This is a genomic window from Binatus sp. (SeqCode) (genome assembly GCF_049584895.1).
In the GTDB taxonomy this organism is placed as follows: domain Bacteria; phylum Desulfobacterota; class Binatia; order Binatales; family Binataceae; genus Binatus.
Genome location: NZ_JBAUYR010000146.1, coordinates 1 through 57,436, shown reverse-complemented (window position 1 = coordinate 57,436; position 57,436 = coordinate 1). Strand labels below are relative to the sequence as shown.

The window sequence follows — 57,436 nt, the reverse complement described above, 5'->3', positions numbered from 1 at the left end:
CGGTCTCCTCAAGAACGCAGAAAAATTCGTCAAGGTGTATGAAGATAACGGTGTCGTGGATCTCAACATGACGGCCGCTATTTTTTCCGAAGACGATGTGGCGGCGATCCCGGATTTGGTGAAGTTTGGCATGCCCGCGGTCAAGTTCCTGCTTCCTTATCGCGGCGCCGAGGCGCTCGATGGGATGCCGGGCATCGATGACGGCATCCTCTACCTTGGCTTGCGCAAGGTCGCCGAGTTGGCCGCCAAGGGCTATCGGGTTTTCAGCCGCGTTCACACCGAGAACGTCGAGATTTTCGAGCGCCGGAAGCACGAGTACCTCAAGCTCAAGAATCAGAACTTCCAATGGGGTGATGTGCGCGACAAGATTTGTGAGCTCGACAGTCTCGCGCATTGTATTCAACTCGCGAGAATGACTAAGTGCCCGCTCTACGTGGTGCACATGACCGTTGGCGAAGGCCCCGAAATGATCTCGCGGGCGCGCGCGGAAGGAGTCAACGTCACTGCCGAGACTTGTCCACAGTACCTGGTGCTTACCAAGGACGAGGCCTACGGACGCATCCTGGGCAAAGTCAATCCGCCGCTTCGCGAAAAGTGGGACAACCAACAATTATGGGAAGGGCTCAAAAACGGCAGCGTGAGTGTAGTCGGCAGCGATCACGCTCCGTGCAAGAAAGTGCACAAGAAGGAATTCTGGACGGCGCATGTCGGAATGGCTGCGGTCGAGACGATGCTACCGGTCATGTTGAGTGAAGGTGTTAACAAGGGTCGGCTCTCTTTTGAGCGAGTGGTTGAAACCTGTTGTTACAATCCGGCCAAGATTTACGGTCTTGCTCCGCGCAAGGGCTGTATCTCGATCGGTTCGGATGCCGACCTGGTAATGGTCGATCTTAAGAAAAAAGTTAAAGTCAAAAACGAGAACCTTCACACCCAGGCTGACTATTGCGTTTTCGAAGGCAAGGAAATGACCGGTTGGCCGGTTGCGACCTGGCTGCGCGGCGAAATGATCATGAAGGATAACAAAATCCTGGCGAAGCCGGGCTATGGACGCTGGCTCGCGGCCGACGTGGCGCCATAGCCACGCGCGACAGTTGCCAGCAAAGGCCGACGTTTAATCCTAACTGTTTCCAATCGGTTGAGACTGAGTAATGGCTGAAAATCTGAAAGACGAGCAGAAAGCGAAAAGTATTTTCGGTTCCGTGGAAGCCGTGCAGGATGCTTTCGCCCGTCAAAACTATATCGCCGACCGCCCGCTCGCACTCACCGTGATGCTTGCGGCTCAGCTCAACAAGCCGATCCTGCTGGAAGGCGAGGCTGGAGTCGGGAAAACCGACGTCGCCAAAGTGGTGGCGCGCGCGCTCAATTCCGAATTGGTCCGCTTGCAGTGTTATGAAGGACTCGACGCCCAGAGCACCATCTACGAATGGAACTACGCCAAACAGATTCTGGCGATTCGTATGGCGGAAGCCGGCAAGCAGGAGGGAGCCCTTGAGCATACGATTTTCAGCGAGGAGTTCTTGCTGCCGAGACCATTACTGCGCGCTATTCGTCATCGTGGCGGAGGACCGGCGACGCTACTAATCGATGAAGTTGACAGGGCCGACGAAGAGTTTGAGGCATTCCTGCTCGAAGTGTTATCGGATTACCAGGTTACCGTGCCCGAACTCGGCACGTTTGTCGCCACCCATCCTCCTTTCGTAGTGCTGACTTCGAATCGTACCCGTGAACTCAATGACGCGCTCAAGCGCCGATGCCTGTATTTGTGGATTGACTATCCGCCCGCAAGCAAGGAGCGGGAGATCGTCGTTCGCAAAGTGCCGGGCATTTCCGATCAGCTCGCGCAACAGATTTGCGATCTGATGTCCACGCTACGGAAGATCGACTTTTACAAGCGCCCGGGGGTGGCGGAGACATTGGACTGGGCCCGCGCTCTGGTTGGTCTGAAAGTCTCGCAGGTTGAACCTTCGATGCTCGAGGAAACCGCCGGCTGCATTCTGAAATATAAAGATGATGTCGAACGTCTCACCGCTATCGGCGGCGCGAGGCTTTTGGCCGGCGATATCCCTGAGAACTAGACAAGGAAGCCGTGGCAGAGACCGCTAACAATCTTTACGACGCCCTCACGCCCGCAGATTCCGCGGTGGACGCCGCGTCGCGTCAGTTTGCCGACAGACTGTTCGAGTTTTGCAGGCTGTTGAAAGACGCCGGCCTCAATGTGACACCGGGCAGGATAATCGACGTGTTCCGCGCCCTTGCTTTCATTCATTTGGAGCGGCGCGAAGAATTCAGACTGGCACTGCGCGCGAATCTCGCGGCGAGCCGGGAAGAGGAAGAGATATTCGAGCGGTACTTTCGAGCGTATTGGGATCAAGAGGTTAGCGTCGAGAAGCAGCAGGCACCGACAGAGCTCGAAGCCGACCCCGAAGATCCGGGCCAGGACTATCCGGAGACGCCCCCGGATACGGCCGGCAGTCCGCGGCAATTCAGCCGCGACGAAGTTCTGCGCGACAAGAAACTGATCGCGATATGGCCAGGTCAATCGCTGGATCTTGCCGCGATTCTCCGCGAAATGCAGCGCCGGCTTGCGACTCGTCCTAGCCGAAGACGGGTACCGTCGCAAAGTGGACACCGAGTCGATCTGCGGCGTTCGCTCCGGAAGAACATCAAATATGGCGCCGAAATACTTCAGCTCGCACGTACTCGCCGAAAGATTCGTAAGACCAGACTGGCGTTACTGTTCGATGTCAGCGGATCGATGGATACGCACGGCGGGTTCCTGTTGCAGCTCATGCTAGGCTTGCAAAAGGGCTTCAAGAATTCGCGCACGGCCGTGTTCAGCACCTGCGTTACGGAAATCACCAGAGCGCTGCGTCAGCATTCCCTCGACCGCACCCTCGACGAGGTAGCCGCGGTAGCGCGTCACTGGTCGGGTGGAACCGACATAGGCGCCGCACTCGGACGATTCAATCGCGAACTGCTTATGGCTGGTTCAGCCAGCAACACCGTCGGAATAATCGTGAGCGATGGATACGATCAGGGAGACTCCGCCGTAATCAGAAGAGAAATGCAGGCTGTTCGTCGTCGGACCCGCACGATCGTGTGGATTAATCCGCTGCTCGGGACTGAAGGATATGCGCCCATCACGGCCGGCATGAAGGCCGCGTTACCTTATGTCGACTATTTTTTGCCAGCGCATGATTTTCCCTCGTTGCGGGCACTATGCAAGGTCCTGGGTGAAGTCTAGGTAATGTCGATCTAGGGAGAGACGCTGTGAAGTATATAGGTAAAGACGTTTTGGGATTGCCTACTCGCCAGCTCGTAGCTGGTAAGGGACAATTTGTCAGTGATGTGACATTGGATGGTATGTTGCATATGGCAGTAGTCAGAAGCCCATACGCACATGCCCGCATAAAGAGTATCAACACCAAACCCGCAGAGGCGGTTCCCGGTGTTGTCTATGTAATAACCGGCAAGGAAGTAATCGAAAATATGCGTCCGATCATGGAGGCCTATGATACCTCTGCGATGGGCGCGAAGAATGTCAAATGCTATGCGCTCTGCCCTGAACATGTCCGCTACGTGGGCGAAGCGGTCGCAGCGGTAGTCGCGGAGGATAAGTATACCGCGCGCCGCGCCGCCGACCTGGTCGACGTTGACTACGAGGAATTGCCTGTGGCCTACGACGCCGAAGAGGCCATGAAGCCCGGGGCGCCGCTTGTGGAACCGGACTGGGACAGCAACGTGATGGTGACGCGCGATTTCATCCGCGGCGATCTCGATAAAGCCTTCGCCGAAGCCGACGGCACTCTAAGCGGTACCATCAATACCCAGCGCTATACGGGCGCCGCTATCGAGCCACGCGGATATGTAGCGAACTACGATCCTTACCAGGACATGCTCACGGTTTGGGCGTCAACCCAAAATCCGCATCCTATGCGAGTATTCCTGGCCGAGACACTAGGTATCCCCGAAACCAGCATACGCGTGATTCAGCCTCACGTCGGCGGCGGTTTTGGGCTCAAGATACCAACCTTTCAGGAGGAACCGCTCATCGCGTATCTGGCCCGCAAACTCGCGCGGCCTATCAAGTGGATAGAAGAGCGTTACGAAAATCTTCTGGTCGGCGGTCATGCCCGGCAAACGCGGCTACACTACGACGTCGCCTACAAGAAGGACGGCAGCGTTATCGGGTTTCGCGCAAAGGTTATCGCCGACGTCGGCGCGCCGTCAGCACTATGCGGATGGGGCCAGTCCTTCGTGACTTCCTACTGCATACCTACTTGCTACAAGATCCCCAATTGCCGCGTTCAGCTCTTCACGGTCGTGACCAACAAATGCCCATGGAATGCGTATCGTGGCTACGGTAAGGAAGCCGCATCGTTCTTAATGGATCGCGTGATGGATGGCGTCGCGAAAGCCACTGGTATCGACCGCGCCGAAGTTCGCCTGAAGAATTTCATCCAGCCAGAAGAGTTTCCCTTCGAACAGGTCTCGGGCGCAATGCTCGACAGTGGTAACTACCCGAAAGCCCTCAAGCGGGTACTGGACATCGTCGGCTATAAGGACTTCCCAAAGTTGCAGGCGGATGCGCGAAAGCAAGGCCGCTGGATCGGTTTGGGAATCGGCCAGGAAGTGACTCCCGAGGGCTGCTCGATGCCCAAGTCCACCTTGCTGTCCGGCTATGATGGTTGCACGGTGCGCGTCAATCCTTCAGGCCAGGTTACAGTCCTGACCGGAGTCACATCGCCCGGCTCCGGAAACGAAACTGGCATCGCTCAGATTGTCGCAGACACGCTGGGTGTCGACGTCAAGACTATCAGAGTCATCCAGGGCGACACCGACACCTGCCCGTATGGATTAGGCAACTACAGCTCTCGCAGCATCATCATGGGCGGAGCTGCGGCCCAGGTCGCCGGAAACGATATCCGCGAGAAGATGTTCAAGGTGGCGTCGCAGATGCTCGAGGTTGCGCCAGCCGACGTCGACAGCGAAGATGGCAAAATCTACGTCAAGGGAGCCCCCAGTAGGTACGTCCTGTTCAAGGACGTTGCGAGCACAGTTTATCGCGATTGCTACGGCAAGTTTGCTTCCGGCGTCGAGCCGGGTCTCGAAGCGACGCGTTATTTTCGGCATCCGAACGTCTACCATCAACCGGAAGTGGACGGCCGATTCAGCTCATATCCGTCATGGCCGAACGGTGTCTCGGCTTGCGTGGTAGAAGTCGATCCGGAGACGGGAATCGTCAAGCTGCTGCGATATTGCGCAGTCCACGACGCTGGCGTGTTGATAAATCCCCTACTGGCACAGGCCAATTTGCACGGCGGCATCATTCAGGGTTTGGGCGGAGCGATGTTTGAGAATCTCGTCTACGACGAATCCGGGCAACTCAAAACCGCCAGCTTCCTCGATTACACGATTCCGACCGCGGTCGACGCTCCAAGCCTTGAGGTCGAGCATCAGGAGACGCGCTCGCCATTCAATCCGCTTGGATGCAAGGGCGTCGGCGAGTCGGGCGTCACCGCTCCTTTGGGCGCGATATGCAGCGCGGTTGAAAATGCGCTCAGCCACTTGAAAATTGATTTCGACCAAATGCCGCTGACGCCCGATCGTGTTTGGCAGGAAATTCGGCAGGCGCAGCAACAACGAGCATGAGGAGTTAAACGATGATTTCCGAAGAATTTGAATTTTGCGCTCCTAAGAAACTCTCCGAAGCGATCGCATTGCTCGATCGCTACGGTGACGACGCGAAGGTTCTCGCCGGCGGAATGAGTCTGGTGCCGATGATGACTCTGGGGCTCGTCCGCCCGAAGGCAGTTATCAGTTTTAATCACATAGCTGATCTGAACTTCGTCAACGATGCCAAAGACGTCATTCGAATCGGCGCGATGACCCGGCACGAGGCGGTCGCGCAAAACGAGTTGATCAAAAAGCACGTCCCGCTACTGGCGATTGCCGCGCATGGAATCGGTGACGTACAGGTGCGCCATCGCGGAACGATTGGCGGGAGCCTGGCGCATGCAGACCCGGCGGCCGACTATCCTCCGGTCATGCTGGTCCTGGGCGCTCAGTTCCGGATTCAGAGTTCCAAGGGCGACAGGATGGTAAAGGCCGCTGATTTCTTTACCGGCCTGATGCAGACCGCGGTGGGTGCGGGCGAGATTCTCTCCGAGATTCACGTGCCCAAGTTGCCTGCCGGCGCGGGATCATCGTATCTGCGGCTACATCGCGTAGAAGGAAATTTTCCCATTGTCAACGCGGCTGCCGTTATTGAGAAGGGGTTCAAGTCGGCGCGAGTCGCTATGGGCGGCATCGGGGACAGGGCAGTGATGGTTGACGTTACCAAACAGGTCAGCAAAGGCGTCAACGATCAGAGCCTCAAGGCCATCTCCGAAGCTGCGTATGGAGCTTCGAAGGACGCGTACGGAGACCTCAACGGTGATACCGAATATCGCCGCGCTATGGCGCGCGTCTTTGCACAGCGGGCGATCAAGGAAGCCGCGACGAAAATTTCCTGAATTCGATCAACGAAACGCAAACACACGGAAACTATAAAACCATGAAAACTCCGGTTGAGATCACAGTAAACAAGAAAAAATACAAAGTCGAAGTCGACACCCGCATGATCCTCGCTGACATGCTGCGCGAGGAACTCCGGCTCACCGGCACTCACATCGGATGCGGCACCGGCAACTGCGGCGCCTGTACTGTCATCATGAACGGCGAGACCGTGAAGTCATGCTGCATTATCGCGGCGGATGCCAATGGGCAGGAAGTCTTGACGATCGAGGGGATCAGCTCTAGCGCGAACGAGTTGCATCCGATCCAGCAGGCATTCGTCGAAAACCAGGGACTCCAGTGCGGCTATTGCACTCCGGGGATGGTCCTATCGACGATCCAACTGCTCAAGGACAATCCTGATCCCAGCGAAGACCAGATCCGCCACGGCATCTCCGGGAACCTTTGCCGCTGCACCGGCTACCAATTTATCGTCCAATCGATTCAGGATGCGGCGAAGCGATTGAGCAAGAACGGCAAGGCGCCCGCGTCTCGATAATTCGCGAAAGGTAAAGCCAGGCCCTGTGAAGTACATAGGCAAAGGAATTACCGGCAAGACTAATCAAGTCTTAACCGCCGGCAAGGGCACTTTCGTCGGCGACATCACATTGCCCGGGATGTGTCACCTCGCAATCGTGCGCAGTCCATACGCGCACGCCCGGATCAAATCGATCGATACCAAGGCTGCGGACCAATTCCCCGGCGTTATCGCGACGATCACCGGCGATGAGATCATCCGCAACACCAAACCAATTCCCACCCACAGTCCCGCGTTGGGTGAGAAGAAATTCGAACTCTATGCGCTGGCGACTGGCAAGGTTCGATACTCGGGTGAGCCGGTCGCGGCAGTTGTCGCCGAGGATCGTTTTACCGCGAAGCATGCCGCCGAATTGATCGGCGTGGTCTACGAGGACTTGCCCCCGGTTGTTGATCCCGAGAAGGCGCTTGAAGCAGGCAGCGCTCTGGTCGTCGATGAATGGGGCGACAATATCTTGAGTTCAAGGATTGAAGTCCACGGCGATCCCGACGCGCGGCTAAAATCTGCGGCCGGGATTGTACGCGGGGACGTTCGCACTCAACGCTATACCGGAGGTGCGATCGAGCCGCGTGGATATCTTGCCAGCTACGATCGGTATCGCTCCAAGCTGACATTTTGGGCCTCGACCCAGTCGCCGCATTCGTTGCGCTTGTTTCTGTCGGAAATACTCGGCATGCGCGAAAGCCAGATCCAGGTTATCGAACCGCATGTCGGTGGCGCTTTCGGCTTGAAGCTCCCGACCTATCCCGAAGAACCTCTCATCTGTTATCTCGCAATCAAGCTTGGACGGCCTATCCGATGGATTGAGGAGCGAACCGAAAATCTGCTCGCCGGCGGCCATGCGCGCGAGATGCGGCTCGCGTTTGAGGCGGGCTACGAAAAAGATGGTCGTGTCTCCGCGCTCAAGGTTAGACTCCTTGCCGACGTCGGCGCTCCCTCGGCGTTGTGCGGCTGGGGTATGGCAAACGTCGCCGCATTTTTGATTCCGGCGGTCTACAAGATCCCTGACGTTAGAGTCGAGCGCCTCACGGTCGTAACCAACAAATGTCCGTGGAACGCTTATCGAGCCTACGGCAAAGAGGCTTCGATGCTCATGCTCGAGCGAATGATGGATCTCGTCGCCGAACGCACCGGACTCGATCGCGCCGAGGTTCGACTTCGCAATTTTATTCAACCAAACGAATTTCCTTACAAACAGGTATCGGGTGCGAGCCTCGACAGCGGAAATTACCAGCGCGTGATGGCCAATATTCTCAAGGCGGGAGATTGGCGTGGTTTTCCGACTCTGCAAGCCGACGCCAGGAAACGCGGCGAGCTTCTCGGAATCGGCCTGGCTTACGAACTCACTCCCGAAGGTGGCTGCATTCCAAAATCGTCGTTGCTTTCCGCCTACGACGGAACCCGCGTCCAGGTCAGCCCCAAGGGCGAAGTGACTATAATGACCGGCGTCACCTCGCCGGGATGCGGAAACGAAACCGGAATCGCTCAGATTGTCGCCGACGAACTTGGTATTTCGCCCGATAGCATCACGGTCGTCCAGGGCGACACCGATACGTGTCCTTTCGGCTTGGGAAATTCGAGTTCACGCAGCGTGATTTTCGGAGGCTCTGCCGCCAAGCTCGCCGCCCGGGAAATCCGCGATAAGATTTCGCGAGTCTCGGCGCGAATGCTCGAAGTATCGCCGGAAGATCTCGAACTCGAGGACGGCAAAATCGTCGTCAAAGGCGCTCCCTCGCGGTCTGTGAGCTTCGCCGACGTGGCGGGCGTCATCTATCGTGAAGCGTTCACCCTGGCCGCCTGCGATGAGGAACCCGGTCTCGACACCACCAGGTATTTTCGCCACGGCAACTTCGATGCGATGAACAAGCAGCCCGATCCCGAAGGTCGGCTGAATTTCTATTCCACTTGGCCCAACGGCGCTACCATCGCAATCGTTCGCGTCGACATCGAGACCGGAATGGTGAAGGTGCTGCGGCTGCTCAGCGTGCACGATGCCGGAGTGCTCATCAACCCGATGCTCGTGAACGCCAATCTTCATGGTGCTTTTGCGCAGTCGCTGGGAGGTGCGTTGTTCGAAAATCTGGTGTACGACGAAGCCGGACAGCTCCAGACCGCGAGTTTCATGGACTACACCATGCCGACCGCAGTCGATTTGCCCAACTTCGAAACCGCGCACGAGGAAACACCTTCGCCGTTCAACCCGCTCGGCGCGAAGGGCGCGGGTGAATCAGGAATCTCAGGACCGATGGCTGCCGTTGCGGGCGCCATCGACGACGCTTTGCGGCAGGCGGGTTTGAGCGTCCACGTGATGGAGATGCCGCTCACTCCAAATCGCGTCTGGAACTATATCCAGGCTGCCAAAAACAAGCAGCGCAGCGACCCCCAATGATCATCGATGCCCACGCGCACTGCGACGTCCGCTTCGGGTGGATTCATACGCCCGAGGTGCTCTTCGGGATCATGGCTGAGGGCGGTATCGACAAGGCCTGCATTACAGGGTTGGCCGATATTCCCGGCGACGACGACGAGGCATATCCGCGGTTCGTCGCCGCACTTCGCTCCGATCCTGAGCGCATCGCTGCCGGCTATCTAAGGATCAATCCGTGGTACGGAAATCGGGCGCGCGATCTTTTTATACGATCCGTGCGCGAGGATGGAATCCGCGGCCTGAAATTGCATCCCACTACCATCATTCTTCCGCCCAATGCCCCTGCCGTCATCGAGTTTGTGCGTCTTGCCGGCGAGCTTCGCGTTCCAGTGCTGTTCCATAGTGGAGACGAGCCCAATGCGCTGCCGCTTCAAATCGGTAAGTGTGCGGAGGCTTGTCCCGATACCGACATCATCATGGGCCACATGGGTGGCACTTTCTTCTGGGAGGACGCGCTACGGGTCGCGCAAAAGTATCCGAACGTATATCTCGAACCAAGCGGAAATCCCCTGCCGGATATCATTCAAAAAGCAGTACGGGCAGTCGGTGCTGAGCGCGTGGTTTTCGGCACCGATATGCCGGCGATTCACCCTAAAGTCGAACGCTACAAACTCGACCATGCCGGCCTGACGCCTGACCAGAAAGAACTCGTGTGCTCGCGCAATATCGCGCGGCTCATGGGCTTGAAGCTGAACAGCAATCGATGATTTTCGACGCGAACACCAGCCTGGGTGAGAGTCTGTATGGCCCTCGTGCCACCGCCGAGCAGTTGCTGACCCGGATGGACGCTCTCGGAATCGATCGTTCGATCGTCAGTTCATTCACGCCGCGCGATCTGGACCTGCGCCGCGCAAACCACACACTCTCTGAAATTGTCGCCAAAAATCCGCGCCTGATCGGATTCGCGCGAATCGATCCTCGGCTCGGCATGAAATCGGTCGCGGAGCTGGAAGCCTGCCAGCGCGAGGGTTTTCGTGGCGTCAAGGTAGATCCGTTCGAACAGGCATTTGTGATCAACTCCGACTTGGTATTGGATTTCTTCAAGGAATGCGCCGCCGCCAGGATGCCCGCGTTGGTCGTCTCCGGTTATCCGTGCCTCTCGTCGCCGATTCAAGTCGGTGACCTTGCCGAGCGAATTCCTGAACTGACTATCATCATGGAGCATGGCGGTCAGTTGGCAATGCACGGACTGGGTATCTTCGATTGCTTGCTGGTGGTCAAGGAAACGGAAAGTGTCTACATCGAAACCAGCGGCATACCCGAAACTGGAACCGAAGGTTTAATCGAACGCTCGGTTCTGGAGGTTTCTCCCAACCGCGTCATTTTCGGTAGCAACTCACCTGTCAACGATCCGGCGATGGAGCTCGAGCGCATACGTGTGTCGCGGATTCCTGATAATGCCCGGAACCGGATCATGGGAGCCAATCTGGCCGCGATTCTCGGATTGTAGGAGGCGAGATCATGCCGTCCATTGTTCCAATGACTGCAGATCGGTTCGACGCGATGGACGAAATCGACGTTGAAGCCTGGTCGAATTGGGCAACCAAAAAGTTCGGCCGCGCAATTCAGTTCCCCAGCAAGCGGCTCGTCTACGGGACCTACCTCGACGGGGACCCGCAGGGCGGATTCGTCGCTCTCGACGATAGCGGAAAACCCGTTGGCTACATTTTCACAAGAACCTTCGGCAAAGTTGGCTTCTTCGGACCGTTCGGCGTCGTTCCCGCTTACCAGGGTACCGCCGTCGGCAAAGCCTTAGTGCGAGCGACGATCGAGTACATGGAGCGATCTAGCTGCACCACGATTGGGCTCGAGACAATGCCCGAGACTGCCTACAATCTCGGCCTTTATACCAAGCTCGGGTTCCGACTGTTTAGCTTGACGCTCCGGCTTCAAAAGTCGGTACCGCCCGGAGGCCGGAATCTCCCATCGAACGTTAAGGCGGTCAAGGAACCTTCCGACGAGCTGCTGTCGCAAATCAAGCGCATCAGCGGGACGCTCGAAGACGGGTTGGACTTCAGCAAGGAAGTCCAGCTGCTGCGGAAGTATCCCATCGGGACCTGTCTGACCTACGAAAAAGACTCTGCGGTTTGCGGTTTCGCGCTGTGTTACACGTTCAATGAGACGGTCGGGCTATATCCCGCAAGTGACGCGCAAAATCTCCGGATCAGAATTCTGGCGATGGACTCGCGCCGCTGCAGTCAGGAGGACGGCGCCGTCCTGGTCGGTGCGTGCGAAACTTTCGCGCGCTCGCTGGGTCGCACTACGATTACTATTCCCATTTACGCGGAATACTATTCGACGCTGATGAAGCTATACTCACTAGGATATCGTGTCCATGACGATTACCCATCGTTAGTAAAGCTTGCACAGCGCGATTACCATGTTCCTCACCCAGATGCGGTTTGCCTGAATGAATGGGCTGGATAGTTAATAGATAGTCAACTTACTATACACGGAATAGATAAATAAATGGCGGTACTAAGTAAATCTCGCCTCGACCGCTTTCTCAAAGGTAGTAATCTGATTGCTACTCTCGCGACCTTGGACCGCGACGGACGACCGTATCTGGTTCCTGTCTGGTACGAATGGGACGGAACTCATCTCTGGGTCGTCAGCAAGCCCAAGGCCGAGTACGTAGAAAATTTGAGAAGAAACCCGCAAGCCGCCGTTTCAGTCGCGACTCGCGAGATTCCTTACGTGCGCGTCTACATGCAAGGTCCCGCGCGCCTGATAAAAACAGGAAAAGATTGGTTACCGATGGGACGTCGGATGGCCACGCGCTATCTCGGAAGAAACGAAGGACGTGCTTATATCGAGAAGAGTAAGGACTGGGAGCGTATCTATATCAGGCTTAAGCCGGTCCGCATCGTGTCATGGGACGGAGGCACAACCGGTCATGAGTGGGGGAAAAAGTACATTCAGATTTCCCCCGAAGCGGGCGCGAACAATACCAGCGGCGCTAACGGCAAGGCCAAGCTTGCGCGTAGTCGAATTGCCCGGCCAGAGATCCGTCGCGCGAGGGAGGTCGGGACCACGCGCGGGCTCGCTGGCGGTCGCCGGTAAAACAGGATCGAGTGCCGATCTTCGAATACAGCTGCGGGCGCTGCGGCGCGCTCAGGAGCATCCTCATGCTGAAGGGGGATCGCGAACCCAAACGATGCGAAGCCTGCGGATCCCCGCGGCTCATCCGCTTGATGTCCGGATTCAGCATTCGTAGCGACTCTATCGGTTCGAATGACGATGAGGCTCTGCGATACCGGCCCACGGAATTTCTGGAAGAGCCTGCAAAGTTTGAAAAGGCGATGAAATCTCTTCAGAAACGCACAGGTGCGAAACTTCGAGGAGAGCAAGTCGACGACGCGATGCATCGCCTGTCCGAGGCGAAGCGCCAGAAATGAGTCTTTCGACGGTCTCCGCCGCTATCAGGCCGCCGGCGGTGGATGTTTAATCCCGAGGCGTTCCATCTTGCTGCGCAGCGTATTCGGATGCAGTCCCAAAATTTCAGCTGCTCCTTTCCGTCCGGAAATCCGCCATCCAGTCGTATCCAGTGTTTCGCAGATATAGCGCCGCTCCATTTGTTGCAGCGTCAGTTTTCCCGAAGCGTAATCAGGATGGCAATGGCCGCTTTGCGAATTTCTCGATTTCAGATCGGAGTCCAATTCGATTCCGATCTCGAGCATAGGACCGTTGTTCAGAAGGACCGCTCGCTCAATGATGTTCTCCAACTCTCGAATGTTGCCGGGCCACGAATAGCCAAGCATCATGGCCCGTGCGGTGGGGCTAAGCGATTGGATGTTGCGCGCGAACTTCTGCGCATAGAGTTGAACGAGATGCTCGGCCAGCGCGAGCACATCCTCGATCCGCTCGCGCAGTGGCGGAAGGTGCAGGCTCACGACGTTAAGCCGGTAGAACAGATCCTGCCGAAACCGTCCCGCCGCAACCTCTGCCTGCAAATCCCGGTTGGTCGCCGCGATCACTCGAATGTCGACCTTGACGGGACTGGTCCCCCCAACTCGATATATCTGCCGATCTTGAAGAGCCCCCAGGAGCTTGGACTGGATCTCGGGTGGCATTTCGGCCACCTCATCGAGCATTAAGGTGCCGCCTTGTGCGAGCTCAAAACGGCCCATGCGGCGCGAGCTGGCCCCGGTGAATGCTCCCTTCTCATGGCCGAACAGTTCAGTCTCGATCAAGCTTGTGGTCAAAGCGGCACAATCACAGACGACGAACGGACGGTCGCGGCGCCCGCTCCAATCGTGCAGCGCTCGCGCCAGAACGCCTTTCCCGGTTCCAGTTTCGCCGGTGATCAGTACCGTCGCATCGACCTTGGCGGTGGTTACCAAACGCTCGCGAACCGCTCGTAAGGATGGGCAGAGAAGCAGTAGATCGGTCTTCGACGATTTTTGTGCCAGTTCCAGAAGATACGCATTTTGGCGTCGCAGGTCTTCTTTCTGAATACGCATTTCGTCGAACTTGCGCGAATTCGTCACCGCGATCGCGATCTGGTCGGCGATCCTTATCAGCAGTGAAATCTCATCTCTGTCGAACGATTCCTCATGCTTGCGATCGACGTTGAACGATCCAATCGGCTTTCCCTCGATCATCAGCGGGATGATCGAACTCACATGCATTCCTTCCCTGACCAGAGGTTTGTCTTCGAAGAAAGCGCTGGCCGCCTCGAGCCTGCTGAAACATGGCTGACCGGAATCGAAAACTTGTCCAACCCTGCTGCCGCAGTGGGGGATAAACCACCCCTTGCCGACATGGCTTCCTTCCTGCAGTGCCAACGCTACGATTTCGAACTGATCTCGTCGGGAATCGTAAATGGCCAAGCTCGCGCGATCGATCTTCAAAAGCCGGCCGAGAACCTGCGCGATCGTCTCGAACAACGACTCAGGATCGAGTTTTGTTGCAAGAAGATTCGCGATATCGAGCAACAATCGCTCGACGCCGACGACGGTTTCCGTGGCCGCCGGCGCGCGGACCGTTTGGATAGATTCCAAAACGTCACTCAAATCCATGAATTCTGCACCCCAAAAGGGTTAAAATTTCTTAACTGGATCGAAAGTAGGTCACAGCGTAGAGGAGTGTCAAGAACTCGCACTGCATAAAAAACTTTTTTCCATTGACTAATTTTGCATTTCGAGTTTTTCTGCGTATCGTTGCTTTCTCATCCTCGCCAGCATTAGTGCATACACGCAGAAGGCCAGCACTGCGGTGGTTGGTGCGGAAAATGACGCCGCCATACCGCTCATATTCGCCAGAATTATTCCGACTGCGGACGACGCGAACCAGGCGATCAGCCCCTGTGCGTGAAACGATTGAACCTCCGCATTGGACAGGCTCTCTGTGTCCAGTGCTTCATCGGCCGGATGAAGCAGCATGTGCGCAACCGCGATTGCGACCCACGCGACGACGAAGATCCCTTGGTACGCAAGGGCTTGGAGTATGTAGCTGAATACATTGGTCAGCATCAAGAGAAAGACAATTACGCCCACGATGATCGCCCATCCGAAGCGCGAGATATGAATGTGCAGAATCCGTTCGCCGAAGGCATGCATATTGGTAGTGGCGAGGTAAAAATTTGCCGTATTGATTCGCGTCTGGCTCACCCAAATGAAGAGCAATCCGAAGACCCCCATCAATTCCAACAGCGAGAAGACCACCGAAATCTCAGAAACGCTGCCATGGGTACCCATCGTTCCCGCCAGGAATATGCCGGCGGTCCCATTGATCAAAAAGATGAATACATAGAATAGCCAACCGAAATTGATTTTCGCGTGATACTCAATATCCTCCAGTTTGCCTAGTCGTGCATAGTCAAATGTATACATCATGACGATCCATACACCCATCAAGTAGGTAAAGCTGCTCCATGTTCCTGTCACGCTCGCGGCGCCTGAATTCGGACCCATGTGTAGCCAGGTCGAGGTCAACCCGACTTTTTCTATGGCGGCGGCGACTGCGCCAAAAAGTCCCACCAGATAGAACGGCAGAAGCACGCCGTTTAACTTGTCGAGCCAGCGTTGGACGCTGCCGAAAATCAGGAGAACGCTGTACGAGACCACGATTAGGTACACAAACGTCAGACTGATAGCGGGAACGAACGAATGTATTGCTACCGCGATAACCGATCCTTCGAATACTCCGTAGTAAATCGCAGTCGCGAAGAAAATAACTGTCGCAATCGCCGCCCCCGCTTCGCCGAACAGAATGGGGGAGAAAAGCGCCACCGAGAGGCCAGTTCTAATCGCAAACCGGACGATCACGGCGTTAACCAGGCTGTAGACTATTGCTGACAGCCCGAGGCCTAGCAGCGCGTTCTGCGTTCCAAAATTCACCGCGAGGGTTGCTGCCACCACCAGCCAGAACATCGCGCTGCACATCGCCCACCACGCCATCGTGAGGGCGCCTCTCGGCATCCGCGCGTTATACGGAACCGGAATTGCCGAATAATCGATGTCCACTTCCCTGTCGTTCTGAAATTCGGCCATAAATTCTCCTAACGGACATCAAAGTGATTGAAAACGTACGAATCGACAACAAAGACGGTGCCGTCCGCACGTCCTTGAATTCCCGGCGGCCGCGATCGGAGCCACCAAGAATCCTCGACCACGAATACGCGTTTGGACCCGCCGAAATTGGAACCCGATCCGTAGCGGAGAGGTTTTTAGGCGGGGCCATCATCGATTGAGGGAAAAACGAACCACCGAATCCGTAGCATGCAACTTGTACCTCGACAAGACGAAAGCACGACCTTTCTGTAAATTGGCGACAAAGATCTTTCGTCCGAGATAATGGAGACGACGCGATGGCGATTGGAATCAACTGCGATATGGGCGAAAGCTTCGGCATCTACAAAATGGGCAACGACGTCGCGATCATGCCGTTTGTCACGATTGCCAATGTGGCTTGCGGCTTTCACGCCTCCGATCCATCCGTGATGGCGCAAACCGTGCAACTGGCCAAACGGCACAAGGTTAAAGTCGGCGCACACCCTTCGCTCCCGGACCTCGTCGGATTCGGACGCCGCGAGATGCAGATACATCCCGACGAAATAACCGACTGCATCATCTACCAGGTCGGGGCGCTGCGAGGGTTCCTCGAGCGCGAAGGGGTGCCGCTGAATCACATCAAGCCGCACGGCGCTCTCTATGGCATGGCGGCGCGTTCGGCCGAGGTCGCGAGCGCCATCGCAAGAGCCGCTATGGTTTTCGGAGTACCGCTAGTTGGTATGTCGGGCACGCTTCAGGAAGAAATATATACGGCCAAGGGCGTAGCCTTCATCGCGGAATTCTATGCCGATCTCGACTACGCCAGGGACGGCAGCCTGATCATCACGCGGGAGCATGCGGCGGTTGCGCCGAAAGTGGCGGCTGAGCGCGTCTTGCGAGCAATCAAAGACGGGGTCGTCAAATCGATCGATGGTCCCGACGTAGGCGTCCGCGTCGAAAGCGTATGCGTTCATTCAGATACACCCGGCGCGGTTGAAGTCGCCCAGGCGGTGCACGAGTGCCTCGCAAATTATCTCGACTAAAGTGATCGGATCAGTCGGGGAGCAATGGCCCGCAACCTACGCAAAATTCTTATCGCCAACCGCGGCGAGATCGCATGCCGCATAATCAGCAGTTGCCGAAAACTTGCTATCAAAACAGTTGCGATCTATTCGGACGCCGACAAGACCTCAATGCACGTAAGTCTCGCCGATGAGTCTCAGCACGTGGGTGCTTCGGCCGCCAGGGATAGCTATCTCAGTTACGATCGGATCATCGAGGCCGCCAAACTCGCGAACGCCGACGGGATCCATCCCGGCTACGGTTTTCTTTCTGAGGACGGCGACTTTGCGCGGGCAGTGATTGAAGCTGGGTTCGTTTGGGTTGGTCCCACACCGCAAACAATCGACGACATGGGCGACAAGGATCGAGCCCGAATGCTCGCTCAGGCCGCCGGGGTTCCGGTTTTGAGCGGTAGCACCAGGTTTATGCTGGGAAGTCTCGATCGATTAGCCGAGGCTGCCGCGAAAGTTGGCTATCCGCTGTTGATAAAGGCGGCAGCTGGCGGCGGAGGGATCGGGCTGCGGCGCGTCGATCAAGCTTCGGAGCTCGAGAAGACGGTGCGGACTGCCCAGGAGTTTGCGGCGAAGTCTTTCGGCGATCCCGGAGTCTATCTGGAACGCTACATCGAGCCCGCGCGTCACATCGAGATCCAGCTGTTTGGCTTCGGCGAAGGCCGCTCGGTGCATCTCTTCGAGCGCGAATGTTCGATTCAGCGGCGCTTTCAGAAAATCGTCGAGGAGAGTCCCGCTCCACGACTCGAGCCATCGGTACGAGACGCAATGGCTGCGGCTGCCACCGCACTCGTGCGGCAGGAGCGCTACGCCGGCGTCGGAACGGTAGAGTTCGTGGTCGATTCGAAGGGCTCGTTTTATTTCATTGAAATGAATACGCGGATTCAAGTCGAGCATGCTGCGACGGAGATGATCACAGGCCTCGATCTCGTCGAGCTGCAAATCCGGCTTGCCTCAGGTGACGCGCTGCACGGGTTGACGCAAGCCTCCATCGCGGCCTCCGGTCACGCTATCGAGTGCCGAATCTACGCCGAAGATCCTTCCCGAAATTTTCTGCCGTCGCCGGGACGGCTCACCGTATTCGAAGCTCCGAACTCGATGCCGGGCATCCGAATCGACACGGGCTTTCGCGAGGGCGACACGATTACCTACTTTTACGATCCGCTGATTGCGAAAGTGATCGCGCATGGCGCGAACCGGGAGGCGGCACTGGACTCGATGACGACCGGCCTGAACCGCTTCCGAATCGACGGACCGAAAACCAACATCGGTTTTTTGCGCAAGCTTTTGGTCCATCCGGAATTCCGCGCCGGCAACACCTTTACGCGTTTCGTCGATACCTATATGAGCGAGCTGCTGACGAGCTGAGTAGACGCCGGCTGTGGGAACACGCGTTTGATTTACCTCGAGCCAAAATTTCTGCCGGGCGGCGACCGCTTCGTGCTCATCGAGTTTGGCAACGAGATGAATCTCGAACTGAACTTCATCGCGCAGGGCCTCGCAGCAATGATCGCATCGCAAAAGATCGCTGGTGTCGTCGAGACAGCGCCGAGTTTTGCGTCGTTACTGATTCGCTACGATCCCGACAAGGTCTCGTTCGAGGATTTGCGCCGCGAGATGACCGCTCTGATTCGATCGCTCGGGCCCTCAGGTGACATCGTACTTAACTCACGACTCATTTATCTTCCGACCACCTACCTGGATCGATGGACGCGCGAATGCGTCCAGGACTACTGCCACAAGATCAAAGTCAAGGAACCGGATCCGGAATTCGTTGCTCGTATCAATGGACTCGCTGACACCAGTCAGCTTGTGCGGGTTCATTCGGGCACCGAGTATTGGGTAGCTGCGCTGGGCTTTTGGCCGGGACTGCCGTTCATGATGGCGCTCGATCCCCGATGCGCCATCACCGCACCGAAGTACAATCCGCCGCGTACCTGGACACCCCAAGGCACCGTAGGAATGGGCGGCGCCTCGACGGCGATCTACCCGGTGGCAACCCCGGGCGGCTATCAGATCTTTGCGCGAACTCCCGTCCCTATCTGGGATAACGAGAAGCGCTTCCCTGTCTTTCACGACAGTATCGTGTTGTTTCGCGCGGGCGACCGGGTGAAGTTCGTACCGATCGACGAACAGGAGTTCGAGTTCATCGAAGCAAGGGTCAAGGAGGGAACCTACGTCTACAATGTCGTCGAATACCAGAAGTTCTCGGTCAAGGACTACAAGTCCTGGATTGGAAGTCTGGCCAAGGACCGTCGCTTCTAAGCAGTCATGATCGACGTCGTTAAACCAGGTCTGGAAACTTCGGTGCAGGACTATCCTGGCCGCATAGGCTATTGGGCGCAGGGATTTCCGCCGTCGGGTCCGATGGATGACTGGTCCTTTCGTCTCACCAATTTGCTGGTCGGAAATTTGCCCGGCGCCGCTGCTCTCGAATGCCAGTTCGTAGGCCCGACGCTCAGATTTCGCGACGCGGGCGTTATAGCTATCGGCGGCGCTGACATGAAACCGACGCTCGATGGCAAACCCTGTCCGATGTGGGAAAGCATAGCGGTTAAGGCCGGCGAGATCCTCGCTCTCAGCTTTGCCGTCGTGGGTGCGCGCGCTTATATCGCGGTTGCCGGCGGTATCGATACTCCCCCCTGGCTCGGCTCTTGCTCAACCTTTCATAAGGCTGGCGTTGGCGGAATCGAAGGTCACGCACTCAAGGCGGGGCAGATAGTACCAGTGGGAAATGGGAACGGGCGGGCAGGGCGCAAACTCAAGCCTGAGGCGCGTCCTTCATTCGCCACCGGCAAGAAGTGGAACATCGAGGTAGTGCGCGGACCGAACGACGATTGGATCGATCAGGATGGTCATCACCGCTTTTTGTCGAGCGACTGGAAGCTTTCCTCCAAGAGCGATCGCACGGGCTTTCGTCTCGAAGGACCGCAATGGACATTCACGTCCAAGGCGACGGACAAAGCGCCTGAGCATGGCTCCGAGCCGTCGAACATCATCGACCAGGGCTATCCTATCGGCGCGATCAACCTTGGTGGCCAGACGCCGATCATACTCGTCAACGACGGACCTAGTATGGGCGGGTTCATCAATCCTTACACGGTTCCTTCGGCGGCGTTTTGGAAGCTGGCCCAGGCGAGGCCCGCGGAAATCCTGCGCTTCGTCGAGCAGAGCGTTGCACAGGCGCAAGCGCTGCGGCGCAAGATCGACGCCCTTTGCACTGAAAGCAGCATTCTTTAGATTCATCGCATGGCAGAAGAAGTCATCACGCAGGTTCCAGGTAACGTTTGGAAGGTGCTGGTTAAGCCGGGCGATACCGTCAAGGCCGGCGACGTGCTTTTTATTCTCGAGGTGATGAAGACCGAAGTGCCGCACGAGGCGACTCAGGATGGGACCGTGCAGTCAGTCAACATTCACGAAGGGCAAGAAGGAGTGGACGCGGGAATGATCGCAGTTGCGATCGCGTGAGCTACGTTGCAGCATAAGGTTAACCCTCGAAAAGGATGCGAGTAATGGCAACTGAGAACAAGGAAGAAATCCTGCGTAACAGCGGCTTCGGAAATCGAATCGGCTTTGGTACACGCCCGGCGTTGCTGGTAGTCGACATGCAGATCGGTTTCACCGATCCGGAAAAGTCTCCATTGGCCGGGAACCTGGCTTCCCAGGTCGGCGCGATTCGCGAGCTTTTGCCGACGGTTCGCCGAGGCCAATGGCCCGTGATTTTTACTACTACCGGTTACAATCCAAATGGACAGGCTGACGCCGGTTTGTGGGCCCGCAAGGCTCCGAGCTTGCGCCTTTTAAAGCTTGATTCGGACCTGGTCGAGATCGATCCACGCTTATCGGTTGAGGCGGGCGACCTCGTTATCACCAAGCAGTATGCGTCCGCTTTTTTTGCTACTCATCTGGCGTCGACCTTGACCGCGCTGGCGGTCGATACTCTGCTCGTGACCGGCTGCACGACCAGCGGATGCGTGCGCGCGAGTGTGGTGGACGCGGTCTCGCACGGCTTTCGTCCCATAATCGTGGTCGAGGGAGTGGGAGATCGGGCCCGGGAGCCGCACGATGCCAGCCTGTTCGACATGGACCACAAGTACGGCGACGTGGTCCCACTCATCGAAGTGATACGTTACCTCGCCAAGCTCGGCCCTAACGACCGCCAGGCGCCGTAGTCGCTTCGCAGGTTCGACCCTCGCGCCGTCCGCAATCGAATTCCGCTCAAGCGCACTCGCCATCTGAACTATGGCGGGCGCCTTGACATATTCAAAAAGTGTTAGCTACTGTAACGACCAGTGCAGAACTCTGTAACGATCAGTGCAGAAGCGTTTTCACTTCGGTGCCTGCGATGAAAAAGGTCCTCGTAATAGACATCGACACCTGCATCGACTGCGGTGTTTGTCGCGAAACCTGTCCGTTCAGCGCGGTCGTATGCGCACCGACCGTCAGGCATCACTACGCGATTCTCGCTGACAAATGCCGCTGGTGCGCCGGACCCGGCAAGGCGCCGTGCGACGTTTATTGCCCGGTACCAGGCGCGATCGTGCCCGGCACCTTTGACGAGACCCAGGAACTTAAATTCGTTTCGATTCCTTAAGAGGCGGATCGCTAATGCGCGGAAAAGACTTTTTCAGAGAGATGGAGGCGCTCGCCAAACCGATCGCGCAGGCTACCTACGAGTCGACCTGCGAAAATTACTCGAACCTCAATGACGACCAGCAGTTTCGCTTGCTCGGGCAATTCTGGTTTATCGAAGCGCCCGTAATCGCAAATTTTTCCCGATCGTGGTGGAACGCCATCCCCCGCGATCCGAGCGGCAAATATCGCGACGTCGAAATGTTCCTGGCGCGCCAGCTCTACGATGAGTCGCGGCACGGAAAGCTCTATGCCGACGCGTGTATCCGCAAAGGATTCGTGCAAAGCGAGCAGGAACTCTGGACTCATCCGTACTGCAGGCCGGTTCCGGGATGGCTCAACTTCGAAATGTGGCTCGAGCATCTCGGCAATTTCAACTTCACCACGCTCTACGCCGGTGAGCAGATGGCTTCGGAGTGTTTGACCTTTCCGCAGCTTTTGAAAGCCGCGATCAAAGTCATCGAAGATCCGATCGTTCGCTGGGTGTTTGAAGCACAATGGGATGAGGAATCATTCCATGGCATGACCGGCCGCTACGTCGTGACGAAGTATTGCCAAAGCCAGCTGCAACAAGACGAGGCTGCATGGGCGGCGCAAACTACATGGAGGCTGCTGAGCACTGCCGCGGACGATCTGGTCAAGTTTATCAAGGAAGGCGAAGTTACGCCGCGCCCCGAAATCAAAAGCGATCTGGCGTCGCTCAAACCCAGGCTCCTCAATGGCTGAGCGATAATGAAGCTCGCGATCTCTGGTTCGAGTGATCCAGCTCGCCAACCAACCTCACCAGGGAGGTAAGTGTATGAGCAACGGATTGGATATGAGCGATACGATCAACCTCTTCCGCAAGGAACTCGTGCTTTGCGGCGTCAAGGAAGGGCAGACCGTTGCGGTACTATCGGAGCAAGGCAGCAATAATGAGTACGCCACGGCGTTCATGTCCGCAGCCAAAGCTTTGGGCGCTAACACCTACAACGTAAATGCGTTGTCAGCGAATGTCGGCTTGGACGCTAAATTCGGCAACCTGGGTCTCAATTGCCTCAACGGTAATCGTCCAGCGATTGAGGCGCTCAAACAAGCCGATCTCATGATCGATCTGGCCCTCCTGTTATTCTCCAGGGAGCAGCAAGAGATTCAGGCTGCGGGGACGCGGGTTTTGCTCGTGGTCGAACCATTGGACGTTTTAACCCGAATGTTCCCCACCAAGGAACTGAGGGAGAGAGTTGAAGCCGGTGAACGCCGGCTAAAGAAAGCAAAGCATCTGCGATTCACGAACGAAGCTGGGACCGATGTGATCTATGACCTGGGAAAATACGGTGTTCTTACCGAATACGGATATACCGACACTCCAGGAAGGTGGGATCATTGGCCGGGCGGATTTCTGGCTACTTCTGCCAGCGAGGATGGAGTCAATGGCAAAGTAGTGATGGCGCAAGGCGATATAATCTATCCGTTCAAGAGTTATGTTCGCGATCCTATCGAGTTCACTATTCGAGAAGGCTACATAGTCGACACCAAGGGAGGACTCGATGCACGTTTGGTCTCGGACTACATGGCTAGCTTCAGGGATCCGAAAGCCTACGCCGTGTCTCACATCGGATGGGGCCTTAACCATACTGCCGTCTGGACCAGCCATGCGACCGGAGTAGGCGGTATAGGAATGGACGGTCGCGCCTTTTATGGAAACGTGCTGTTCTCGACTGGTCCTAACACTGAACTGGGCGGCAATAACGATACTGCGTGCCATATGGATCTTCCGATGCGCGACTGCACGCTCTACCTGGATGACGAACTCATCGTGAAAAAAGGCGAAATCATTCCGGCAGACATGCGAGCACCAGCTCGTTGAATTCAAGGTCCGGCAGGGCGGTTGCCAATAGTGGGGTGAGTATCCGTGACGAAACCGATTTCAGAAGCGGAAATGGTGAGTGTTGGCGAACTAAGCTTGGCAGTTCGTCAGTGGGGTACCGGCGAAACTTTACTTCTGGTGCACGGACTCGGGGCCAGTTCGCGGCTTTGGATCAATCAGGTCGAATTTGGCGATCGGTTCCACGTTGTAGCTGTTGATTTACGTGGCTTCGGCCTTTCGGGCAAGCCTAAAAGTCCTGGCAGCTACTCGATCGAAAAATTTTCCAATGATCTGTTTCATCTAGCCGACAAGCTCGGCGTCAGCAAGTTTCATTATCTGGGCACTTCAATGGGCGGGTTCATCGGTCAAGCGATGGCGCTAAGAAGCCCTCAGCGAATAACCAGTCTGATGCTTGTCCATACTGCCGCCAAGTCAAGTATCCCGCGCGATATCCTTGAAGTTCGCCTCAAGGCTTTGAAAGAAATGTCTATGACGGACTATGGAAAGCTGGTGGCGGAACAAGCCCTCGCCGAGGGCAAGCAGTCAAGGATATTCGACTGGCTAGTCGCCATGATCGCAGCAAACGATCGCGAAGCCTATGCCAGGGTTCTGACCGAAGGCCTTAGTGGATTCGACTTGAGCAAGGAGTCTTCCAGGCTCCAAATGCCCGTTCTGGTCATCGTCGGAGATACCGATCGGGTCATTCCACCTCAAGCCGGTTACGCACTCGCTGAAGGAATCCAGGGTGTCGATCTGCATACCCTGAAGAACGCCGGTCACATTGGTTATGCCGAACAACCTGCCGCCTTCAACGAAATAATACTATCGTTTCTTGGCGGCTAAGGACTTCGGGATGCGCGCAACGCAGGCCGCGCTTTTGAACTGAAGTATAAGTGCTATCGGAGGATCGGGAATGGGAGCAGGTAAGCTCGTAGGACAGAGTGTCAGGCGAGTCGAAGACCCGCGCTTTCTGTTGGGCTCGGCAAACTATGTCGACGACGTCAAGCTCCCGGGTACCTTGCACATAGCATTTGTACGCAGTCCTCATGCGCATGCGAAAATCAAGAAGATCGATATCGAGAAGGCGCGCAAAATGGCTGGCGTGCGCCGTATTTTTACCGGCGCCGAGATCGCCCCTCATTTGAAACCTCTAGGTCTTCCGTTTCGCGAGGAAGTCTTCCCCAAAAGCGTGTTTAAACAGTGCACCTGGCACTCTATGGCGGTCGATAAAGTCCGCTTCGTGGGCGAGCCGCTCGCAGCTGTAATCGCCGAGAGCCGATATCTAGCCGAAGACGCGACCGAGAATATCGAAGTCGAGTACGAGCCGCTTCCTGCCCTGGTCGACCCCGAACAGGCGATGCTCCCGGGCGCGGCGCTGCTGCATGAGGAGCTTGGCACCAACGTCATTATGCAGCTTGCCGCCAATATCGGCGAGGTAGACGAAGCTTTCAAGCGAGCCGACCTGGTTTTGCATAATCGCTTCACCACCAGTCGCCATGCTGCGATACCGATGGAAGGGCGCGCGACTCTGGCTAAAATCAATGCCGAAGGCGAAATCACTCTATGGTCCTCGACGCAGATGCCGCACCTTGTGCGTAGCCGAATCGCAGACCTTATGAACTTCCCCGAACAAAAACTTCGCGTCATTGGACCCGATGTCGGTGGAGGATTCGGACTAAAGTGTCATATCTTCCCCGAGGAAATTCTCACCTGCTACTTCGCGCGCGCGCTTCGTAAGCCTGTGAAGTGGACCGAAGACCGGCGCGAGCATCTTATGTCGTCGTTCCACGCCAAGGATGACATCGTTTATTTCGACATAGCCTTTGCAAAGGACGGCACACTGCTTGCGATGAAGGGAAAGGTGATCGGCGACTCCGGCGCGTACAGCGCGGACCCATGGCCTGCGCCCTTTGAGTCCCTTCATCTTGGAGCATCTCTGCCGGGACCTTACCGGCTGAAGAACTTTTCGATGGAAGTTAATACTGTATGCACGAATAAGGTCAGCCTCAGCACCTATCGGGGAGTAGGTCTTCCCGGTGCAGTCTTCGTGGTCGAGCACACCATGGATTTGGCGGCGGCAAAGCTGGGCATTGATCCGGTGGAAATTCGCCGCAAGAACCTGATTGCGCCCGACGAGTTTCCTTACACGACGGTAATGAACGAGCAGTACGACAGCAGCAGCTCGACTGACGCTCTATTACAGGCGGTCGAGCTCGCCGACTACAAGAGCTTCAAGCGGCGTCAGCAGGATGCGCTCGCGAAGGGAAAATATATAGGCATTGGCATTTCGACCTACATCGAGCCGACCGGCCTTGGTTCGCGCTTTTGGAAACCATACGGCATCCAACACTCTCCGTATGAGGCTGCGAACCTGCGCATCGACCCAAGTGGTGGCGCGGTGCTCAGCGTCGGTACTTTCTCGCATGGCCAGGGCCACGCCACAACCTACGCCCAACTTGCCGCCGATCAGTTAGGCCTCGAGGTCAAGGACATCGCCTTCGTGCAGGGCGACACTCATATGACGCCCTACGGTTGGGGCACGTGGGGCAGCCGCAGCATTGTCTCGGGCGGTGGAGCGGTGGTAAATGTCGCGCAGAAAGTACGTGAAAAGATTCTGCGCGTTGCCGGTCACTTGATGGAAGTGAGTCCAACCGACCTTGAAATCGAAGCCGGCAAAGTAAGCGTTAAGGGCGTACCAGGCAAATCCATCACCATCAAGGAAATCGCGAGAACGGCCGTCTTCTCTATCTACAATATGCCTCCGGATGAGGCGCCGGGACTCGAGGCGACGTACTACTACGACCCTCCTCCTTCCTGCTACGCAAACGCGACTCATGTCGTCGAGGTAGAGGTCGACCGGGAAACTGGTTTGATAAAGATTCTCCGCTACGTGGTAGTCGAGGACTGTGGCAAGAGAGTCAATCCCGTCATCGTGGATGCGCAGATCATCGGTGGGATAGCGCAGGGGATCGGAATGGCTATCTTCGAGCAGTTTCGCTACGACGACGCCGGCCAACTGTTGACGACCTCCTTCATGGATTATCTGATACCCACCGCAGCGGATATTCCGCACGTTGAGCTTGGACACATCGAGACGTTGTCGCCGCTATCTGCTCATGGCATAAAGGGATGCGGAGAGGGTGGAACGATAGGGGCGCCCGGGGCTATAGTTAACGCGGTCGCAAATGCGTTGGCTCCGTTCAATGCCCAAATAATGGATTTGCCCCTTACGCCGGAACGTGTTTGGAAGCTTGCTCATCCTGATGGTGCAGTCTGAGAGGGTTGTTCAATCAGCGAAAGCATGTTGATCCGATGGCCCTGGAGAAGGATCATATGGCATGGTTTTGACCCCCATTCCGCGCAGAAACCGAACCGTTGAGTTGGGCGAGCGCTCACGTCGTCGCATCCGCGAAGTCGCGTCTGCGCTTATGGCCGAACGCGGCTACGTAGGTACCAGTGTTTCTGCGGTAGCTAAACGATCGCGCCTTCCTGCCAGCTCCTTGTACTGGCACTTCGGCAGCAAGCAAGGGTTGTTAGCCGCGGTCGCAGCCGAGGGTGGTGCTCAATGGTTGCAGTTGATTCCTGAATGGGAGGACTTGACCGGGTCGGTCCTCGAACGCCTGGAGAAAATGCTTCGCGAAATCTCTCGCCAACTCAGTGGACGGCGAGATTTGATCAAACTGTTGCTGACCCTCTACATCGAGCGCGATCGCATCGACCAGGCTTCGGTTCGAACGATTCGAGGAGTTCGCAGGGCAGCGCTTGCGAAATTTCAACCCGCGATGAAGGCCTTGATCGAGTCGTTGGGCGGCGCCAGCAATCAGTTCTTCATCGACGAACTGAGTAATTTCGCGCTCTCCTTCGCCAATGGATGTTTCATGGATCATGAGGTCGATCCCGAGGCCACCAACCTCACCCGCCGCTTCGATCAGTTATTACCGGCAGTGGTGGCAGTTGCGAAAGCCTACGTCGATCGCCCGTCAATCTCGGCCAGGAAGCTCAAAAAAAAGCTGAAGTACATGAGTTCAAAATGAGATGACGTCGGCCGCTTCCCGACGCGCCCGCGGAATAATGATCGCGACTATTTTCGTAACCAGTTACGAAATTTCGTACCTCAAGTATCCGGACCTCCAATAAAGCGTGACTAATTAACGGCCGAGGTAACAAATTTCGCGATAGTCTCTTGGCATGTATATTGCGCTCCGCCGACAGTAAAACAGTCGGCCGGATTGTCTGATTCTACCGAGACATGGAGGAAGGCCTTGAAAAATTTTATTGGACTAGTCCTGTCCCTGGCTCTAATGTTGGTAGTTGCGGGTTGTTCCTCCACCGCCCAAAACACCAATGCCGCCGGCGCAGCGACCGATTCGGCCGCCGAGAATACCACCCCTAACCTCGATTTCGCCGCAAAATGCCCCGGAGTTCACTATGCGAAGCTGCAGGCCTGGACTGATGACCAGGTTATGCAGCAGGAACATATCAAACAGGGCGATATCCCCGCTTGCGAGCAATGGATAGCTAGTCAACCGCCGGGGTATGTCCCGCCCAGACCTTCGTGGTTGCCCACTGGAGCCACGGCGAACGCCCCTTATGAAGGTCGAGGCAATGCGGGCGCTGGGCCTGGCCTCGGTCCGCCGCCTGCTCAAGTAGCCCCGTAGTTGCCTGTGCGCGCTTCGTTCAGTCGAGGGCGGTACAGATGAATTTGCCGATCATGAGCGAGGGCACGCAAACCAATTTCTGGCGCGTCGCTATTTGCTCTTTCTTGCTGTTCGCGGCTAGCTGCTCGACTGAACAAGAAAATCAGCCGCTTACTTCTGCACCCCCTGGCGCAGCGGCCCAAAAGCCTGATGTCACCGGGAATCTCTCGGGACTGTGGGTTGGAAAGACGAGCACGGGTGGTCTGATCGGGATGCCCGGATTAACGCGCTCGATAAAGCTCGATCTACAACAGACGGGAGAAAAGATAACTGGTACCTACCACTGTTATTCTGGCAAATCGTCCAACTCCTTCTGCCGCAATTTTGACGAAAAAGGATCGATACAAGGAGAAGCGCATGGGACCAGGGTCAACCTGAATATACAGGTGCTACCCGATGCATCAAACTGCATTTATACGGGCATCCTGGATTACAACGGAAACGGCAATTACGTTTGTTATTGGCAGGGGAGCATTGTCGAACAAGGTACCTGGCAACTAACTCCCGCCTATCCTCCAACGCCACGCTCCTGACTCGTCAATTCCTAGACAATGTTTGTCATCGCTCACGAGATTTCGTAAGTGAAGTCTGCGCCGGACCGACGTCCGCTTTAGAGTTAATACCGAGAACACTCAGTCTCCTGTAGATTAATGGCGAGGCTGAGATGGCACGCCAGTTGCTACGCTGGTACACCGTCGTCGACGTATAGGTTCGATCAGGTTCAATTTTGGCCAGACTCATCGCGATTCTAGGTAGCGTTACGCCGCCCGGCCGGATGTTGAAGGCGCTCCAATGGACGCTTCAAGTCCGCACTTCAGGTGACGGCGGAGGTTTCGAAAGCGAGTTAATCAACCTGGCTGATTGCCGGGTCGCGTTCGCGGACGGCCGCCCGCCCGAGAAATACGAAGACGACACTGCCTCCATAGTCGCTCGGGTCAGCCAGGCCGATGGGGTAATCCTTGCAAGCCCTGTCTATCGAGGCTCTTTCACCGGTGCGCTGAAAAACCTTCTCGACCATCTGCCCATTGAGGCCTTGACCGGTAAGCCGGTTGGAATCGTGGCGATGGGCGCGACCAATCATCATTACCTAGGCGTGGATTGGCATTTACGCGACGTGCTGGCGTGGTTCGGGGCAATTGTAGTGCCGACCAGCGTGTATCTTTCGTCCTCCGATTTCGTTGATGGGAATCTTTCCGAAGAGGCCCAGCGCGACTTGTCGAGTCTCGTCCATGCCCTGTACCGACTCAAACTGATCACACCCTCGCCCGGCGAGTACCTGGGCCCCCGCCCGCTCGCGTCGCGGCGTAGCTGAAAAGGAATAGAGGAAGATAAGGATATGGCAAATAAGAAATTTCACCTCGGTTGGTTCATGAATTTCGTTTCAGACATATGGAACGAACCATTCGCCAGTGGCGGCTCCCCCTGGGACGGCCAGTTTTATGTCGAAATGGCGAAAACGCTCGAGCGCGCCTGTTTCGATTACATCATGGTCGAAGACAAGCTCTGCGTTTCTGAGTCTTTAGGAGGCACCGCCGAAATCTATTTGAAGCATGGCCTCGCACCCAAGCACGATCCGGCTCCGCTTGCGGCTGTTATGGGCTACGCCACTTCGCGACTCGGCATCGTCATAACGATGTCGACCCTCGGATACCCGCCATTCCTTCTCGCCCGTCTGAGCTCCACTTTGGACCATATCTGTCGCGGACGATTCGGATGGAACATCGTCACCAGCGCTGAGGACCTTGCGGCCCAGAATTTCGGCCTGGACGTGTTGCCCGATCGTAAGATCCGCTATGACCAGGCAGATGAGTATATGGACCTGGTCAACCAGCTTTTCGATTCGTGGGAACCCGACGCGGTGGTCATGGATCGGGAAAAAGATGTCTATGCGGACTATAAGAAGGTCCATCCGATCAATTTCAAAGGTAAGTTCTTCAAGAGCCGCGGACCGCTTAACACAGTGCGCTCACCGCAGGGACACCCAGTATACGTGCAGGCCGGTGGTTCCGACCGCGGTCGCGAGTTTGCCGCTAAGCACGCCGACTCGATCATCACGCTAGCCGACGGTATCGAAGGGATGAAGTGGTATCGTGACGATATCCGGGCACGTGCGAAGAAGCATGGACGCAACCCCGATGACATCAAGGTACTATTCCTGGTGATCTGCAACTTGGGTGCGACCGAAGCGGAAGCGCGCGCCAAGCGAGAGACGATGGCCAAATCGCCGGCCTTTGTCGAGCAGACCTTGGCCCTCGTTTCGGCGATTACTGATATCGATTTCATGAAATATGACCTGGACAAGCCGCTGCCGAAGTTGACGACCAACGGCGAGCAGGGCTCACTCGACAAGTTTGCACAATGGGGAACCAATAAAACTCTGCGGCAGCTTACCTACGAGTCGACCGAATTTGAATCTTCGATCGAGTTGATAGGAACCCCCGACCAGATGGCGGACCAGATGGGTCAGATTATCGAACAAGTTGGTGGCGACGGCTTTCTGATAACTACCCATAACCAGCGCGTCAGCCGGAATCAAGTAATCGAAGTGACTGAAGGCCTTGTTCCAGCTCTTCAGCGCCGAGGACTAATGCGGACGTCCTACACTTATCCGACGTTGCGCGAAAATCTCAGAGAATTTTGAGGCATAAATGCGCGACACCTGATGCCAACGAACGGTCCCCGCATGAGATAACGTAACCGATTCGCCCGAGTTGATCCGCTGCGAGGGTAGTCATACCTCCACCACGGAACGGATCAAACACGATCGCGCCGCTTCGTCCACGCGGCGATGACCAGAAGACCGACGTCGACAATGTCGATCCGACCTTCGAATCAAGCACTTTTCCCACTCGACCCTTCCCTCACCATCGGACTGTGAACAGCGGCCAGAATTGCGTTGCGAGTTTACTGAGACCCGAAGGTTGACAATCTTACATGATGTGAGTACGCGTCAGTAGTTAGTTGCAGGTGAGTGCGGATATCAGCTGAACCTGCGGATTATTGAAGGTGTCGGTCGGGAATAATATTCGTCTGCGGGTGGTCTGGGATCCGTACGGTTGCTCGACGAGGAGTGGCTTATGCGAGAAGTCCGGCTGGTGGATCGACGGTGGCGTGAGAGGTACTCAGTTCAACGACTCGGCGAGTTCGTCGCGCGGTGTCGTGAGCGCGGGATTGCCGTCACACCCCAGAGGCTTGCCGTCATCGGAGCCCTGCTCGCCTCGGAGAGCCATCCGAGTACGGACGAGATCTGTACTGCTGTCCGTCGCAGGAATCCCCACGTATCATTGGCCACAGTCCATCGGATCCTGGAGCAATTTTGCGAAGTCGGAGAGGCGCGCAAGGTAACGCTCCTGCACGATGCCGCGCGCTATGACGGCAACGTCGAGCCTCATCACCACGTCGTTTGCATCCGATGCAGACGGCTACATGACATAGAGATACCCGAAGTGGACAAGCTTCTCGAAGGTACACCCAGTCTGGGACAGTTCACACTGTTGCGCTGTTCGCTGGAGATCGAGGCTCTCTGCAGGCGGTGCCAGCTTGCCGAGAAGCGAATGCAGGCCAAACACCGCACCACATCAATCTGAGATCTGTGTATCGGTCCGAATAGAAACGTCAGGGTTAGTAGTAAAGAAGAAACAAACGAGACAATTTCCTGAACGAAAATCGAGAGGACAACGAATATGGCAATTGATCACGATCTATCAACCGGCAAATGCCCGGTATCGCCCGGTGCTCGCAGAAACGCAGCGCCCGGAAACCCGACCAATGCGGACTGGTGGCCGAATCAGCTCAACCTGAAGTTCCTGCACCCGCAGTCACCCTTGGCCGATCCTATGGACAAGGACTTCAACTATGCAGAAGCATTCAAGAGTCTCGACCTGAATGCCGTCATCAAAGACCTCCACGCCTTGATGACGGACTCGCAGGATTGGTGGCCGGCCGACTTTGGCCACTACGGCGGGCTGTTCATTCGCATGGCGTGGCACAGTGCAGGCACGTACCGCATCCACGACGGCCGCGGTGGCGCCGGAGCCGGCCAGCAGCGTTTCGCGCCGCTGAACAGCTGGCCAGACAACGCGAACCTCGATAAGGCTCGCCGGTTGCTCTGGCCGATAAAGGAGAAGTACGGCCGGAAAATCTCCTGGGCCGACCTCATGATTCTCGCCGGTAACGTCGCGTTGGAGTCGATGGGCTTCAAGACCTTCGGCTTTGGCGGCGGGCGCGAGGATGTCTGGGAGCCCGATGAGCTTTACTGGGGGTCTGAGCGCAAGTGGCTGGCGGACGAGCGCTACAGCGGCGACCGTGAGCTCGCGCTTCCCTTGGGCGCTGTTCAAATGGGCCTGATTTACGTGAATCCGGAAGGGCCTAATGGAAACCCGGACCCAGTCGCTGCAGCGCGGGATATCCGGGAGACGTTCCGCCGCATGGCAATGAACGACGAAGAAACGGTCGCGCTGATTGCCGGCGGTCACACCTTTGGCAAAACCCACGGCGCGGGCGATGCGGCGCTGGTGGGCCCAGAGCCGGAAGCCGCACCAATCGAGGATCAGGGCCTCGGCTGGAAGAGCAAATATGGCACGGGCAAAGCGGGTGACGCGATCACTAGCGGCATCGAAGTCACCTGGACCACGACGCCAACGAAATGGAGCAACGACTACTTCAAGCACCTGTTCAGCTACGAATGGGAACTGACCAAGAGCCCGGCCGGTGCGAATCAGTGGCAACCAAAAAACGGTGCAGCTGCCGGTACGGTGCCGGATGCGTATGACAAGTCAAAGCGTCGCGCGCCAGCCATGCTGACCACTGACCTGGCTTTGCGGCTCGATCCTGCTTACGAAAAGATCTCGAGGCGCTTCTACGAAAATCCTCAGGAGTTCGCAGATGCGTTCGCCAAGGCGTGGTACAAGCTGACGCATCGCGACATGGGACCTCGCTCGCGATACCTCGGCCCGCTCGTCGCCAAGGAGCCCCAGCTGTGGCAAGACCCTGTTCCCCCGGTCGATCATGAATTGATCGGGGAGCGAGACATTGCTGCTCTGAAGGCCGACATCCTCAAATCCGGATTGTCCATCTCTCAACTGGTCGCGACTGCCTGGGCGTCGGCGGCGTCGTTCCGCGGGACCGACAAGCGCGGTGGAGCGAATGGGGCCCGGATTCGCCTTGCACCGCAAAAGGATTGGGAAGTGAACCAGCCGGCTGCACTGGCGAAGGCCCTGCAGACACTCGAAGCGATCCAAAAGAAGTTCAACGCTTCACAGTCGGGCGGGAAGAAAGTTTCGCTGGCCGACCTGATCGTTCTTGGCGGCTCCGCAGCCGTCGAGGAAGCTGCGAAAAAAGCCGGGCACGACGTGAAGGTTCCCTTCTCCCCGGGGCGCACGGACGCGTCGCAGGAGCAGACCGATGTGACCTCATTCGCCGTACTCGAGCCGACCGCAGACGGGTTTATCAACTACCTCCGGAAAGGAGACCCAATACCGGCCGAGGAACTGCTGGTGGATCGCGCGCAGTTGCTGACGCTGACAGCCCCCGAGATGACAGTTCTCATCGGTGGCTTGCGCGCGCTGAATGCAAACTTTGGGCAGGCCAAGCACGGCGTCTTCACCAAGCGGCCGGAAACGCTCACCAACGACTTCTTCGTCAACCTGCTCGACATGAGCACGCAATGGCAGCCGTCCGCTGGCGCCGAAGGCGTCGTGTACGAGGGGCGTGATCGGAAGACGAACGAGGTCAAGTGGACCGGAACCCGTGTCGACCTGGTCTTCGGCTCGAACTCGCAGCTACGCGCCCTCGCGGAAGTCTATGCGAGCGCGGACTCGAAGCCGAAGTTTGTGAAAGACTTTGCGGCGGCGTGGACCAAGGTGATGAACCTGGATCGCTTTGACCTCGCCTGAGGCTCGGCGGTCTATTTAGTCCAGGTAAGATTGCCATCGATCACGACCCACAACCTCCGCCTGAAATGGGGAGTTTGCTGGAATCGAGGTCGGTGATGATCGGTCCTTCGCGGAAGGCGTCGCGACCGTCGAACGATACGCCGTGTACGTTTCAGTATTCAACTTGCCGCTCGCTACATCTTGTATAGAAATCGTATTTGGTGTTAATTATTACCGTGAAGCTGTTTCACAGATATAAGGCGATTTCTGAAAGCTCAAAGAATGTGAAATCCGCTTTACTCGCTCACGCGAGAAGGCTCAGCGACTCAGCCCGTCGCCGCAAGGCCGACAAATCCTTGCTCAGACGATACCGGGGTCCGCGCGGAAGATCGCACCTGATCAATGCTTTGATTGTGCAGCTGCTCGTTCGCGACCGCGACCTCGCCGAGGCAATCGCGCGGCGGGTGAGACTCGAAGAGGTGACGGTCGGGACCCGTCTGATCAAGCAGGGCTCCTTCGACTCGGATCTGTTTCTCATACTGAAGGGGTCGTTTTCGATTTCGATCGATGGGCGCGTCGTCGCTCACAAACGAGCTGGTGACCACGTCGGCGAGATGGCCGTCGTCGATCCGCACACCCCGCGCTCTGCCTCGGTCATCGCAACCGTCGATTCGGTTGTCGCTCGCATCGAGGAGTCCGATTTTTCCGCGCTGGCGGATCGGTATCCCCGACTCTGGAGGAGAATCGCGCTCGAACTGGCCCGCCGATTACGCCGCGAGAGTGCCGTCGGACGCTTCCGCGAAAAGGCGCATCGCACCGCCTAGGTTTGCCTGGCGGATTTTGCTTACCGGCTGACGCGCAGTCAGCGGCTCGAAGCGCTTCAAAGTGGCCCGAAACAGGGTCGTACAGCAACGATGCGCGAGGCGATTTTGCACATCCCACAATGCCGGTGGCGCTCGAATACCGAGTCCGCTCGCTGGAAAGGTCTTCGACGAAACTGGCGAGCCGCTCTACGTCCAAGCCGCCGTGAAAGACCGGCGGCGGTATCGGTATTACGTATCACGAGCGCTGGTCAGAGGTTCTAAAGTTGAGGGACAACGTGATGGCTGAATAGATCGTTTCGGAACTCGCGGGAGCACGCGATTCCGCATTCCCGCCCCTGTATTAGCCACCAGATATGCACCTGTGATAATTGTGTCTTGTCACACTTGCGTCTCCGCTCAGACCATCGACATGTTCGCGTAGAGGAGTGCTGATCGCCGCGCCGCCATCTACAGCCCGACACATCTCATCGACTCGCCGAGGACTTCACCATGGAAAACGCCGGCAATTTCTTTTGGCAGCTACTCTGGTTCTTTTTCATGGTGTCCGCGCTGCAACCCATTATACAGCAGCACGTGCTGGAAGCCGCGCGCCGCCGCAGACTCGCGGGCTTTGAACGAAAGCGGAACTCGCGCGTGATCGCGATGGTCCATCGCCAGGAGACAATGCGTTTCCTGGGGTTTCCTGTTGTCCGCTACATCGACATTAACGATTCCGAAGAGATCCTGCGTGCTATTCGCCTGACGGATCGCGATGTGCCGATCGACATAGTCCTCCACACGCCGGGAGGTTTGGTGCTCGCCGCGCTCCAGATAGCCCGGGCTCTCCGCGAGCATCCCGGCAAGGTGACTGCTTATGTACCTCATTATGCGATGTCCGGTGGCACTCTGATCTGCCTGGCAGCCAATGAGATCGTCCTATCGTCACACGCCGTAATGGGACCGATCGATCCGCAGCTCGGCGAGTCTCCGGCCGCGTCATTAATCAAAGTAGTCGAACAAAAACCGATCGAGCGGATTTCAGACCAGACCCTGATCATGGCGGATGTGGGACGTAAGGCGATCGAGCAGGTCCGCAAGGCCGCTTTTGAGTTGCTGGACGGCAGACTACCCAAAGAAAAAGCGGAGGAACTCGCACAGAAGTTGTCGGTAGGGACCTGGACCCACGACTATCCTATCGGCGCCAGGGAGGCGAAGGGGATGGGCCTCAACGTCAATACCGACATGCCAACGGAGATTCTGGATTTGCTTTCGCTGTATCCGCAGCCGACGAGGACAGATTCAGGCGGAGTGGAATACTTGCCCGGACCGCGTGTCGGCCGGCAGGCGAGCAGCAATAGTCGCAGTAGTTAGCTTTGCGCGCGAGAAACGATAAGACTCGCTGCTCAGCCCAACTCGAGGCCTTCGAGGTCACCCTTCTCGCGCCACTTCTTCATCAGTGCGTTGAACGCGTTGATGCCCGGCGCGTACGCGTTGGCGCCAAAGCCGTCGGCACCAGGTTCGAAATGGCCCTCGTTGTTGTAGTAGCCCGGCGTGCAGTTCGTCAGGAAGCGCGCCGCGACAACAGCGAGGCGTTTGATTTCCGCGACCCATTCTGTCTCCGCTTCTTTAGTCGGATGCGAGTAGCGAAGGCCCCGGTCCATCACCTGTTTGATGATGTAGCCGATATGCTGAGCCTGGTCGTCCAGGACCGAGGTCAGGTTAACCGAAGCGCCGTTCTGCGACTGCCCCAGGATGAAGCAGTTGGGGAAGCCGTGGCTGGAGAAGCCGTGATAGGTCTTCATACCATCGGCCCAGTAATCGGTCAAGGTGACGTCGTTCATCCCGATCACTTCGTAGCCCGCGCGCCGAGTCCATGCCGTGCCGACCTCGAAGCCGGTGGCGAAGATGATGCAATCGACTGGATACTCGACGCCGTTCGCAACGATTCCGGTCCTGGTGATCCGCTCGACGCCCTGACTGTCGCTGGTGTTGATCAGTTTGACGTTCGGCCGGTTGAAGGTTGGCAGATAGTCATCGTTGAACGTCGGCCGCTTGCAGAACTGGCGGTACCAGGGCTTCAATGCCTCGGCAGTGGCCGGATCGGTGACGGTTTGGTCGACCCGTGCGCGGACGCCGTTCATCTTCTGAAAGTCGGCGATTTCCATGAGCATCGCTGTCTCGCGCTTCGAGAGTTCGGCTGCGCGGGCGGATTTCTTCGCAGCGATCCCGAGGTTACGGAAGATGTCGGTCCAGCCGTCGTTGACGAGATCCTTTTCGACCGGAACGCCGATAACCATGTTGTTGAAGTTCTCGCGCCGCTCCCGTTGCCATCCGGGCTTCAGGCTCCTGGCCCATTCGGGATCGGTGGGTTTGTTTCCCCGCACGTCCACTGACGAAGGGGTGCGCTGGAAGACGTAGAGCTGCTTGGCGTGCGCGCCGACGAACGGCACGCATTGGATGGCCGTAGCGCCGGTGCCGATAACCGCCACGCGCTTGTCGGCGAGCTTGGTCAGGCGGCCCGAGTGGTCGCCCCCGGTGTACTCGTAGTCCCAGCGGCTGGTGTGGAAGGTGTGGCCCTCGAACTCGTCGATGCCGGGAATGGCGGGCAATTTCGGTCGGTTGAGCGGACCGGTAGCCATAACCACGAAACGGGCCCGCATCGCATCGCCACGGTCGGTCGAGACGATCCAGCGCGCGGCGTCCTCGTCCCAGCGCAGTTCCGACACCCGCGTCTGGAAACATGCGTTGTCGTAGAGGTGGTAATGCTCTGCGATACGCCGCGAGTGCTCGTAGATTTCGGGCGCAAACGAGTACTTCTCCTTCGGCATGTAGCCAAGCTCTTCGACCAGCGGCAGGTAGCAGTAGCTTTCGATGTCGCATTGGGCGCCCGGATAGCGGTTCCAGTACCAGGTGCCACCGAAGTCGCCGCCGGACTCTATTATTCGAACGTCCTTGATCCCAGCTTCGTGGAAGCGCGCGCCGGCCAGCAATCCGCCGAAGCCTCCGCCGATGACTATTACATCGACCTCGTCGGTGAGCGGAGCGCGATCAAAAGGTTTGACATAAGGGTCATCCAGATAGTGAGCGAATTTGCCGGCAACTTCGACGTATTGCGCATTGCCGTCGGTGCGAACGCGCTTGTCGCGCTCCTGCCTGTATTTCTCACGCAGGGCGTCCGGATCGAAATCCAGTTTCAGATCAGCGATAAAGCTCGAATCTTCCATATCTTATCCCACTTGTCTTTCATCGTTCGCGCGTGAAGCCCAGATCTCCATCCTTACCGTACACTGCAGAGCAGAGACAAGTTCGCTGCCTTGGTCTCTCCGCTTACCCCCTGGTTTGGATGGGCTCAAGATCGAAGCGGTGTGCTGCGCGCAGCCGCTTCAGCTGGTCTTCACCCAATATCCGTAAGTCAGGCGCGTAACGCGCCGGCTTCCGGCCACTCCGGCGTTATTGCACAGTACTCCATAGCTGCTGACCGGCTGTTGCGCGGAGGCAGGCAATCCGGCCGCGTTAGACGTGCTTCGCGTGCTGCGACTTTTGCGCCTGCGAATCGAATATCGAGCTGATCATTTCTTCGGCTCCTTACCTGATCCTTCCAGCTGCACGCTCTTCTCGAAGCTGGGTTCGAGGTTATCGTCGATCATCAGGATCCCCTTGTAATTCATCGCCGCGGTCGGCGCGAACATTACCGATATCTTGCATCTGCCGGCCGGCATGCCTTTCCCCTTCGGGCCGAGGTCGTCGTCATCGCACGCCTGAGTCACGCTGAACGGACTCGTCACGCCTGTTTCCATCTCGATCAGAATCGGCAATGGGATTTTCTTCTTCTTGATCCTGCCCGCGTTGATAACCTCGACCGACTCGATTCTGTTCGTTCCGACTTCGATCTCGCCAAAGTTGAGCCTATGCGGCGTAACCTTCAGCTTGCCGGTCACAGGAGTAGGTGAAGCAGTCGGGGTTGCGGTCGTCGCGGTTGCGGTTGCCGTGGCAGTCGGGGTCGCCGTCGGGGCTGCGGTCGTCGTCGCGGTCGCAGTCGTTGCAATCGAAGCAACTACTTTGAAGCCCTCAGAAGCGCTCGACGGATCGTATCGGCAGCATCACCGAGATGAGCAAGGAGCTCGCGCCGAGCAAACCGACATACTTGCGATCAACGCTACCATCGTGGCGGCGGGCGCCGGCGAATGGGGCAAGCGATTCGCCGTGGTCGCGGACGAAATTCGCAAGCTCGCGGATCGTGTGAGTATTTCATCAAGCGAGATACGCCAGTTGCTGGACAACATCCGCGCCTCCGCCAGTTCCACTATCGCCGCGACCCAGGACGGTTCTTGCGCTAACGAAGGGCCTGGAAATGGCAGGCTGTCACGGTTTGGCGAAACTCAGGAGCACATGACGAAGGCCGCCGTCGAGAAGACCCCGCCGCATCAGAGAATGCACCTGTAGCGATTCGCGCGCCTTCAAACTCCGGGCGGGACTCGCGCCTGTTTCCTGCGCCTCCACACGGATGAGCGCCATCGTCGTTCCCCAGAAGTTAGCCACGAGCCGGGAGACTTCCTCGAGCCGCTCGAATATCAATCCGGCCCCTCGCGCCGCGCCCAGGTACTCCTCGACCGCGCCGATTCGCGCGCACCAATACCGGTCGAACGGCGCCCGGTACGCCTCCTGCTCAACAAAGCAGTCGGCGATGAACATGCGTCCTCCGCGGCGCAACAGTTCCGCGCCGCGACGGAACCACGCCCGGCGGCTGAGATAGCAGGAACTGTCCAGGGCGATGATTGCATCGAATCGGTCCTTGCCCGGCACTTCGACGGCATCGCACAGGAACGGATGTACCTGCAAGCCGACTCCAGCCTCTGCCGCAAAGCCTGCCACCAGCGCCACGTGCGAGGGAGCGATTGTGACCGCGGTAACTTCGGATCCGAATTCCTGGGCCCAGAAAATCGCAGCGCCACCGAGCCCGCAGCCGACGTCGAGTACCTGTCGAAACGCGATTCTCCGCAGCTCCCACAGGTCCGCCGAATCTCTCAGCATTCGTTCCTGCGACTCCCGGAGTTTGTCACGCAATTGCGCAGCGGTAGTTTGGCTGGCCGGCTCGTCAAGGAAGCCGGTATGAAAATGCACGAGGGGCCCGGGTCCATAGCGGCGCAGGATCGATTCGGTCTTGCGCTCGTAGTACGAGGCGACCGGGTTGGAAGCGATCGCCATCGGAACCGATGGCTGGCTTTGATACTCCGCTTCAACGGAGCGCTCGATCGAGCTCTCGTCGCGGGTCAGGCGGCCTTGTCTTGCCAATGAACGGCGCCTCCTACAGCGTTTGGAAGAGTGGAAAGAGATCGCACATCTCAACCATCGTTACGCCGTTCACCTTCTCTTTTCCGTAGGTGCCCGAAACTCGGGCTTTGCCCTCAATCCGATTAACTCCGATCGCCGAAACTATTTCCTGATCGTCCTTAAGCAGTTCGACTGTCAGCTCGGCTCTCTCGGGAATCGTAACACTCCATCGCGTTGCATAGGTCCGCTTGGTTTTGGGACTGATCCAGTTGCGGAGTTCTTTTATCACCACCGGCGCCACTATCAGTCCATCATCCGGATTCAGGATAGTGGCAAACCGCCGTGGTCCACCCACGTATGAATTCGGATTGCTGTCGTTAATCTGTTCGTCCCAAAGGCTAATCTGGACCCCGTTCTCGAGCTGGATGTTCATCCAGGTCCACTTGCTCGGGCCGAACCGGCCCCATTCCCGATCAAGCCAGGACCAACCTTTTACATCGCATTTCGCCCCATGAATAGTCAGTTGACCTGAGGTTTCCATGCGTGGAAGTGCGTACTCGTAGTCAATGCCGTCGGAGAACGGAATGATGCCGGTCACCAGATTTGGCAGCACCGGGCCGCGCGCCGCCATAGTCAGCTTCATGTCCAGTTTAACCGCGCCATCGGCCAGGTGTCCCTCGACGTTAAGCTGGTCTATCGTCCCCGACAGACGACCCCACGGCATGGTAATGTCCAACCCGGCGGGCACCACGGTGGTGTTGTTCAGCCAGTACTCGTTCAATTCCCTGGAAAAGTATTCACGCGTGGTTTCGTCGAAAACGGAAATCACCAGTTGTGCCACCGGTGTTCCGAGCGACTTGACAATGACCATCAGGTGAAACAGCACCGTGTACTTGTGCCCGCCGCCTTCCAGATAGCTGATGATGTAGAACGAATCGCCATCCGAATCTCTGGGATGGGGGGCGATGTCGTTTTCAGGATCGAGGACGGGTTGACCGTCAAGTACAGCGTTAATGCTACTTTGCGCCTTAAGGATCTTACTGGTCGGTATGCCGGCACTCATCGGGGCCCCCTTGGACTTTGCCGCTTTTGGCGCTGCCTTGCGCTTGCTATGTCCTTTCGCCACCTTCACCGCGGAACAGCGAATGCGTTAATCAACAGCCAGTCGCTCTTCGCGTCTTCCCTCGTGAAGACGAAAGTGAAATGGACCGGAATCGTGTTCTTGTCGCTCTTCGTATCCCGGTATTCCGCCTTGCCGCTGACTATCCCCTGCGTCGCGTCAGGTTCTTTTTGAGACGAGATCTCAATGTTCTCAAACTGAGGGTTTTGCGGCTTCTGATGTGTGTTCAGATAGGCGATGAGATTGCCGATCCCTGAAATCGAACCGGGATCGTCGACTCTCTTCATTATGGCGTCCACGTCGAAGAACTGGCCTAACTCGTCGTACTTGCCTTGATTGAAGAGTGTGGAGACCTGTTCAAATGCCTTCTTCAGATCTGTTGCCATTTCGACTCCTCCCTATTTTTCAAGTCAGAGAGATCGTTCCAACCTCACTCGATATATAGCTGTGCCACCCTTAGATCTAGGACCGACTGCTCGCGGTCCTGAACCTGAGCGAGTTTGCCTTCTCAGACCGACTTGCCGAGCGAGGCGTCGCGCCTCTGCAAGTCCGCGAGCAGCAAACTTGCCTCGCGCAAGTCCGGGGTAGCGAATCCTTCGGTAAACCAGCCTAACGTTTCACTCATCAAGGCCGGCCCTTCCGGGCATCTGCCTGCGCTGATCCACAGGCGGCCCATGCTGATCGCAACCCGCAGTTCCAACGACTTGGCCTGTTGCTCACGCGCCGTGACCAGCGCTTGCCGGAAGCATCCTTCCGCCTTGGCCTCGACCTCCTGCGCGCTGCGGCCGTCCTTCTGTTTGAGAAGCAGTTCGCCTCTAAGGCGATGAAGCTCCGCCACCCAATACCGGTCATGGGTCCCGTCAATCGTATCGAGCACGCGCAAACCCTCGGAAGCCTGGCCGATCTCGAGGTAGACCTCGGCCAGCACACTCGAGAAGTAGGCCAGCATAAGAACGGCGTCGGCAGCCCGAAAGGCTTCCAGGCCCAGCCGCATTCGCGCGATCCCTTCATCTCGCTGGCCCCGTTGGGTCAGAGCCCAACCGCCTAGGATGGCTCCTATTCCTCGGTAAAACGCCAAATCGTGCTCAGTTGAAACCGCCAGCGCTTCTGCCGTCAGCTCTTGCACTGCCACTGCGTCGCGGCAAAGTTGATACGGCAACGAACCGAAGGACGCTGCCATCGCCATGGTCGCTGGATGCTTCAGGCGCCGAGCCATGGCGATGCCCTCATCGTTCCGCTGCAGAGCCTTATCGGGGTATCCCAGAAACCACAGCGCCCACCCGGCGTGGAACAGGCACGCTACCGCCGCATCTTGTCCATAGACAAACCTGAGCGCGTCGTGCTCAACCGGATTGTAGATGGCAACCGCCTGTTCAAGGTGTTCGAGACCTCGGGCAAATTCCCCCGCGGTGATGCAACTCACGCCCAACGCATGGTGCCCTTCTACCAAGAGACTCGAATCTCCCGCGGTCTGCGCCAATCTCAGGCATTGCTCCGCCATCTCGAACCCAGCCGCGTATTCGGAACGCGACGCATAGTTAATCCAGAGTCCCCAAAGAGCGTGGAACAATTGCGGTGTCTCGCCCACCTGCTGGCTCAGCTCTCTCGCCCGCGCGAACACTCTCCCCACCTCGAGCGAAGAGAATCCTTTGGTGGCCACCAGGCTGCTGCCGAGAGCCGTATTCAGCGTTAGTTCCTGCCGCAGCCGCTCGGGCGTCTCGACTCTGGTTTTGATAAGCTGCAGCGCGTTTCTGAAGTGATTGATCGCTTCCGCGTTCGCCGAGCGTTGGACCGCCTTCTCCCCCGCCATCTGCAGATACCGGATGGTTTTGCCGGAATCGGCTGCCGCCCCGGCACGCCAGAGATGATGCGCAAGATCTTCGACGTGGTCATCAAGGGCGTTGCGGTAAAGATGCTCGATGGTCTCCGCTACTCTTAAATGGAGTCGCTGGCGTCGCGGAGCGGATTGCCCATCCAGAACTGCGCGCCGGATCAACTCATGGGCAAATTTGAAACGTACCTCGGGATATTGAAGCGACGACGCAATCAGGCCGGCTCTCTCCGCTTCATCTATGCAATCCAGCAGTGCGTCCGCCTCCACGGCGGTTGATGCTTCCAGGAGTTCGAATGTGAAAGAGCGTCCGATTACCGCCGCCGATCCGAGTATCTTCTGGGTCCCGTCGCTTAGCCGCCCCAGTCGCCGCCCGATGACCAGGCGCACGCTCTGCGGTACATCGATGTCGGCAACGCTGAGAGTCTTGCGAAACTCTCCGTTTGCATCAGTAAGCTTTCCCCGTTCAACGAGATGCAGGAAAAGCTCCTCGATGAAAAATGGATTACCTTCGGTATACGAATAGAAAACCTGCACCACCGGGTCGGGTGGCGTTCGCCCGCTGAGCGCGTACAGCATTTCCGCGACTACGCTCTTGGAAAGGCCACCCAAGGATATGCGTTCCGCCTGATGCCGGCGAATCAGTTCGTCCAGGGTCTTGGTCAGCTGGCCTCCGGGATCAAGCTCGAAGTCGCGATAAGTCCCGACGATAAGGATGGGCATATGCGGAACCAACTGCGCCAAGTGACTCAGCAACAACAAGGTTCCCTCGTCGGCCCAGTGCAGGTCGTCGATTAATATGAGTAGCGGCGTGTTCCGCGCCACGCGCGCAAAAAAATCCGAGGTGGCGCCAAACAGGATTCGGCGCGATTGCTCCGCGGGCATCTCCAGCGGTCGCGGGATATCCGGAAACAGCCGTCGCAATCGTGGCAGCAGCCTGGCCATCTCGGGCGCATCGTTCCCAAGCGCTTCGCGAAAGGCATTCAGGTCTCGCGTCTGCGCCAGCGCCTCTTCGAGGATCTCAACGAAGGGAATAAACGGGACCGGATCATCGCGATCGTAACAACTGCCCACGAACGTCCGCATGCCGCGACGCGATGCCTCGGCGGCGATTTCTGCACCGATTCGCGTCTTGCCGACGCCCGCGGCCCCCCCGATTAGCACCAGCCGCCCCGCGCCGTCGAACGCTTGCTCAAGAAAGCGCGAGAGAGCACTGCGCTCTGCCTCTCTTCCTACTAAAATGGGTCCGTCGGTGAATGCGCGCAGAAAGCTCGTTTCGTGGTGCGCGAACGGCACCTCTACCGTCGCGGCTTCGGCCGGGGAGCCTGATCTTCCCAGAGAAAATTGCCAGGTCACATGCAGGCGCGGATCGGGACTATAAGAGCAGAACGATCCGGTCTTGATCGATCGCTCGAGCAACTCGCCCATCGCAGCCTGTTGTTCGGAGATCTTCTGCAGCGCGGCCTTGATTGCGCGAGTGACATTGAGACGCGCACGCTCGGCCGCCGATCCGGCCCTCCGATCGCGACCGCCCAATCCGACCGCACGCCTTATCTCGCGCTTGACGAATTCGATTTCAGACTCAACCTGTTCCGCCCGCTGGTGATTGCCACGCTCGCGCAGGTCTTCGAGTTCTTCGCTCAAATCGTGGAGCTTGCGCTTGTAGTCCTGCTTCGCCCGCGCATCCAGCATCTCACCGGCATCGCCCAACCCGCCGATGCGATCGGTGCCTTCGGGCAGCGCTGGACTCTTTTCGCTGTCTTCTGCCGAGGCCGTTGTTGCGGCTTCGCTGAGAAGATTTAGCGAGTGGAATTCCTCGCCCGGATGCTGGAGCAAGCGCTGGATGCAACGAAGACCCTTGATATCTTTGAGCGGAAAATTTGCGCCGCGGTAACCGAGAGTCCAGTACTCACCGCTCGAGGCAAAGGTGCCGGTTTCTCCGGCGGCCTTGCCCGGCGATTCGAGCGGCCCTCTGCGGATGCCCGACCCTTCTTCAGTCGTCGCCAAAAATCCGCCCTCCGGCAAAAGCCAACGCTTCGGCCACACCGATTTTGGGGGTGCAGTTCGCGCGATTCTGGTCCAATTTCGCGCAGACTCGGAAACTTGCGTTGTCACGCGACGCTACCACTCGGTCAAACTAGTGTAAATCGACCTTTGGCCAACGTGACAGCCTAAATCCGCGCGACTGACGATCGCCCTTGCGTCTTCAGTAAATCTCGGGCGTTTGCTGCATGCTTCTCTTTTTCGAGTGGCCGGTTCGGGTCCGCTGAACGAGGTTCACTCGGCCATTACCGATTGGTTCACTCGGCCATGACGCCTTGAGGTTACGAGACACTGCTCTCGAGGAGGAACCCGCTATGGCTTCCATGTTCAACGACACGACGGCGATCAGTACCACGGCAACAGTCAATCAGACTGAAGCTTCCGAAGGTTTGCGGATCGCTCGTTACTGCGCGCTCGATGAGCTGCCGGGCTTGGTCTTCGGTGTAATGACAGTCGTTTGGATCGTCTTTTCACTGGCCAAACTCACGCTCTAGTGCGCGCCAACCCAAAACCAGGGGGAACCCTGGACCCAACGGGGTTCCCTCGTCGCTTTCGAACCGCCGGGCACTTTGCGCAGGCCGCCGTGCGCATCCTGCCGGAGCCAGCTGCCGAAGAGTTGCGAGAGTTGGTAGGCTTCGTGAGCGTCTGCTGGGAGACCTGCTATCCAACGGCGACCGCGTATCGAAACGTTCCCCAGAAGACCCTCGCCAGACTCTGCTATGTGGCGGCAGAGTCAGTTCTCCGATGCGGATGGAAAGTGCGGCGGGCAAGCGCCCTATTCGTCGACCAAACGCCGTCATCACGCGGCTTAAAATATTGCCAATTAGATCTCATACTTTTTGGCGTCAGACTGTTTAAATTCTAGTCCCATGCCGGGACGCGACAAATCGGGTTTCAGGAGGCCTTCGCATGGAGTCAAAACTCCGTCGAACAGCATATGTTCGATGCGCACATGATCGTGAAAATATTCGATGTGACGAACAGGTCGCGCGGCGCAACATGGATGCGCGTGCAACGATGGCCCGCAATGCGCCGAGAGTGGCATCGAACGTGTCTCACACAAAGCAGCCACCTGAATAAAGCCGGTGATACCCGCGCAGCGTGTCGCGTCAGCCTGTAAGACGTCGACTGATTCGGACGCCAACATCCGCTCGAAGTACGGCAAGTCATAACCGTATTCCCCAGCGGCTATCTCCATCCCTCCGGGAACGCGATCGCGCAAGAAGTGCAGTCCCTCGAGATCATCAGAGGAAACCGGCTCCTCGAACCAGGATACTCCGAGTTCCTGAAATCTGTCGGCCAGCGCCAGCGCTTGTTTGCGTGTATAAGCGCCGTTGGCGTCCACGAACAGTTCCACTTTGGGACCGATTGCATCGCGCGCAGCAGCGACTCTTTCGACATCCCTATGAGGCTCGCGGCCGACTTTCATTTTTATCCGCGGGATTCCTTGCTGTGCCCATTCTGACAACTGATTACGCAATTGCTCATTGTCATAAGAAGTGAAGCCGCCGCTTCCATATACGGCTACGCTGCCACGAGCGGCTCCAAGCAGGGTGACCAGTGGTAAGCCCAGGATGCGAGCCTTAAGATCCCACATAGCACTGTCTACCGCTGCTATAGCCATCGATGCGATTCCCGGACGACCCAGATTGCGAATCGCTCGAATCATTGCCAACCAGTTCGCTGAAGTCGCCATCGCATCGTGACCTGTGACTACCTCTGCGAGCATATCGTTGATCAGCTTTGCGGTAGCACCATCGGCATAGGTATAGCCGATACCGATGTGATCCGCAGCGGTTGCTTCTACCAATACTAAGGTTGTGGCCTTCCACTCGATGGTGCCATCCGACTCGGGAAAGTCCGTGGGTATTCGATAGGCACTAGCTCTAAGGCGCTGGATCTTTATTTCCGGATAGCGTGCCGTTGATTTCATTGTGTTTCTTCATCGTGAACACGGTTTTGGAATTGTTACTCGGCGCGGCCGACCTTCAGCGGGGTATGTCCAGGTGACAGGTTCAAAGCACTATTAATTAACGCAATATGTGTGAGGGCCTGGGGGAAGTTTCCCATCTGACGCTGTTCGCGGCAGTCGTATTCTTCTGACAGCAGGCCGATGTCGTTGCATAAGCCCAGCAACCGTTCAAAAATCTTTAGTGCTTCCGCCCTTCGGCCCATCGCAACCAGGCAGTCGACCAGCCAAAAGGTACAAGGCAAAAATGCTCCTTCTTCGCCGCTCTCAGCCGTACGGCGAAAGCGCTTCAGCAATCCGCCTTCCATAAGCTCGCGCTGAATCGCCTCGACGGTGCCCACGATCCGCCGATCGTCAAATGGAAGAAATCCCCTTAGCGGCAGCAGCAGCAAAGCGGCGTCGAGCTCGTTGCTGCCGTATGACTGCACGAAGCTGTGCCGCCTGCTGTTGTAGCCGTGCGCGCAGACGTCAGCATGAATCTTGTCACGAATTTCACGCCACTTTTTCAGCGGCCCTGGCAGATGTTCGGCTTCGACAAGCTTTACCGCACGGTCGAAAGCGACCCAGGCCGCGACTTTGGACTCGGTAAAATGACGCGGCCCGCTCCGCGTCTCCCAGATTCCATCATCGGGTTTTTCCCAGGCCTCCTCGAGAAAGGACAAAAACTCGCAATGCTTGAGCCAGACGTCATGCTCGATCTTGAGATGATAGCGATCAGCTATATAAAGAGCGCTGAGGATTTCGCCATAGACGTCGAGTTGAAGCTGCTTGTAAGCGGCGTTGCCGATCCGGACCGGCTTGCTGCCCGCATATCCTGGTAAATGCGAAAGTTCAAACTCGGTTAAGCGGCGCTCACCAGCAAGACCATAAACGGTCTGAGGTTTGTGTGAGTGTCCAGCGACTGCGCGCATGAGCCATTCACGCCAGGCGACAACATCTTCGCTGTAGCCACATTCGAGAAGCGCGCATAGCGTAAAAGTCGCGTCGCGCAGCCAGCAATAGCGGTAGTCCCAATTTAGCGACCCGCCTGTTCGTTCGGGCAGCGACGTAGTCGGTGCCGCAATAATGGCTCCGGTGGGACGAAAAGTGAGAGCTTTGAGGGTAAGGAGAGATCTGAGCACTTCGTTGCGATAGGGACCATTATATACACAATGAGATGCCCAATCTGTCCAGCATTCTTCAGTTTGATGGAGGAGGCCTAGAGGGTCACCAGCCTGCGGTAGAGAAAGATCTGAATCATTTCGAACAAAAGTGAAAGAAGCGGTTTCGCCTTTCGAAATCACAAAATCAGCTTGCGTCTTAAGGCCGTCGCTGCGCAGCGCAATAGGAGACTGAAGCAAGACTGCGTCGGGTCCCGCGATCGCGCGCAAAGTGCCGCTTTGATGCGTTAACTGTGGAACGGTTTGGCCGTAATCGAAGCGCAACGCCAGTTCCATCCGCATCGGTACCGAGCCCTCGCGACCTTCTACTATCCGGATTAAGTCCACGCGGCCGGACGTTTCGTTGAGCGGCATGAAATCAATCAACGCGACAATCCCATGTTCGGTTTCGAAGGTCGTTTCAAGCACCAGGGTATCGCCGCGGTACTTGCGGTGCGCAGTCTTGGCGTGGGATTGCGGCGCGATAAGCCATCGACCGTTCTCATCGCTACCGAGTAGGGCCGCAAAGCAGGCTGGTGAATCGAAACGAGGTACGCATAGCCAATCGATAGAACCATTGCGACCGACCAATGCAGCAGTATGACGGTTGCCGATAAGCGCGTAATCTTCGATAGGAAGACTCAACTAGTTGCCTTCCTTTTGTGGAAGTTGGTTATGCCGCTACTGCCGCGGGAACCGGACGAGCATAGGGTATAAGCACCCGACGTGCCACGATCGCGAAGCGAATGAAAACCTTGTCCTGAGAGAAGTTCAATGGAACGCTACGGGCGACAGGGTCTTGAACAGTTCTGTAGAAATTACTGAACTCTGTAACTTTGGGAATTCGGTAAATAATTCGTCTAGCGGAAGTACCTCCAAGGTCGCGAACTCGAACTAGGATCTTAGCTTGTCATTCGCGTAATACCGGCCCGACTCTTGCTCTCCTTAATTTGGTTCTGCATCTCACACTCGGACTCCTAGATGTTCATCAGTTCGGGCTCTATGGAAAATCAAGCCCCGCAAATCGACACCTCGATTGTAGCTCAACGTCGGAACGAAGCCCCACGCTTCGCACGGCAACACAAAGATGATTCAAGGACAGCGGTGCCCGCCAATGTGGCTGAATCGCTTCGCACTGCGCTCGAGAAATCGGTCGACGGTGAAGTACGATTTGATAAAGGCACGCGTGCCCTTTATGCGACTGACGGATCGAATTACCGCCAGGCGCCAATCGGCGTTGTAATCCCGCGCCACCTGCAGGACGTCGAGACAACCGTGGGTCTCGCGCGTCAATATGGCGCGCCCATTTTGTCGCGTGGATGCGGAACAAGTCTGGCGGGACAGTGCTGTAACGTCGCCGTGATCATCGACTTCTCAAAATTCATGCACCAGGTCTTGCGTATCGACGCCGAGAACAGACTGGGCCATGTGCAGCCCGGCTGCGTTCTGGATCATTTTCGTGAGACTGCCAGGCATCAAGCCGGGCTTTTTTTCGGTCCCGATCCCGCGACTCACAACCATTGCACGATCGGTGGCATGCTCGGCAACAACTCCTGCGGCAGCCATTCTCTCCTGAGCAAGAAGCACGGGCTGGGTGTGCGTATGAGCGACAATACCCACTCGCTGGAGGTTTTGCTCTATGATGGTACGCGGTTACGCGTCGGACCTACTTCGCCGGATGAATTGAGCGAGATCATTCGAAGCGGCGGCCGTCGGGCCGAAATTTATTCCGCTCTGAAATCGCTGGTGGATCGCTACGGCGATTCTATCCGCGAGAAATTTCCGAAACTCGAGCGGCGGGTTTCAGGCTACAACCTTGACGACCTGCTACCAGAAAACGGTTTCAACGTCGCGCGTGCGTTGGTGGGATCGGAATCGACCCTGGTCACAATCCTCGAGGCAACATTGCATCTCGTTCCCTCGCCTAAGGCGCGCAGCGTAGTGATGCTCGGATTCAAAGATATGTTCGTCGCCGCTGAATGCGCGCTGCAGGTCCTGAAATTTAATCCGATCGCTTGCGAAGGTATCGACGAACTGCTCTTTGAATACGTGAAAAAGAAAGGTGACGAAAACGCCAGCCTTGCACTCTTGCCGCAGGGACCAGCGTTTTTGCTGGTGGAATTTGGCGGCGATTCAAAGCAGGACAGCGACGAGCAAGCACGGTCGATGATGGATCACGTGAAAGGTTTGGGTCATCGAGCGCCGGTCGATATGAAACTCTACGATGATCCCAAGCATGAGGAGATGATCTGGAAAGTACGAGAGGGAGCACTCGGCAGCACCGCATGGATCCCCGACCAACCTGACACCTTTCCCGGATGGGAAGACTCGGCAGTGCCGGTTGAGGTAGTGCCCGAGTATCTTCGAAAGCTGCGTGCGCTGTTCGATAAGTACAACTACAAGCCGTCGATGTACGGTCACATAGGTCAGGGTTGTGTCCATTGCCGTGTGCAGTTTGACCTGTATACGACTCCCGGCATCGAGAAATACAAGAGGTTCATGAACGACGCCGTCGAGTTGGTCGTTAAATTAGGCGGCGTTGCTTCCGGTGAACATGGTGATGGGCAAGCGCGCGGGCAGTTTCTGCCACAAATGTTTGGGCCCGATCTAATGGCTGCCTTCACCGAGTTCAAACGAATATGGGATCCGACCAACCGAATGAACACCGGCAAGGTAATCGATCTCGAAAGACCTGCTTATAGCATCACGGATAACCTGCGAATTGGACCGGACTACCATCCGCCAAAGCCTAAGACACATTTTTCGTATTCTACCGATAAGCATAGTTTCGCGCGTGCCGCGCTGCGATGCGTCGGCGTAGGAGCTTGTCGCCGCGATGAGGGGGGTACGATGTGTCCTTCGTACATGGTCACGCGGGAAGAAAAGAATTCTACCCGGGGCCGTGCGCGCATGCTCTTCGAAATGATGACGGGCGAGATCATTGACGACGGGTGGAGGAGTGACGAAGTCAAGGACGCGCTGGATCTCTGCCTGTCGTGTAAGGGCTGCAAGGGCGACTGCCCCGTGAACGTCGACATGGCGACCTACAAAGCGGAATTCCTTAGTCATTACTATAAGGGCCGGGTAAGACCGCGAAATGCCTATGCGTTCGGATGGATTCACATCTGGGCAAGCTTGGCCTCATTCGCGCCCTCGATGGCGAATTTGTTTACGCAAACCCCCGGATTGAGCTCCGTCGCCAAGTTCTTTGCCGGTGTAAACCAGAAGAGAAAGATACCAACGTTCGCGCCACAGTCCTTTAAGCAGTGGTTTAGATCGCACCAGCCTCAAAATCCGGATGGCCCGCCGGTAGTGCTCTTCGCCGACACTTTCAACAATTTCTTTCATCCGGACGTGGCAATCGCCGCGACCGAGGTGCTGGAGGCCGCCGGTTTTCGTGTCAACGTCCCGCGCGCAGATGTCTGCTGCGGGCGTCCGCTGTACGACTATGGCTTTTTAGATATGGCCGAACGGTGGTGGATCGACATGTTAAATAAGCTACGGCCTTATTACCGGGCAGCCATCCCGATGGTCGTGCTTGAGCCAAGTTGCTGGTCGGCATTTCACGACGAACTCGTCAATCTTTTCCCTAATAACCCGGAAGCCCAGGCGCTCAAGGATTTAACGTTCACACTCAGCGATTTTCTTCGTTCGAAGGCTCCGCAATTTTCCGTTCCCGAACTGCACCGAAGAGCGCTCGTCCAAGGGCATTGCCATCAGAAGGCTCTCGATACGCTTAACGATAAGGAGATCGGGCAGCTTTTTGCCGAAAAAGAGATTTTCGACAAAATCGGCCTTGAGCACGCACATCCAAAAACTGGATGTTGTGGAATGGCTGGCGGGTTTGGCTATGAAAAAGAGCACGGGCACTACGAGCTTTCGGTTGCCGCGGGGGAGCGAATGCTGCTTCCCGAGGTCCGAAAGGCGGCCGACAACGAACTAATTATCGCAGACGGATTCAGTTGCCAGGAGCAGATCGAGCAGGAGACCGATCGCGTGGCCATGCATACTGCGCAGGTGCTGCAGATGGCTATTCGTGGAAATCGTGAATTTTCGGTCGGACGTCCTGAGACGCGGATGGTGAATAATAGGAAACGCGTCGTTAGGAAGTCGATGACGCGGGCTGCGATCGGCCTGAGTCTCGTTTGTATTGCCGCAATTGGGACCGGTTGGCTGGCAAAGAAACGTCGCGCAGCGATCTGAGCTGGAAGGAGAAAAGATAATGCGAGTTGGATCGGACACGGTGTGCGTGGTAACCGGCGCATCCGGCGGAGTCGGCCGCGCAACCGTCCGAATGCTAGGCGAGCGCGGAGCGAAAGTTGTGCTGTTAGCACGAGGACGTGACGGTCTGGAAGGCGCGAAGCACGACGTCGAATCGCGCGGCGGACGCGCGATTGCAGTACCGACCGATGTGAGCAATTTCGAGCAGGTGCAAGCCGCCGCTGACGCCGCGGAACGCGAGTTCGGGCCTATCGACCTTTGGATCAACAACGCAATGGTGTCGATGTACAGCCCTTTCATGAAGATGTCGCCTGAGGAGTTTCAGCACATCGTCAATGTGACTTTTCTCGGGACCGTGCACGGCACCCGGTGCGCGTTGCAACACATGCTCCCGCACGATCGCGGCAAAATCATCCAGGTAGGTTCGGCCCTGGCGTTTCGATCGATTCCGTTGCAGAGCGCCTACTGTGCCAGCAAGCATGCGATTCAGGGCTTTACCGAATCGCTTCGCACAGAGTTACTTCATGAGAAGAGCAATGTCGGCTTATCACTAGTGAACATGCCGGCATTGAATACGACGCAATTCGTGTGGACGAAAAACAAAATGCCGCACAAGGCGCGTCCTACCGGAGCGATTTTTCAACCCGAAGTCGCGGCTGAGGCGATTCTCTTCGCTGCCGAGCATGATCGGCGCGAGATCATGGTCGGATATACCACCGTCGAGGCGACCCTCGGCGAGAAAGTGATCCCCGGTCTGCTGGACCACTATCTCGCGGATGCGGCATGGAAAGGCGCGATGCTGCCAGAGCCCGCCGATCCGGAGAAGCAGGACAATTTCTGGGAACCTCTGCCAGGCGATCATGGATCGCACGGGCCATTCGATGACCTTTCGCATCGTTTCAGTTTTCAGTTATGGGCAACTAAGAACCGATCCAAGCTCGTCAGCGGTTTGTTGGTGGTAGGGATGGGTTTGTCGGCGTTACTTCTTCGCAACAGAAATAACTCTCACAAGGGATTTTTCTCGTGAGGCGCACTCGATCCTATATCCCTCTTCGAGAAGCAAAGGTATGAGACATGGCAATCACTGTTGGTCAATACATCATGCAGCGTCTCCAGGAATGGGGCGTTGAACGCATCTATGCCTACCCGGGCGACGGCATTAACGGCATCCTGGCGGGCCAGCGCAAGAACGACAATAAGCCGCGATTCGTCCAGGCGAGACACGAGGAACTCGCTGCGTTCATGGCGTCAGCGCACGCGAAGTTCACAGGCACCGTCGGCGTCTGCATGGCGACCAGCGGTCCGGGTGCTATTCACCTGCTTAATGGCCTATACGACGCAAAAATGGATCACCAGCCTGTCGTTGCCATCGTTGGCCAGTCGGCTACCACCGCACTGGGAAGCCAATATCAGCAAGAGGTGGACTTGCAATCTCTGTTCAAGGACGTGGCCAGTGAATATTGCGTAACTGTCTCGAGCCCAGCGGCAGTGCGCCATTGCGTTGACCGCGCTTTCCGCATCGCTGCAGATCAAAAGTGCGTAACTTGTGTGATCCTTCCAAAGGATATTCAGGAAGAAGAAGCAGTCCCGGAACCTCCCCAAAAACACGATCATGCACTGACCGGCGTGGGCTGCCCGGTCCCATATATGGTTCCGCATCAGTCGGATCTGTCGGCCGCTGCTAAAATTTTGAATGAGGGTAAGAAGGTTGCGATGCTAGTCGGCGCGGGCGCATTGAGTGCGCAAGACGAGGTATTGCAAATTGCCGAGCTTCTCGGCGCGGGCGTGGCCAAGAGCTGGCTCGGTAAGGCCGCAGTTGCCGACGATATTCCATTCTGTACGGGGCACATAGGTTTGCTGGGAAGTAAGGCGAGCTGGGACCTTATGCAAGGCTGTGACACGCTGCTCGTCGTAGGCAGCAGCTTCCCATACAGTGAATTCTATCCGCCAGCAGGGCAGGCGAAAGGCGTGCAGATCGATATCGACGGACGTCTGCTGAGCCTGCGCTATCCTATGAGTATAAATCTCAAAGGCGACGCGCGGCAGACCCTCTCAGCGCTGATACCTATGATCACGCGCAAGAGCGATCGGACGTGGCAGAAGGCGATAATCGACGACGTCAAGGACTGGTGGAAGGTGGTGGAAGCTCGTGCTCATACGGATGGCAACAAAGGTCTGCTTAACCCGGAGCGTGTATTCTGGGAATTGAGCCCGAAGCTACCTGAAGGCTGTATTATCTCGGCCGATAGCGGTACAACTGCGAATTGGTACGCGCGCGACCTTAAGATTCGTCGCGGGATGATGGCCAGCGGCAGCGGAAACCTCGCCTCGATGGGGGCGGCGGTACCTTATGCGGTGGGCGCCAAATTCTGTTACCCGCACCGCATTTGCATTGCAGTTACCGGCGACGGTGCTATGCAGATGAACGGGCTCAACGCCTGTATCACCGTCGCGAAATACTGGAAAGAATGGTCCGATCCTCGTTGGATTACCCTGGTGCTGAATAATCGCGATCTTAACCAGGTAACATGGGAACAGCGCATAATGATGGGGGACATTCGATTCACGGCCAGTCAGGAATTGCCCGATTTCCCTTACGCTGCGTTCGCCGACTCTATAGGGTTGCGCGGTATCCGCGTGGAGAAAGCAGACGAGCTTGGTGATGCGTGGGATCGTGCGTTGTCCAGCGATCGCCCCGTAGTGCTGGAAGCGATTTCAGACCCTGATACTCCGACTCTCCCTCCGCACGTCAGCTTGGAGCAGGCTAAGAATTTTACCGAAACCGTGCTGCGAGGCGACCCTGAGGAAGCGGGCATCATCAAGCAAGCTGTCAAAGGTATGGTGCAAACTTTGATTCCGCACGGCGATAATTAGAGTCTCCGCAAATACGACTGTGAATTAGGGTAAAAGCAAGTAGCACATTGCTGTCTCCTCTCAATGGGAGAATAAGCCAGGACGCTGGGATTGACTCAATTTCAAGCTGGCGATTGAATTAAATTAGTTGAATCGATACGGCATCTCAGGAGTTTTCGGCGAGATGCGATTAGTTCCGTACCTGCTGCTCGCGAGGCTGTTGCTCATTTGCTCGGTCTGCCTGCTGACCATTGCGCAGACAACCTCGGCGTTCTCGTCTATCACTCCCCTCGAGGTGCATGCGGTTACGAATCGCACGCCGGGATTCGCTCGACACGCCGTCGAAGAAGTGGGCAGCGGGCCGGTCGCGGATGGTGGCCTCTCGCTAGCGTCATCATGGTTCGACGCGAAAGAACCGAAAGATCGTCAGTCAGGACCGCTTTTTCTCCGCGAGGTCGAAGCAGGCAGTCAGTGGTCCTTCGATCATCAGTTTCATCGCCGCATTCCACCGCGCTCCGGCGACGACGATAACTAGCTCCGCCCCGAACAGAAAAATTCACGTCTTCACCGCGCCTGAGGCGCTGAGCATCGCGCGGTCGAGGTACCAGAAGACGGTCGAATAAATTCCAGGATGAAAGTCTCGCCGCGTTCTTGGCGGCGAAAGGACAAAGGTTATGCACTCCATTGAAGCTGTCAATAGTAAGAAATGTATGGGCGCTCTAGCTGCCTTGCTTATGAGTCTTATGGTGGCTGTGCCGGCACTTGCGCAAGTTAAGCCCGGTGACGTTATCACTCCGGACAATGCTTACAAGGTCAAGGACCTGGTCGCCCCAGGGGTCTACTACAAAGTCGAACAGGGCATGTCGATGAAAATCGTGCCCTCCGATCGCGTCGATTGGCCTCCGCCCTACAAGGACGCAACCGAGAAGTATTCTGCGCAGGTCCGCCTGTCGCCGGATGGACGCACGGTTGAGAACTACGTGGCCGGCCAACCGTTCCCATTTCTCGATCCCAACGATCCTAAAGTTGCGACCGAGATCATATGGAACAACGTGTTTCGGCCGCTTCAGACCGATGACTACGATCTGCGTTACTTCGCCTGTGAAAATGTGCGGACCGGGCGCAACGAACCCTACCGGGTGCTCGATGAGATCGACGTAGGTCACTACGCCGGCTACAACGAGATTGGACGGACTGAGGTCGACCCTATGCCGATCGATCAAGACTTCAAGAAGACCGGGCGTTACTGGCTCTTTGGACTCTACCCAATCATGGCACCGGAAGGTATGCGCGGCGCCGGATTTCTGCGCTACCGCTATGCCGATCCGAAAAAGTCCGATGACATATGGTCATGGAATACCGGCTCGCGGAGACTGCGCCGTCTCGACGAAGGCATCATGAGCGACGCGGTTACCGGGTCGGGAACGCCGAGTGAGGGTGGCGGGAATATTGTGGTGTTCGATCCGGACCACTATTCCGGCTTCAACGCCAAGGTCGAGGAGTACAACTATCGCTTCCTGGGTTCGAAGAGCATGCTCGGCGTGGTTCACGCGGTCCATTCGCCCGAAGTAACCTGCGGGACCGACGGCGGAGGCAGCGCCTGTCCGGAGAATTGGGAAACGCGCCAGATGTATATCGTGGAAGCCACCCCCAGGCGTCATACGAACAATTCCCAGGCACTGCAATCGCGGACCGTGCTCTACATCGACAGCGAAGTATGGTTTCCGCTTTACGAAGACGCATACGATCAACAGGGTCAACTCTGGCAGAACCACATTTATTGGCTGACCTATCGTGATCGACCGGTGCCTGATGCGCGCGTCGCGATCTATCCGTTCAAGCGCTCGTTCGTGGTAGGCGCTGCCGCCACCGATACGCAAACCGGAATGGCCGCGATGTGCTACCTGCCAAGTCGCAACACTCCTGAAAAGGAATGCTGGTATATCAATATGGGCGCGGTGGACCGCTCCTTCTTCGATCCCGAAGCTATGGTGCGCGCGGCACCGTAGCGGCAGCAGCGAGGCGGTAGAGCGGTGGCGCGCCTCGAATG

48 protein-coding genes and 1 pseudogene are annotated in these 57,436 nt (G+C 56.9%); 38 read left to right on the top strand and 11 right to left on the bottom strand.

All coding sequences use genetic code 11. The annotated features are described in order from the left end of the window. The 12 genes from WB650_RS24155 to WB650_RS24100 all read left to right on the top strand — a co-directional run. A partial coding sequence (locus WB650_RS24155) for a dihydroorotase (protein WP_423962346.1) occupies positions 1-1,078 on the top strand: 1,078 nt, incomplete at its 5' end. Between the two features lie 70 nt (positions 1,079-1,148). Then, complete coding sequence (locus WB650_RS24150; protein WP_422301885.1) at positions 1,149-2,075, top strand: AAA family ATPase; 927 nt, start codon at positions 1,149-1,151, stop codon at positions 2,073-2,075. 11 nt (positions 2,076-2,086) lie between these two features. Then, complete coding sequence (locus WB650_RS24145) at positions 2,087-3,244, top strand: vWA domain-containing protein (protein WP_422301886.1); 1,158 nt, start codon at positions 2,087-2,089, stop codon at positions 3,242-3,244. Positions 3,245-3,270: 26 nt separating this feature from the next. Further along, on the top strand, positions 3,271-5,652 hold the full coding sequence (locus tag WB650_RS24140; protein ID WP_422301888.1) for a xanthine dehydrogenase family protein molybdopterin-binding subunit: 2,382 nt from the start codon (positions 3,271-3,273) through the stop codon (positions 5,650-5,652). 11 nt (positions 5,653-5,663) lie between these two features. Then, a complete protein-coding gene (locus tag WB650_RS24135; RefSeq protein WP_422301890.1) occupies positions 5,664-6,515 on the top strand; it encodes an FAD binding domain-containing protein in 852 nt (283 codons plus the stop codon). 41 nt (positions 6,516-6,556) lie between these two features. After that, positions 6,557-7,054 (top strand): (2Fe-2S)-binding protein, encoded by a 498-nt coding sequence (locus tag WB650_RS24130; protein ID WP_422301892.1) that lies wholly within the window; start codon positions 6,557-6,559, stop codon positions 7,052-7,054. Positions 7,055-7,079: 25 nt separating this feature from the next. Beyond that, positions 7,080-9,482, top strand: coding sequence for a xanthine dehydrogenase family protein molybdopterin-binding subunit (locus tag WB650_RS24125; RefSeq protein ID WP_422301894.1), 2,403 nt, complete (start codon positions 7,080-7,082; stop codon positions 9,480-9,482). Further along, positions 9,479-10,228: an amidohydrolase family protein gene (locus WB650_RS24120; protein ID WP_422301896.1), complete on the top strand. Its 750-nt coding sequence runs from the start codon at positions 9,479-9,481 to the stop codon at positions 10,226-10,228. The genes WB650_RS24125 and WB650_RS24120 overlap by 4 nt, the downstream gene beginning before the upstream one ends. After that, entirely contained in the window at positions 10,174-10,971 is a 798-nt protein-coding gene (locus tag WB650_RS24115) for an amidohydrolase family protein (protein ID WP_423962343.1), read from the top strand. The genes WB650_RS24120 and WB650_RS24115 overlap by 55 nt, the downstream gene beginning before the upstream one ends. Positions 10,972-10,982: 11 nt before the next feature. Then, the gene (locus WB650_RS24110; RefSeq protein WP_422301900.1) at positions 10,983-11,948 is read left to right on the top strand and encodes a GNAT family N-acetyltransferase; all 966 of its coding nucleotides are present in this window, start codon (positions 10,983-10,985) and stop codon (positions 11,946-11,948) included. 42 nt (positions 11,949-11,990) lie between these two features. Continuing rightward, entirely contained in the window at positions 11,991-12,584 is a 594-nt protein-coding gene (locus WB650_RS24105; protein ID WP_422301902.1) for a TIGR03618 family F420-dependent PPOX class oxidoreductase, read from the top strand. A gap of 11 nt (positions 12,585-12,595) precedes the next feature. Beyond that, positions 12,596-12,919, top strand: coding sequence for an FmdB family zinc ribbon protein (locus WB650_RS24100; RefSeq protein ID WP_422301904.1), 324 nt, complete (start codon positions 12,596-12,598; stop codon positions 12,917-12,919). Positions 12,920-12,943: 24 nt separating this feature from the next. Here the strand turns inward: WB650_RS24100 and WB650_RS24095 are convergent, their stop codons facing one another. The 3 genes and pseudogenes from WB650_RS24095 to WB650_RS24085 all read right to left on the bottom strand — a co-directional run bounded on the left by WB650_RS24095 (position 12,944) and on the right by WB650_RS24085 (position 16,015). Continuing rightward, the gene (locus tag WB650_RS24095) at positions 12,944-14,011 is read right to left on the bottom strand and encodes a sigma-54 interaction domain-containing protein (protein WP_423962349.1); all 1,068 of its coding nucleotides are present in this window, start codon (positions 14,009-14,011) and stop codon (positions 12,944-12,946) included. Between the two features lie 51 nt (positions 14,012-14,062). After that, positions 14,063-14,542, bottom strand: a pseudogene (locus WB650_RS24090) (GAF domain-containing protein); the annotation flags it as partial. 108 nt (positions 14,543-14,650) lie between these two features. Continuing rightward, positions 14,651-16,015 carry a purine-cytosine permease family protein gene (locus tag WB650_RS24085; RefSeq protein ID WP_423962340.1) on the bottom strand — a complete coding sequence of 455 codons (1,365 nt, stop codon included), beginning with the start codon at positions 16,013-16,015 and terminating at the stop codon, positions 14,651-14,653. Positions 16,016-16,332: 317 nt separating this feature from the next. Here WB650_RS24085 and pxpA point away from each other — a divergent pair, with 317 nt between their 5' ends. From pxpA to WB650_RS23990, 19 genes are all read left to right on the top strand, one after another. Continuing rightward, positions 16,333-17,058, top strand: a complete 726-nt coding sequence (gene pxpA, locus WB650_RS24080; RefSeq protein ID WP_423962339.1) for a 5-oxoprolinase subunit PxpA — start codon at positions 16,333-16,335, stop codon at positions 17,056-17,058. Between the two features lie 24 nt (positions 17,059-17,082). Next, the gene (locus WB650_RS24075; protein ID WP_423962337.1) at positions 17,083-18,456 is read left to right on the top strand and encodes an acetyl-CoA carboxylase biotin carboxylase subunit; all 1,374 of its coding nucleotides are present in this window, start codon (positions 17,083-17,085) and stop codon (positions 18,454-18,456) included. 27 nt (positions 18,457-18,483) lie between these two features. Beyond that, positions 18,484-19,353: a 5-oxoprolinase subunit B family protein gene (locus tag WB650_RS24070; protein WP_422301746.1), complete on the top strand. Its 870-nt coding sequence runs from the start codon at positions 18,484-18,486 to the stop codon at positions 19,351-19,353. 6 nt (positions 19,354-19,359) lie between these two features. Beyond that, positions 19,360-20,328, top strand: coding sequence for a biotin-dependent carboxyltransferase family protein (locus tag WB650_RS24065; protein WP_422301748.1), 969 nt, complete (start codon positions 19,360-19,362; stop codon positions 20,326-20,328). Between the two features lie 9 nt (positions 20,329-20,337). Next, the gene (locus tag WB650_RS24060) at positions 20,338-20,556 is read left to right on the top strand and encodes a biotin/lipoyl-containing protein (RefSeq protein WP_422301750.1); all 219 of its coding nucleotides are present in this window, start codon (positions 20,338-20,340) and stop codon (positions 20,554-20,556) included. 44 nt (positions 20,557-20,600) lie between these two features. Then, positions 20,601-21,260 carry an isochorismatase family protein gene (locus WB650_RS24055; protein ID WP_422301752.1) on the top strand — a complete coding sequence of 220 codons (660 nt, stop codon included), beginning with the start codon at positions 20,601-20,603 and terminating at the stop codon, positions 21,258-21,260. A gap of 173 nt (positions 21,261-21,433) precedes the next feature. After that, a complete protein-coding gene (locus tag WB650_RS24050; RefSeq protein WP_422301754.1) occupies positions 21,434-21,682 on the top strand; it encodes a 4Fe-4S binding protein in 249 nt (82 codons plus the stop codon). Positions 21,683-21,696: 14 nt separating this feature from the next. After that, positions 21,697-22,446 carry a hypothetical protein gene (locus WB650_RS24045; RefSeq protein ID WP_422301755.1) on the top strand — a complete coding sequence of 250 codons (750 nt, stop codon included), beginning with the start codon at positions 21,697-21,699 and terminating at the stop codon, positions 22,444-22,446. Between the two features lie 73 nt (positions 22,447-22,519). Then, a complete protein-coding gene (locus WB650_RS24040) occupies positions 22,520-23,566 on the top strand; it encodes a leucyl aminopeptidase (protein ID WP_422301757.1) in 1,047 nt (348 codons plus the stop codon). 45 nt (positions 23,567-23,611) lie between these two features. Next, positions 23,612-24,409, top strand: coding sequence for an alpha/beta fold hydrolase (locus tag WB650_RS24035; protein WP_423962334.1), 798 nt, complete (start codon positions 23,612-23,614; stop codon positions 24,407-24,409). Positions 24,410-24,479: 70 nt separating this feature from the next. Further along, a complete protein-coding gene (locus tag WB650_RS24030) occupies positions 24,480-26,843 on the top strand; it encodes a xanthine dehydrogenase family protein molybdopterin-binding subunit (RefSeq protein WP_423962332.1) in 2,364 nt (787 codons plus the stop codon). Positions 26,844-26,946: 103 nt separating this feature from the next. After that, a complete protein-coding gene (locus WB650_RS24025; RefSeq protein WP_423962330.1) occupies positions 26,947-27,600 on the top strand; it encodes a TetR/AcrR family transcriptional regulator in 654 nt (217 codons plus the stop codon). Positions 27,601-28,262: 662 nt separating this feature from the next. Beyond that, on the top strand, positions 28,263-28,796 hold the full coding sequence (locus WB650_RS24020) for a hypothetical protein (RefSeq protein WP_422300909.1): 534 nt from the start codon (positions 28,263-28,265) through the stop codon (positions 28,794-28,796). Between the two features lie 194 nt (positions 28,797-28,990). Then, positions 28,991-29,575: an NADPH-dependent FMN reductase gene (locus WB650_RS24015; protein WP_422300910.1), complete on the top strand. Its 585-nt coding sequence runs from the start codon at positions 28,991-28,993 to the stop codon at positions 29,573-29,575. A 24-nt stretch (positions 29,576-29,599) separates the two neighbouring features. Further along, positions 29,600-30,904: an NtaA/DmoA family FMN-dependent monooxygenase gene (locus tag WB650_RS24010; RefSeq protein WP_423962328.1), complete on the top strand. Its 1,305-nt coding sequence runs from the start codon at positions 29,600-29,602 to the stop codon at positions 30,902-30,904. 559 nt (positions 30,905-31,463) lie between these two features. Next, on the top strand, positions 31,464-31,850 hold the full coding sequence (locus WB650_RS24005; RefSeq protein WP_423962347.1) for a Fur family transcriptional regulator: 387 nt from the start codon (positions 31,464-31,466) through the stop codon (positions 31,848-31,850). A gap of 96 nt (positions 31,851-31,946) precedes the next feature. Beyond that, a complete protein-coding gene (gene katG, locus WB650_RS24000; protein ID WP_423962326.1) occupies positions 31,947-34,157 on the top strand; it encodes a catalase/peroxidase HPI in 2,211 nt (736 codons plus the stop codon). A 392-nt stretch (positions 34,158-34,549) separates the two neighbouring features. Next, positions 34,550-34,960 (top strand): Crp/Fnr family transcriptional regulator, encoded by a 411-nt coding sequence (locus WB650_RS23995; protein ID WP_422300673.1) that lies wholly within the window; start codon positions 34,550-34,552, stop codon positions 34,958-34,960. Between the two features lie 489 nt (positions 34,961-35,449). Then, a complete protein-coding gene (locus WB650_RS23990) occupies positions 35,450-36,310 on the top strand; it encodes an SDH family Clp fold serine proteinase (RefSeq protein WP_422300674.1) in 861 nt (286 codons plus the stop codon). Positions 36,311-36,342: 32 nt separating this feature from the next. Here the strand turns inward: WB650_RS23990 and WB650_RS23985 are convergent, their stop codons facing one another. Together WB650_RS23985 and WB650_RS23980 are read right to left on the bottom strand one after the other, a co-directional pair. Continuing rightward, a complete protein-coding gene (locus tag WB650_RS23985) occupies positions 36,343-38,163 on the bottom strand; it encodes a flavin-containing monooxygenase (RefSeq protein ID WP_422300675.1) in 1,821 nt (606 codons plus the stop codon). Between the two features lie 345 nt (positions 38,164-38,508). Next, on the bottom strand, positions 38,509-38,754 hold the full coding sequence (locus tag WB650_RS23980) for a hypothetical protein (protein ID WP_423962323.1): 246 nt from the start codon (positions 38,752-38,754) through the stop codon (positions 38,509-38,511). Between the two features lie 16 nt (positions 38,755-38,770). On the opposite strand from WB650_RS23980, the gene WB650_RS23975 reads away from it, so the two are divergent. Beyond that, complete coding sequence (locus WB650_RS23975; RefSeq protein WP_423962321.1) at positions 38,771-39,382, top strand: methyl-accepting chemotaxis protein; 612 nt, start codon at positions 38,771-38,773, stop codon at positions 39,380-39,382. Here the strand turns inward: WB650_RS23975 and WB650_RS23970 are convergent. From WB650_RS23970 to WB650_RS23955, 4 genes are all read right to left on the bottom strand, one after another. Further along, on the bottom strand, positions 39,302-40,231 hold the full coding sequence (locus WB650_RS23970; protein WP_422300678.1) for an SAM-dependent methyltransferase: 930 nt from the start codon (positions 40,229-40,231) through the stop codon (positions 39,302-39,304). The genes WB650_RS23975 and WB650_RS23970 overlap by 81 nt on opposite strands. 13 nt (positions 40,232-40,244) lie before the next feature. Continuing rightward, the gene (locus WB650_RS23965; protein ID WP_422300679.1) at positions 40,245-41,342 is read right to left on the bottom strand and encodes a lipocalin family protein; all 1,098 of its coding nucleotides are present in this window, start codon (positions 41,340-41,342) and stop codon (positions 40,245-40,247) included. Next, positions 41,339-41,716, bottom strand: a complete 378-nt coding sequence (locus tag WB650_RS23960; protein ID WP_422300680.1) for a hypothetical protein — start codon at positions 41,714-41,716, stop codon at positions 41,339-41,341. The genes WB650_RS23965 and WB650_RS23960 overlap by 4 nt, the downstream gene beginning before the upstream one ends. 122 nt (positions 41,717-41,838) lie before the next feature. Then, positions 41,839-45,168, bottom strand: coding sequence for an AAA family ATPase (locus tag WB650_RS23955; RefSeq protein ID WP_422300681.1), 3,330 nt, complete (start codon positions 45,166-45,168; stop codon positions 41,839-41,841). 350 nt (positions 45,169-45,518) lie between these two features. Here WB650_RS23955 and WB650_RS23950 point away from each other — a divergent pair, with 350 nt between their 5' ends. Then, on the top strand, positions 45,519-45,698 hold the full coding sequence (locus tag WB650_RS23950) for a hypothetical protein (RefSeq protein ID WP_422300682.1): 180 nt from the start codon (positions 45,519-45,521) through the stop codon (positions 45,696-45,698). 329 nt (positions 45,699-46,027) lie between these two features. Here the strand turns inward: WB650_RS23950 and WB650_RS23945 are convergent, their stop codons facing one another. Both WB650_RS23945 and WB650_RS23940 read right to left on the bottom strand, forming a co-directional pair. Further along, entirely contained in the window at positions 46,028-47,137 is a 1,110-nt protein-coding gene (locus WB650_RS23945) for an enolase C-terminal domain-like protein (protein WP_422300683.1), read from the bottom strand. Between the two features lie 35 nt (positions 47,138-47,172). Further along, the gene (locus WB650_RS23940) at positions 47,173-48,957 is read right to left on the bottom strand and encodes a glycoside hydrolase family 15 protein (RefSeq protein WP_422300684.1); all 1,785 of its coding nucleotides are present in this window, start codon (positions 48,955-48,957) and stop codon (positions 47,173-47,175) included. A gap of 336 nt (positions 48,958-49,293) precedes the next feature. Here WB650_RS23940 and WB650_RS23935 point away from each other — a divergent pair, with 336 nt between their 5' ends. The 5 genes from WB650_RS23935 (at position 49,294) to WB650_RS23915 (ending at position 57,395) form a co-directional block, all read left to right on the top strand. Continuing rightward, complete coding sequence (locus tag WB650_RS23935; protein WP_423962318.1) at positions 49,294-52,515, top strand: FAD-binding and (Fe-S)-binding domain-containing protein; 3,222 nt, start codon at positions 49,294-49,296, stop codon at positions 52,513-52,515. 19 nt (positions 52,516-52,534) lie between these two features. Continuing rightward, positions 52,535-53,560 (top strand): SDR family oxidoreductase, encoded by a 1,026-nt coding sequence (locus WB650_RS23930; RefSeq protein WP_422301734.1) that lies wholly within the window; start codon positions 52,535-52,537, stop codon positions 53,558-53,560. A gap of 47 nt (positions 53,561-53,607) precedes the next feature. Then, positions 53,608-55,407: a thiamine pyrophosphate-requiring protein gene (locus tag WB650_RS23925; protein WP_423962316.1), complete on the top strand. Its 1,800-nt coding sequence runs from the start codon at positions 53,608-53,610 to the stop codon at positions 55,405-55,407. 163 nt (positions 55,408-55,570) lie between these two features. Then, complete coding sequence (locus WB650_RS23920; RefSeq protein ID WP_422301738.1) at positions 55,571-55,921, top strand: hypothetical protein; 351 nt, start codon at positions 55,571-55,573, stop codon at positions 55,919-55,921. Positions 55,922-56,096: 175 nt separating this feature from the next. Continuing rightward, positions 56,097-57,395, top strand: a complete 1,299-nt coding sequence (locus WB650_RS23915) for a DUF1329 domain-containing protein (protein WP_423962314.1) — start codon at positions 56,097-56,099, stop codon at positions 57,393-57,395. Positions 57,396-57,436: the final 41 nt, after the last annotated feature.

What these genes read in the sequence shown, in the direction of transcription:
- WB650_RS24150 (WP_422301885.1), top strand. Translation starts at nt 1,149, where the DNA reads ATGGCTGAAAATCTGAAAGACGAGCAGAAAGCGAAAAGTATTTTCGGT.
- WB650_RS24135 (WP_422301890.1), top strand. Translation starts at nt 5,664, where the DNA reads ATGATTTCCGAAGAATTTGAATTTTGCGCTCCTAAGAAACTCTCCGAA.
- WB650_RS24130 (WP_422301892.1), top strand. Translation starts at nt 6,557, where the DNA reads ATGAAAACTCCGGTTGAGATCACAGTAAACAAGAAAAAATACAAAGTC.
- WB650_RS24120 (WP_422301896.1), top strand. Translation starts at nt 9,479, where the DNA reads ATGATCATCGATGCCCACGCGCACTGCGACGTCCGCTTCGGGTGGATT.
- WB650_RS24110 (WP_422301900.1), top strand. Translation starts at nt 10,983, where the DNA reads ATGCCGTCCATTGTTCCAATGACTGCAGATCGGTTCGACGCGATGGAC.
- WB650_RS24105 (WP_422301902.1), top strand. Translation starts at nt 11,991, where the DNA reads ATGGCGGTACTAAGTAAATCTCGCCTCGACCGCTTTCTCAAAGGTAGT.
- WB650_RS24085 (WP_423962340.1), bottom strand. Translation starts at nt 16,015, where the DNA reads ATGGCCGAATTTCAGAACGACAGGGAAGTGGACATCGATTATTCGGCA.
- pxpA (WP_423962339.1), top strand. Translation starts at nt 16,333, where the DNA reads ATGGCGATTGGAATCAACTGCGATATGGGCGAAAGCTTCGGCATCTAC.
- WB650_RS24075 (WP_423962337.1), top strand. Translation starts at nt 17,083, where the DNA reads ATGGCCCGCAACCTACGCAAAATTCTTATCGCCAACCGCGGCGAGATC.
- WB650_RS24065 (WP_422301748.1), top strand. Translation starts at nt 19,360, where the DNA reads ATGATCGACGTCGTTAAACCAGGTCTGGAAACTTCGGTGCAGGACTAT.
- WB650_RS24060 (WP_422301750.1), top strand. Translation starts at nt 20,338, where the DNA reads ATGGCAGAAGAAGTCATCACGCAGGTTCCAGGTAACGTTTGGAAGGTG.
- WB650_RS24055 (WP_422301752.1), top strand. Translation starts at nt 20,601, where the DNA reads ATGGCAACTGAGAACAAGGAAGAAATCCTGCGTAACAGCGGCTTCGGA.
- WB650_RS24050 (WP_422301754.1), top strand. Translation starts at nt 21,434, where the DNA reads ATGAAAAAGGTCCTCGTAATAGACATCGACACCTGCATCGACTGCGGT.
- WB650_RS24045 (WP_422301755.1), top strand. Translation starts at nt 21,697, where the DNA reads ATGCGCGGAAAAGACTTTTTCAGAGAGATGGAGGCGCTCGCCAAACCG.
- WB650_RS24040 (WP_422301757.1), top strand. Translation starts at nt 22,520, where the DNA reads ATGAGCAACGGATTGGATATGAGCGATACGATCAACCTCTTCCGCAAG.
- WB650_RS24030 (WP_423962332.1), top strand. Translation starts at nt 24,480, where the DNA reads ATGGGAGCAGGTAAGCTCGTAGGACAGAGTGTCAGGCGAGTCGAAGAC.
- WB650_RS24020 (WP_422300909.1), top strand. Translation starts at nt 28,263, where the DNA reads ATGAATTTGCCGATCATGAGCGAGGGCACGCAAACCAATTTCTGGCGC.
- WB650_RS24010 (WP_423962328.1), top strand. Translation starts at nt 29,600, where the DNA reads ATGGCAAATAAGAAATTTCACCTCGGTTGGTTCATGAATTTCGTTTCA.
- katG (WP_423962326.1), top strand. Translation starts at nt 31,947, where the DNA reads ATGGCAATTGATCACGATCTATCAACCGGCAAATGCCCGGTATCGCCC.
- WB650_RS23990 (WP_422300674.1), top strand. Translation starts at nt 35,450, where the DNA reads ATGGAAAACGCCGGCAATTTCTTTTGGCAGCTACTCTGGTTCTTTTTC.
- WB650_RS23985 (WP_422300675.1), bottom strand. Translation starts at nt 38,163, where the DNA reads ATGGAAGATTCGAGCTTTATCGCTGATCTGAAACTGGATTTCGATCCG.
- WB650_RS23960 (WP_422300680.1), bottom strand. Translation starts at nt 41,716, where the DNA reads ATGGCAACAGATCTGAAGAAGGCATTTGAACAGGTCTCCACACTCTTC.
- WB650_RS23950 (WP_422300682.1), top strand. Translation starts at nt 45,519, where the DNA reads ATGGCTTCCATGTTCAACGACACGACGGCGATCAGTACCACGGCAACA.
- WB650_RS23945 (WP_422300683.1), bottom strand. Translation starts at nt 47,137, where the DNA reads ATGAAATCAACGGCACGCTATCCGGAAATAAAGATCCAGCGCCTTAGA.
- WB650_RS23935 (WP_423962318.1), top strand. Translation starts at nt 49,294, where the DNA reads ATGTTCATCAGTTCGGGCTCTATGGAAAATCAAGCCCCGCAAATCGAC.
- WB650_RS23930 (WP_422301734.1), top strand. Translation starts at nt 52,535, where the DNA reads ATGCGAGTTGGATCGGACACGGTGTGCGTGGTAACCGGCGCATCCGGC.
- WB650_RS23925 (WP_423962316.1), top strand. Translation starts at nt 53,608, where the DNA reads ATGGCAATCACTGTTGGTCAATACATCATGCAGCGTCTCCAGGAATGG.
- WB650_RS23920 (WP_422301738.1), top strand. Translation starts at nt 55,571, where the DNA reads ATGCGATTAGTTCCGTACCTGCTGCTCGCGAGGCTGTTGCTCATTTGC.
- WB650_RS23915 (WP_423962314.1), top strand. Translation starts at nt 56,097, where the DNA reads ATGGGCGCTCTAGCTGCCTTGCTTATGAGTCTTATGGTGGCTGTGCCG.